Source organism: Synechococcus sp. CCY9202 (genome assembly GCF_034931685.1).
In the GTDB taxonomy this organism is placed as follows: Bacteria; Cyanobacteriota; Cyanobacteriia; order PCC-6307; family Cyanobiaceae; genus CBW1002.
Map to the genome: position 1 here is coordinate 1 of NZ_JAYGID010000119.1, position 54,604 is coordinate 54,604.

59 protein-coding genes and 1 tRNA gene (1 of these 60 cut by a window edge) are annotated in these 54,604 nt (G+C 66.0%); 21 read left to right on the forward strand and 39 right to left on the reverse strand.

Features of this window, described 5'->3' with window-relative positions; translation table 11 throughout:
- The coding region (locus VB777_RS14425; RefSeq protein WP_323249790.1) for a CDGSH iron-sulfur domain-containing protein at window positions 1–238 on the reverse strand (238 nt) is incomplete at its 3' end.
- A gap of 307 nt (window positions 239–545) precedes the next feature.
- On the reverse strand, window positions 546–1,940 hold the full coding sequence (locus VB777_RS14430; protein WP_323249792.1) for a DUF6880 family protein: 1,395 nt from the start codon (window positions 1,938–1,940) through the stop codon (window positions 546–548).
- Between the two features lie 34 nt (window positions 1,941–1,974).
- Between VB777_RS14430 and VB777_RS14435 the strand changes: the two genes are divergently transcribed.
- Window positions 1,975–2,139, forward strand: a complete 165-nt coding sequence (locus VB777_RS14435; RefSeq protein ID WP_197155705.1) for a hypothetical protein — start codon at window positions 1,975–1,977, stop codon at window positions 2,137–2,139.
- 115 nt (window positions 2,140–2,254) lie between these two features.
- Complete coding sequence (locus tag VB777_RS14440) at window positions 2,255–2,530, forward strand: hypothetical protein (protein ID WP_323249794.1); 276 nt, start codon at window positions 2,255–2,257, stop codon at window positions 2,528–2,530.
- A 78-nt stretch (window positions 2,531–2,608) separates the two neighbouring features.
- Here the strand turns inward: VB777_RS14440 and vapC are convergent, their stop codons facing one another.
- Both vapC and vapB read right to left on the reverse strand, forming a co-directional pair.
- Window positions 2,609–3,022 carry a type II toxin-antitoxin system tRNA(fMet)-specific endonuclease VapC gene (gene vapC / locus VB777_RS14445; protein WP_323249796.1) on the reverse strand — a complete coding sequence of 138 codons (414 nt, stop codon included), beginning with the start codon at window positions 3,020–3,022 and terminating at the stop codon, window positions 2,609–2,611.
- A gap of 8 nt (window positions 3,023–3,030) precedes the next feature.
- The gene (gene vapB / locus VB777_RS14450) at window positions 3,031–3,267 is read right to left on the reverse strand and encodes a type II toxin-antitoxin system VapB family antitoxin (RefSeq protein WP_197155710.1); all 237 of its coding nucleotides are present in this window, start codon (window positions 3,265–3,267) and stop codon (window positions 3,031–3,033) included.
- A gap of 180 nt (window positions 3,268–3,447) precedes the next feature.
- Here vapB and VB777_RS14455 point away from each other — a divergent pair, with 180 nt between their 5' ends.
- The 6 genes from VB777_RS14455 to VB777_RS14480 all read left to right on the forward strand — a co-directional run bounded on the left by VB777_RS14455 (window position 3,448) and on the right by VB777_RS14480 (window position 5,843).
- Window positions 3,448–3,762, forward strand: a complete 315-nt coding sequence (locus VB777_RS14455; protein ID WP_323249798.1) for a hypothetical protein — start codon at window positions 3,448–3,450, stop codon at window positions 3,760–3,762.
- Between the two features lie 44 nt (window positions 3,763–3,806).
- Window positions 3,807–4,262 carry a hypothetical protein gene (locus VB777_RS14460; RefSeq protein ID WP_231597904.1) on the forward strand — a complete coding sequence of 152 codons (456 nt, stop codon included), beginning with the start codon at window positions 3,807–3,809 and terminating at the stop codon, window positions 4,260–4,262.
- 145 nt (window positions 4,263–4,407) lie between these two features.
- Entirely contained in the window at window positions 4,408–4,674 is a 267-nt protein-coding gene (locus tag VB777_RS14465) for a ribbon-helix-helix protein, CopG family (RefSeq protein WP_197155712.1), read from the forward strand.
- Entirely contained in the window at window positions 4,674–5,102 is a 429-nt protein-coding gene (locus tag VB777_RS14470; RefSeq protein WP_197155714.1) for a type II toxin-antitoxin system VapC family toxin, read from the forward strand. The genes VB777_RS14465 and VB777_RS14470 overlap by 1 nt, the downstream gene beginning before the upstream one ends.
- A 124-nt stretch (window positions 5,103–5,226) precedes the next feature.
- Window positions 5,227–5,421, forward strand: coding sequence for a hypothetical protein (locus VB777_RS14475; protein ID WP_197155716.1), 195 nt, complete (start codon window positions 5,227–5,229; stop codon window positions 5,419–5,421).
- A gap of 254 nt (window positions 5,422–5,675) precedes the next feature.
- On the forward strand, window positions 5,676–5,843 hold the full coding sequence (locus VB777_RS14480) for a hypothetical protein (RefSeq protein ID WP_197155718.1): 168 nt from the start codon (window positions 5,676–5,678) through the stop codon (window positions 5,841–5,843).
- A gap of 41 nt (window positions 5,844–5,884) precedes the next feature.
- Here the strand turns inward: VB777_RS14480 and VB777_RS14485 are convergent, their stop codons facing one another.
- On the reverse strand, window positions 5,885–6,271 hold the full coding sequence (locus VB777_RS14485) for a type II toxin-antitoxin system VapC family toxin (protein WP_323249800.1): 387 nt from the start codon (window positions 6,269–6,271) through the stop codon (window positions 5,885–5,887).
- Entirely contained in the window at window positions 6,271–6,495 is a 225-nt protein-coding gene (locus VB777_RS14490) for a hypothetical protein (RefSeq protein WP_197155720.1), read from the reverse strand. Before VB777_RS14490 ends, VB777_RS14485 begins: the two co-directional genes overlap by 1 nt.
- 274 nt (window positions 6,496–6,769) lie before the next feature.
- Between VB777_RS14490 and VB777_RS14495 the strand changes: the two genes are divergently transcribed.
- Entirely contained in the window at window positions 6,770–7,282 is a 513-nt protein-coding gene (locus tag VB777_RS14495; RefSeq protein ID WP_322758744.1) for a hypothetical protein, read from the forward strand.
- Here VB777_RS14495 and VB777_RS14500 read toward each other — a convergent pair.
- Window positions 7,272–7,490, reverse strand: coding sequence for a hypothetical protein (locus tag VB777_RS14500; protein ID WP_322758743.1), 219 nt, complete (start codon window positions 7,488–7,490; stop codon window positions 7,272–7,274). The genes VB777_RS14495 and VB777_RS14500 overlap by 11 nt on opposite strands.
- 87 nt (window positions 7,491–7,577) lie before the next feature.
- Here VB777_RS14500 and VB777_RS14505 point away from each other — a divergent pair, with 87 nt between their 5' ends.
- Window positions 7,578–7,745: a hypothetical protein gene (locus VB777_RS14505; RefSeq protein WP_197155723.1), complete on the forward strand. Its 168-nt coding sequence runs from the start codon at window positions 7,578–7,580 to the stop codon at window positions 7,743–7,745.
- Between the two features lie 322 nt (window positions 7,746–8,067).
- Window positions 8,068–8,316 (forward strand): hypothetical protein, encoded by a 249-nt coding sequence (locus tag VB777_RS14510; RefSeq protein WP_197155725.1) that lies wholly within the window; start codon window positions 8,068–8,070, stop codon window positions 8,314–8,316.
- A gap of 145 nt (window positions 8,317–8,461) precedes the next feature.
- Here VB777_RS14510 and VB777_RS14515 read toward each other — a convergent pair whose 3' ends face one another.
- From VB777_RS14515 to VB777_RS14525, 3 genes are all read right to left on the reverse strand, one after another.
- The gene (locus VB777_RS14515) at window positions 8,462–8,905 is read right to left on the reverse strand and encodes a TA system VapC family ribonuclease toxin (RefSeq protein WP_322758742.1); all 444 of its coding nucleotides are present in this window, start codon (window positions 8,903–8,905) and stop codon (window positions 8,462–8,464) included.
- Window positions 8,886–9,185 (reverse strand): hypothetical protein, encoded by a 300-nt coding sequence (locus VB777_RS14520; RefSeq protein ID WP_197155727.1) that lies wholly within the window; start codon window positions 9,183–9,185, stop codon window positions 8,886–8,888. Before VB777_RS14520 ends, VB777_RS14515 begins: the two co-directional genes overlap by 20 nt.
- A gap of 274 nt (window positions 9,186–9,459) precedes the next feature.
- The gene (locus VB777_RS14525; protein ID WP_197155728.1) at window positions 9,460–9,624 is read right to left on the reverse strand and encodes a hypothetical protein; all 165 of its coding nucleotides are present in this window, start codon (window positions 9,622–9,624) and stop codon (window positions 9,460–9,462) included.
- 475 nt (window positions 9,625–10,099) lie between these two features.
- Here VB777_RS14525 and VB777_RS17485 point away from each other — a divergent pair, with 475 nt between their 5' ends.
- A complete protein-coding gene (locus tag VB777_RS17485) occupies window positions 10,100–10,318 on the forward strand; it encodes a hypothetical protein (RefSeq protein WP_416238363.1) in 219 nt (72 codons plus the stop codon).
- A 70-nt stretch (window positions 10,319–10,388) separates the two neighbouring features.
- Window positions 10,389–11,510 (forward strand): gamma-glutamylcyclotransferase family protein, encoded by a 1,122-nt coding sequence (locus tag VB777_RS17490; RefSeq protein WP_416238364.1) that lies wholly within the window; start codon window positions 10,389–10,391, stop codon window positions 11,508–11,510.
- A gap of 269 nt (window positions 11,511–11,779) precedes the next feature.
- Here VB777_RS17490 and VB777_RS14535 read toward each other — a convergent pair.
- From VB777_RS14535 to VB777_RS14565, 7 genes are all read right to left on the reverse strand, one after another.
- A tRNA-Met gene (locus VB777_RS14535) sits at window positions 11,780–11,853 on the reverse strand.
- Window positions 11,854–11,912: 59 nt separating this feature from the next.
- Window positions 11,913–12,869 carry a M23 family metallopeptidase gene (locus VB777_RS14540; RefSeq protein WP_323249805.1) on the reverse strand — a complete coding sequence of 319 codons (957 nt, stop codon included), beginning with the start codon at window positions 12,867–12,869 and terminating at the stop codon, window positions 11,913–11,915.
- A 212-nt stretch (window positions 12,870–13,081) separates the two neighbouring features.
- On the reverse strand, window positions 13,082–13,552 hold the full coding sequence (locus VB777_RS14545; protein ID WP_323249807.1) for a tRNA (cytidine(34)-2'-O)-methyltransferase: 471 nt from the start codon (window positions 13,550–13,552) through the stop codon (window positions 13,082–13,084).
- Window positions 13,553–13,555: 3 nt separating this feature from the next.
- A complete protein-coding gene (gene cobU / locus VB777_RS14550; protein ID WP_323249809.1) occupies window positions 13,556–14,110 on the reverse strand; it encodes a bifunctional adenosylcobinamide kinase/adenosylcobinamide-phosphate guanylyltransferase in 555 nt (184 codons plus the stop codon).
- A 7-nt stretch (window positions 14,111–14,117) separates the two neighbouring features.
- Window positions 14,118–15,263 (reverse strand): proton extrusion protein PcxA, encoded by a 1,146-nt coding sequence (pxcA, locus tag VB777_RS14555; RefSeq protein WP_197155780.1) that lies wholly within the window; start codon window positions 15,261–15,263, stop codon window positions 14,118–14,120.
- Window positions 15,264–15,308: 45 nt separating this feature from the next.
- Window positions 15,309–16,046 (reverse strand): photosystem II repair protein Psb32, encoded by a 738-nt coding sequence (gene psb32, locus VB777_RS14560; protein ID WP_197155781.1) that lies wholly within the window; start codon window positions 16,044–16,046, stop codon window positions 15,309–15,311.
- 16 nt (window positions 16,047–16,062) lie between these two features.
- Entirely contained in the window at window positions 16,063–16,470 is a 408-nt protein-coding gene (locus tag VB777_RS14565) for a tellurite resistance TerB family protein (protein ID WP_197155783.1), read from the reverse strand.
- Window positions 16,471–16,556: 86 nt separating this feature from the next.
- On the opposite strand from VB777_RS14565, the gene VB777_RS14570 reads away from it, so the two are divergent.
- Window positions 16,557–17,252: a cofactor assembly of complex C subunit B gene (locus VB777_RS14570; RefSeq protein WP_231597908.1), complete on the forward strand. Its 696-nt coding sequence runs from the start codon at window positions 16,557–16,559 to the stop codon at window positions 17,250–17,252.
- On the opposite strand, the gene lptC is transcribed toward VB777_RS14570, so the two are convergent.
- Entirely contained in the window at window positions 17,158–18,516 is a 1,359-nt protein-coding gene (gene lptC / locus VB777_RS14575) for an LPS export ABC transporter periplasmic protein LptC (protein WP_323249811.1), read from the reverse strand. The genes VB777_RS14570 and lptC overlap by 95 nt on opposite strands.
- On the reverse strand, window positions 18,513–20,126 hold the full coding sequence (gene metG, locus VB777_RS14580; protein ID WP_322758739.1) for a methionine--tRNA ligase: 1,614 nt from the start codon (window positions 20,124–20,126) through the stop codon (window positions 18,513–18,515). The genes lptC and metG overlap by 4 nt, the downstream gene beginning before the upstream one ends.
- A gap of 173 nt (window positions 20,127–20,299) precedes the next feature.
- On the opposite strand from metG, the gene VB777_RS14585 reads away from it, so the two are divergent.
- Window positions 20,300–20,947 (forward strand): Mo-dependent nitrogenase C-terminal domain-containing protein, encoded by a 648-nt coding sequence (locus VB777_RS14585; protein ID WP_197170238.1) that lies wholly within the window; start codon window positions 20,300–20,302, stop codon window positions 20,945–20,947.
- Window positions 20,937–22,751, forward strand: a complete 1,815-nt coding sequence (locus VB777_RS14590) for an FAD-dependent oxidoreductase (RefSeq protein ID WP_322758738.1) — start codon at window positions 20,937–20,939, stop codon at window positions 22,749–22,751. Before VB777_RS14585 ends, VB777_RS14590 begins: the two co-directional genes overlap by 11 nt.
- On the opposite strand, the gene VB777_RS14595 is transcribed toward VB777_RS14590, so the two are convergent.
- The 3 genes from VB777_RS14595 to rpmG all read right to left on the reverse strand — a co-directional run bounded on the left by VB777_RS14595 (window position 22,734) and on the right by rpmG (window position 25,326).
- Window positions 22,734–24,647 (reverse strand): ribonuclease catalytic domain-containing protein, encoded by a 1,914-nt coding sequence (locus VB777_RS14595; RefSeq protein WP_322758737.1) that lies wholly within the window; start codon window positions 24,645–24,647, stop codon window positions 22,734–22,736. The two genes, VB777_RS14590 and VB777_RS14595, sit on opposite strands and share 18 nt — an antisense overlap.
- A gap of 140 nt (window positions 24,648–24,787) precedes the next feature.
- Window positions 24,788–25,009 carry a 30S ribosomal protein S18 gene (gene rpsR / locus VB777_RS14600; protein WP_010308434.1) on the reverse strand — a complete coding sequence of 74 codons (222 nt, stop codon included), beginning with the start codon at window positions 25,007–25,009 and terminating at the stop codon, window positions 24,788–24,790.
- A gap of 122 nt (window positions 25,010–25,131) precedes the next feature.
- Window positions 25,132–25,326 carry a 50S ribosomal protein L33 gene (rpmG, locus tag VB777_RS14605; protein ID WP_197155791.1) on the reverse strand — a complete coding sequence of 65 codons (195 nt, stop codon included), beginning with the start codon at window positions 25,324–25,326 and terminating at the stop codon, window positions 25,132–25,134.
- Window positions 25,327–25,438: 112 nt separating this feature from the next.
- Here rpmG and pheT point away from each other — a divergent pair, with 112 nt between their 5' ends.
- Complete coding sequence (pheT, locus tag VB777_RS14610) at window positions 25,439–27,874, forward strand: phenylalanine--tRNA ligase subunit beta (protein WP_323249813.1); 2,436 nt, start codon at window positions 25,439–25,441, stop codon at window positions 27,872–27,874.
- A 31-nt stretch (window positions 27,875–27,905) separates the two neighbouring features.
- On the opposite strand, the gene rlmD is transcribed toward pheT, so the two are convergent.
- Entirely contained in the window at window positions 27,906–29,405 is a 1,500-nt protein-coding gene (gene rlmD / locus VB777_RS14615; RefSeq protein WP_323249815.1) for a 23S rRNA (uracil(1939)-C(5))-methyltransferase RlmD, read from the reverse strand.
- A 135-nt stretch (window positions 29,406–29,540) separates the two neighbouring features.
- On the opposite strand from rlmD, the gene VB777_RS14620 reads away from it, so the two are divergent.
- On the forward strand, window positions 29,541–30,035 hold the full coding sequence (locus VB777_RS14620; protein ID WP_197170242.1) for an allophycocyanin subunit alpha-B: 495 nt from the start codon (window positions 29,541–29,543) through the stop codon (window positions 30,033–30,035).
- A 1,391-nt stretch (window positions 30,036–31,426) separates the two neighbouring features.
- Here VB777_RS14620 and VB777_RS14625 read toward each other — a convergent pair.
- The 7 genes from VB777_RS14625 to VB777_RS14655 all read right to left on the reverse strand — a co-directional run bounded on the left by VB777_RS14625 (window position 31,427) and on the right by VB777_RS14655 (window position 39,620).
- Window positions 31,427–32,704 (reverse strand): molecular chaperone DnaJ, encoded by a 1,278-nt coding sequence (locus VB777_RS14625; RefSeq protein ID WP_323249817.1) that lies wholly within the window; start codon window positions 32,702–32,704, stop codon window positions 31,427–31,429.
- Window positions 32,705–32,732: 28 nt separating this feature from the next.
- Window positions 32,733–34,409, reverse strand: coding sequence for a DUF3370 family protein (locus VB777_RS14630; protein WP_323249819.1), 1,677 nt, complete (start codon window positions 34,407–34,409; stop codon window positions 32,733–32,735).
- Between the two features lie 393 nt (window positions 34,410–34,802).
- Window positions 34,803–35,606 (reverse strand): sigma-70 family RNA polymerase sigma factor, encoded by an 804-nt coding sequence (locus VB777_RS14635; protein ID WP_323249821.1) that lies wholly within the window; start codon window positions 35,604–35,606, stop codon window positions 34,803–34,805.
- A gap of 230 nt (window positions 35,607–35,836) precedes the next feature.
- Window positions 35,837–36,748 (reverse strand): ATP adenylyltransferase, encoded by a 912-nt coding sequence (locus tag VB777_RS14640; protein ID WP_323249823.1) that lies wholly within the window; start codon window positions 36,746–36,748, stop codon window positions 35,837–35,839.
- Entirely contained in the window at window positions 36,738–37,838 is a 1,101-nt protein-coding gene (locus VB777_RS14645; RefSeq protein WP_323249825.1) for a SpoIID/LytB domain-containing protein, read from the reverse strand. The genes VB777_RS14640 and VB777_RS14645 overlap by 11 nt, the downstream gene beginning before the upstream one ends.
- Window positions 37,763–38,680, reverse strand: a complete 918-nt coding sequence (locus tag VB777_RS14650) for a PhzF family phenazine biosynthesis protein (protein ID WP_197170244.1) — start codon at window positions 38,678–38,680, stop codon at window positions 37,763–37,765. The genes VB777_RS14645 and VB777_RS14650 overlap by 76 nt, the downstream gene beginning before the upstream one ends.
- A gap of 28 nt (window positions 38,681–38,708) precedes the next feature.
- Entirely contained in the window at window positions 38,709–39,620 is a 912-nt protein-coding gene (locus VB777_RS14655) for an NAD(P)H-dependent glycerol-3-phosphate dehydrogenase (protein WP_197155808.1), read from the reverse strand.
- A 70-nt stretch (window positions 39,621–39,690) separates the two neighbouring features.
- On the opposite strand from VB777_RS14655, the gene VB777_RS14660 reads away from it, so the two are divergent.
- Entirely contained in the window at window positions 39,691–40,458 is a 768-nt protein-coding gene (locus tag VB777_RS14660; RefSeq protein ID WP_197155810.1) for an SDR family NAD(P)-dependent oxidoreductase, read from the forward strand.
- Between the two features lie 9 nt (window positions 40,459–40,467).
- On the opposite strand, the gene VB777_RS14665 is transcribed toward VB777_RS14660, so the two are convergent.
- Window positions 40,468–40,866: a DUF2237 family protein gene (locus VB777_RS14665; protein WP_231597912.1), complete on the reverse strand. Its 399-nt coding sequence runs from the start codon at window positions 40,864–40,866 to the stop codon at window positions 40,468–40,470.
- A 118-nt stretch (window positions 40,867–40,984) separates the two neighbouring features.
- Here VB777_RS14665 and VB777_RS14670 point away from each other — a divergent pair, with 118 nt between their 5' ends.
- On the forward strand, window positions 40,985–41,215 hold the full coding sequence (locus VB777_RS14670; protein ID WP_197159286.1) for a hypothetical protein: 231 nt from the start codon (window positions 40,985–40,987) through the stop codon (window positions 41,213–41,215).
- A 66-nt stretch (window positions 41,216–41,281) separates the two neighbouring features.
- On the opposite strand, the gene VB777_RS14675 is transcribed toward VB777_RS14670, so the two are convergent.
- The 3 genes from VB777_RS14675 to VB777_RS14685 form a co-directional block, all read right to left on the reverse strand.
- A complete protein-coding gene (locus tag VB777_RS14675; RefSeq protein WP_197155811.1) occupies window positions 41,282–41,554 on the reverse strand; it encodes a DUF4090 family protein in 273 nt (90 codons plus the stop codon).
- Window positions 41,555–41,644: 90 nt separating this feature from the next.
- Window positions 41,645–45,484, reverse strand: coding sequence for a methionine synthase (gene metH, locus VB777_RS14680; protein ID WP_322758730.1), 3,840 nt, complete (start codon window positions 45,482–45,484; stop codon window positions 41,645–41,647).
- A 19-nt stretch (window positions 45,485–45,503) separates the two neighbouring features.
- A complete protein-coding gene (locus VB777_RS14685; RefSeq protein WP_197155815.1) occupies window positions 45,504–46,421 on the reverse strand; it encodes a branched-chain amino acid transaminase in 918 nt (305 codons plus the stop codon).
- A gap of 73 nt (window positions 46,422–46,494) precedes the next feature.
- On the opposite strand from VB777_RS14685, the gene cobN reads away from it, so the two are divergent.
- Complete coding sequence (gene cobN / locus VB777_RS14690; RefSeq protein WP_323249832.1) at window positions 46,495–50,334, forward strand: cobaltochelatase subunit CobN; 3,840 nt, start codon at window positions 46,495–46,497, stop codon at window positions 50,332–50,334.
- A gap of 31 nt (window positions 50,335–50,365) precedes the next feature.
- Here the strand turns inward: cobN and VB777_RS14695 are convergent, their stop codons facing one another.
- The 5 genes from VB777_RS14695 to grrM form a co-directional block, all read right to left on the reverse strand.
- On the reverse strand, window positions 50,366–50,896 hold the full coding sequence (locus VB777_RS14695; RefSeq protein ID WP_323249834.1) for a hypothetical protein: 531 nt from the start codon (window positions 50,894–50,896) through the stop codon (window positions 50,366–50,368).
- 28 nt (window positions 50,897–50,924) lie between these two features.
- Window positions 50,925–51,608 carry a PHP domain-containing protein gene (locus tag VB777_RS14700; protein ID WP_323249836.1) on the reverse strand — a complete coding sequence of 228 codons (684 nt, stop codon included), beginning with the start codon at window positions 51,606–51,608 and terminating at the stop codon, window positions 50,925–50,927.
- 72 nt (window positions 51,609–51,680) lie between these two features.
- A complete protein-coding gene (hemJ, locus tag VB777_RS14705; protein WP_197170250.1) occupies window positions 51,681–52,280 on the reverse strand; it encodes a protoporphyrinogen oxidase HemJ in 600 nt (199 codons plus the stop codon).
- A 538-nt stretch (window positions 52,281–52,818) separates the two neighbouring features.
- On the reverse strand, window positions 52,819–53,526 hold the full coding sequence (locus VB777_RS14710; protein ID WP_323249838.1) for a TIGR02466 family protein: 708 nt from the start codon (window positions 53,524–53,526) through the stop codon (window positions 52,819–52,821).
- Window positions 53,507–54,604 carry the 3' portion of a cyclophane-forming radical SAM/SPASM peptide maturase GrrM/OscB gene (gene grrM, locus VB777_RS14715; protein WP_416238365.1) on the reverse strand. Its footprint extends 99 nt past the window's final position, so only the last 1,098 of its 1,197 coding nucleotides appear in the window; its start codon lies beyond the right edge, outside the window; its stop codon occupies window positions 53,507–53,509. The genes VB777_RS14710 and grrM overlap by 20 nt, the downstream gene beginning before the upstream one ends.

Below are 54,604 nucleotides of genomic sequence, written 5' to 3' on the forward strand. Positions count from 1 at the left end.
GCCACCAGGGCCCGCGGGGCTGGGCGGTATGGCGGCCGTCGCAGAGGGGATAGCGGTGCGAACGGCCGCAGCGGCACAGCAGCATCGTGGCCGCCTCGCTCAGGCGCAGCTCGTAGGACACCCGGCCAGAGCCCAGATGGGCGCCATCGCAGAACCAGCCCTGACGGCTGCGACCACAACCGCACAGCTGATGCACCCCGGCGGGCAGTTCCAGCGGTTCCGGCCCTGGGGTGGCCATAGGCCTTGATGCCATCGGGGTAGACGTGCAGGAGCAGACAGCGGATCTCGCAGCAGGGAGCGGTGAGGAGTGCCATGGGAAGGAAGGCGTGGAACCACCGACCGAGGCCCGCTGCGGCAGAGGCGGCAAGGACCGCGTCGCACCGAGAGGTGCGGCTTGCAGACACCGCGGCCCGGCCTGATCCTTGCCGCCGCTGACGCGGTGGGCACGCTGGGAGGGTTCACGCCGCTCCCGTGGTGCTCCCCGCCCGCGGCGGCGGCGGTTCGTCGTGGCCATGCAGAACGGCGCTGGCTGCAGCAGGGCCGGATCAGAGGCCCAGGGGCCTGGCCTTGCTCCAGAAGCCGCGCTTGCGGGCATGGGTGGAGCGGATCGCTGCCAGGTAGGCCTCATGGGGTGGGATTTCGCCCCAGTCGCTGATGCGAGAGCTCAGCAGCTGGCAGGTGTGCAGATGGCCGGCGGCGGCGCCGTATTGGCTGGAGTAGCCATTGGTCAGCGCGAAATCCACCATGCAGCGCAGGGCCAGGGTGGCCGCCAGCGGATGGTCTGCACTCAGGCGCTCTGCTGCTGTGTCGAACAGCTCGTCGTGGGCACCGTTGAGTTCACCGTGGCGCTGCACGATCACCTGGGCCGCGCGGTGCAGGCCCGTGGGCCACTCCAGCAGAAAAGACAGGGCCGCGTAAAGATCCGGGCTGGCAGCCACGAAGTCGATGGCGCGCTGCTCAGCCTCCCCGTCCTCGAAGGCGGGCAGCTGCTGGAGGTAATCGCGCAGATAGGTCTCCATCAGGGTCTGCTCGAACCAGTGCCACCGGGCCGCCTGGGCCTCATCGGTGCGGCCGAGGACCTCCAGGGCGGCGATCTGGGCGTCTTCCCAGTCGAGTACCGGCCAGGGGGAGCGCTCCGGAGAACCCTCCTGCAGAAACCGCAGGGCCTCCTCAGCTCGCCCGACCTTGAGCAGCCGCTGTGCAATCCCGGCCGCGATGCGGGGAACGCGCCGCTGCCGTTCGCTGTACTGGGCGATGTAGCCATCCACATCCCCCATCGCCTCGGCAACGGCCCTGAGGCCGGACTGTGCGGTCCAGAACCGGGACTGCTCCTCCTGGGGCGGCACCGTGACCGGCTGCTGCGCCAGCTGCTCAAACTGCTGCCGCAGCGCCGCCAGCCCGGTGGGTCCAAGCGACTCGGCGAGCTTCCCGATCAGGCCGTGCACGATGCCGTCGTCGTCGTGGCAGTGGGCCTCGAACACCTGTCGCGCCAGCGCTGCAGGCTCCGGCCGTGCCGCCTGAACCACGGGGGGGAGGGCGTGGCATGCCTCCCGGAACAGCTCATCCATCTCAGCGTTGCTGTCATCGCAGCGGGAGAGCACGTTCCGGCTGAGAGCGAGGAACTCCCACAGCAGCGCCAGGGCCAGGGAGGGATCGCTCGTGGCGATCGGCCCGCGGATGGCGTCCAGCTGGCGGAGCAGATCCTTGGCCAGCGCCCTGAGCTGCTGTCGGTCGATGAAGCTGCGCGAGCCCCGGATGCTCCCGAACTGCTGACGCACAAGGGCGGCGGCGTCCTCGGGACCGGACCGGGATGCGACTGCAAGCCTGAGCTGGCGCTGGATCGCCGGATCGCTGCCGGCCAGTTCGAGCAGAAGGTCAGCCAGGTGATCGGGCCCCAACGCCAGCAGTGTCTGGCGATCCAGTGCGGGTCGTCGTGGCATCAGGGCGGACCAGCTGGCGGAAGCGGAAGCGGGAGTGGCGGGGATCAGTCTGCGTGCCGCCGCCGCTTTCGCCGCACCGCAGGATGCTCCGCGCCGGGCACCTCCAGGCTCGCCCCTGGGCAAGGGCTGCGCCAGGCGCCGCTGCTGGTTGCGTGGGTGCGATCGCCCCGGCGTTGCCGCCGGTGCTCAGCGCACCTGATCGAGGGTCGGCGCCCCTTGCCGGGCTGGGCGGCCCTGCGGTGTCCCGTCGCTGCGCCGGATGGCGTCAATGGTTCATGGTCAGCTCAGTCGTTCGGTATTCCCCGCAAGATCCGGTGTCCCTGGTAGAGTCGTGCCAGAAGGCGCTGGAGTGGATCCTGCGCACCCACAGCGCCGAAGGCCGGCCGATCCGCCGCATCTGGATCGATCAGCCCTATGGGGAGGAGGAGCTCACCTTGCTGGAGGAGGAGGTGCTGCCGGTGATGGCGGCCTTCCTGGAGCGCATCGATGCGATCGATCAGGGCCTTGAGGCCAGGCTGCAGGCCGAGATCGCGGCCCAGGAGAGTCGGGCGCCGGATGGAGAAGAGGCTCCAGAGGGCGGGGCCTGCTGATGCCCTGGGGCCGGCCAGAGGCCGGCCTTTTGGCTGGCGGCCCCCCTGCGTCATTCAAGCGGGCATGGAGAGGTGCCGTCAGACCCAGTTGTCGAGCAAAAGACCATCCACCCGCTCGAATTCCCGCAGGTTGTTGCTGACCAGGGTCAGGCCCTCACTGCGGGCCTGGGCAGCGATGTGCAGATCATTCACACCAATCGGTAATCCACGCCGCTCAAGGGATGCGCGAATCAGTCCATAGTGCTGCGCAGCTTTGGCTCCGTAGCTGAGCACATCCAAGCGACTGCAGAAGTCCTCCACAACGGCAAGAGATCTCCGGGGCTGGGAACTCTTCTCAGCCCCGTGCAGCAACTCGGCCAGGGTGATCGCAGAGATCCCCATCTGGGCAGCATTCTCGTTGAATCTCTCAAGCAGCGAAGCCGGCCTTAGCTTGATCACCCTTAGCTTGATCACATAGATGCAGATATTGGTATCCAGCAGATAGCGCAACATCTTCCGTGTCAGAAGGCCTCGCGCTCCGGTTGATCCTGAGTCGCCCGCTCCTGCAGGAAGTCATCCGGCACGGGCAGCGCATCCTGAAAGAACGTGTCCCAGCGGCGACCGAGCGGAGAGATGATGCGCTCCTCGCCGCAGGCCCGGACCTCCACGTCTTTCACGGAGTCAGGCAGGCGCAGATGGGCGGGGATGCGCACAGCCTGACTGCGGTTACTGAGGAAGAGCTTGGTGACAGCCGCCACGGGGAGCACCCATCTGGGATATACACGAAGTCTATCCCCTGAATGCCAGGGTGGATGGCCGCGTCATCCACCCGAGCCATTCAGGGGAATCGCTGAGATTCAGGCTGGAGCGATCCCCGCCAGAAAAGTCTCGATCCAGCGCCGGTGCCGGTTGGTGGTGATCAGCCCGGCCAGGGATGGTTGGGAGTCGGGAACCTGAAACGCGGTGCGGAAGCCCCTGGAGAAGGCCTGGTGGAGCAGCTCTCTGCCCCACGGGGTGCAGCCCACCAACAACCACCCCGCCCCGTCGAGACGGCCTGGGAAGCGCCGTTGCCGACCAGAGCCGCCCCCGCCGGCGCGCAGGTGGACCGCTGGAGCGAGTTCTCAGTGGTGGAGCTGCGAGCGCTGCTGCGCAGCTACCCGATCGATCGCCGCTCGCTGCCGGCCCCGATCGAGCTGTTGCGGCGAGAGGAGCTGCTCGAGGCCCAGATGCAGCTCGCTGCGCTGGTGACTTGAGCGCCTGAATCTCCCTGATCGCCGATTCCCCATTCCGTTCGCCCATGACCACCACCCCGATGACCGCCGCCATGCCCTCCTTGACCATGACCACCGCCTTGAGCCCCAGTGCCGCGCAGCCCCCCGTGAGCGCCGAGCCTGCCCCCGGATCGCCGGAGGCGCTGCTGCTGCTGGCTGGTCTGGGGATCCTGCCCGCCAGCGCGGACTTCAACGATCCCCGCTTTGCGCCCGACACCATCAGCAGCAGCCTGGAGCGACTCGTTGCCGTGAAGCAGGAGCTGGAATTCCTGGCGGCAGAGCAGAAACAGCTGCAGGAACATCTGCGTCTGGCCCATCTGCGCGGTGACCTCAGGCAGCAACTGCCCAGTAGGCGCTATAGCCTCAGCTGCAAGGAGATCGAATGCCAGCTCAAGGCCCGCCAGGCCTATGAACAGCAGAGCGGCGATGCCACCGCCACCGTGGGGAGCTGCTTCTGGGAGCTGCGCTCGATCAAGGGGTGAAGCCACCAATCACAGACGCCCTGGGCCCGGCGCCCGGGGCTTTTGATGCAGACTCTTCCGGTGCGCCATGGCCGGAAGCCCCAGCATCCAACCACCGGTACTACGATGGGCATGCTTGTAATACAGGGATCGGGCCCTGCTCGTCATGCCCCTCACCGTCAGGCTTGACGCCGATACAGAGCACTGCCTCGAGCAGCTCCTGGCAGAAACGGGACAGGACAAGAGCTCCTTGATTCGCCAGCTGATCCGAGAACGCTGGCAGCAGCGCCAGCCCCTCCCGTCGATCACCCAGCAATTGGGTGGTCATCCCGGCAGCTTTCTCGACACCTTGCCGTCGGGGAGTTCAGAGCGTCAGGAGCGGCGCCGACTCCTCGGCCAGAGACTTGCAGCGCGGCGGATGGAGCGGCGCTGATGCGGCGAATCCTGGTCGATTCGGGGATCCTGTTGAGCTACTACCAACAGCAGGAGCCACTGCACCAGGCCGTCGTGGCCTTCTTTGATCAGACTGCCGCTCAATTGATCACCTCACCGATCTGCATCGCCGAGGTGCTCTGGCTGCTGGGTCATCCCGGTGATTCCCGCGTCATGGCCGCTCAGAACCATCTGCTCGGGGCCGTCAGCCGCTGTGGCATTGAGGTGATCAACCTGCTGCCAGTGGATTACGCCCGTATCGCGGAACTCAATCAACGCACTGCCGATCTGCCCGGCGATTTCGCCGATCTCACCTTGGTGACACTCTCGGAGCGGCTGGATGTGGCCGAGATCCTCAGTCTCGACAGCGACTTCGATGTCTACCGGCGCTTCCGGCGCGATCCCTTCAGACGCGTTCCGCTCGGCTGAGACTCTGACGCAGCATGACCATTCAATGAGATGGTCCCGCGATAAGCCCTGCAACTGAGCTCGAGCCGCCCTGGAGCACCTGCGCCGCCTTGGGGAACTCTTTGTGGACACTGCATTCCCCACCTTGCCTTTAACCACCGCAGCCATCTCGATCGAGTTGCTGATGGACACCACCAACACCCTCCAGACACTCGAAACCTTGATCACCTGCAGGGCCGACGCAGCTGTGCACCACCCCGAAAAAGGGCCAGCTCTGCGGCATCTGCTGGCGGAGCTACTGGAGTTGGTGGAAGCAAGGACAGAAGAAACGGTGAGATGAACGGTGGCTCCTGGTCCAGCGTGGTCGGACAGGCAGAGGGCGTGGTCGCTCCGGTCGTGCGACCTGACGATGCCGATCGTGGGCTGGCTGATCAGTAATCCCTGCTGCATGGCCGGGTTGTGGCACCCAAAAGCCGATCGCAGCAATCAACAAGTCATCCTTCAAACACCCCCTGTCCCGTCGTTCGCATCGGCGGACTGCCTCCCTCCACCTCAGTTGTTGATCCAGGATTGGTTTCTAGACGCACCAACCCCATGCCCCGCGAACGTGACCCCTACCGCATCCCCCGCGCCGGCTGGGAGATCGCACCGGCCGCTGGCCTGGCCTCCATTGATCTGAACGGAAACCAGGGTGCCCAGACCGGCACTGAGTTCATCGGAGAATCCACCATCGGCGGGATGCTGGTCTGCGCCGCCCTTTGAACACCCCGCTGCCATCTTTCGTCTGTTCCTGCAATGGATGCTCAGGAAGCGATCACCTCCACGGGGCACTGCAGCCCGGGCGCGCGGGCGGCACGGGCATCGGCGCTGAGCAGGGTAGCGCCGAGTTGTTCGGCCAGGGCCACATAGAGCGCGTCGTAGGCCGTGAGGTTGGCCCGCAGTTCCCAGGCCCGTGGCCAGAGGTGGCGGCTGGTGTGCCGCCGCAGCCCCAGCTGTTGGCTGGTGGCCAGGGCCTGCAGGGCGTGCTGCTCGGGCAGAAGATCGGCCAACACCAGGCGGCGCAGCACCGAGAGAAGCTCGGCATCGATCAGCTCCGGCGCCTGGAGATTGGCATCCGCGAGCCGTGCACGTGCAGGGCCATCGATCAACAGGGCATCCACCAGCACCGAGGCATCCACCACCACCACCATCAGCGTTCGGCGCGGCTCTGGCGCAGGGCCTCCAGGATCGCGCCGGGCTCGATGGTGGCCGAGGGCAAAGCCTGGAGCAGATCGGCGTTGTCCGCGCGGCGTGAGGTTTCGCAGAGCTCCTGCAGGGCAAAGGTGCTCAAGGGGAGTCCGGCGCGGCGGGCCAGCTGTTCCAGGCGCTCGGCCACATCGTCGGGCACGTGGCGGATGTAGAGGGTGCGCGACACGATGACCTCCTGCTTGCAATTTGCTAGCAGCCTAGGGGTAAATGTCGCTCTTCCACTCCCTCCAGCCATGGGCGGCACGCCCAGGCAGGGCAATGGCACCATCCGTCGGATCCATTCTTTCTGCTCAATCCGCACGAACAACAGATGAGGCATTGCCCGCCCTCTGACACCCACCGGCAGCAACCCCCAAACCACCTCCAGCTGGTACTTCGCACGAATCGGCCCCCGTTCAGCCCCCGTCAGCCTCAGATTGAAGTTCCCCTGCACTCCTCCCATGACCCGAGAACGTGATCCCTACCGCATCCCCCGCGCCGGCTGGGAGATCGCACCGGCCGCTGGCCTGGCCTCCATTGACCTGAACGGAAACCAGGGTGCCCTGACCGGCACTGAGTTCATCGGAGAATCCACCGTCGGCGGGATGCTGGTCTACGCCATCTACCAGGCGCTGCTCACCGGCCTGCGCACCGAGGCGATGCGCAAGCGGGGCGACATCAATCGCGCCACCCAGATCCAGGTGATCGCCGAAAGCGTCTGGGCCACCACCAAGCAGGGGGCTGCGGTCAGTGCAGTGCTGAGCGTTGTCCTGCTGGGCTTCCCCTGGCTGGGCTTCCCCCTGACCCTGGTGGGCCTGGTAGGGATGGGCAAGGCGTCGCTGGATCTGGTCCATGCCTTCTGGGATGGCCTCAGCGATGAGCAGCGCCGTGATCTGCACCGTGCCGCCTTTGATGCGGGCGTGAACCTCAGCCAACTGCTGAGCAGGCCTGGCTCCGCCTCTCTCACAGCATGAAGCGGGAGGTTGCGACCGGCTGGCTGGGGCGGCACTGATCACACGGATCCAGGAGCCACTCCTGGATCCGCAACAAAGCGCTGGCCTCCAGGAACGGCTCACCAGCCACGCGGCAGAACTGCAGGGCCAGCTCCCCGAGCTGCTGCTGCGCAGTGACTCTCCCCACGACGCCATCCGCAGCTGGCTGGCCGATAAGGACCTCAGCCATTGGTGGCCCCAGTCCCAGGGGGGAACGGCAGATCAGGGCTGGCAGTTCGAGACCGCCAGCTGGAACCGCAGCCGCGGCGCCGAGGTGATGAACCCTGCCGAGATCGCCCGTGCCCATGTCGATGGCGGCCTGGATGCGCTGCTGGCTCCCGGGGTGCCGGCCGACATGGCGGCCCATGGGGTGGAAGCAGCCTTGATCGCGGCCTCGATCGTCCTGGCCTGGCACCTGCTCCGCCAACGTCAGAGCTGGATATAGGCTTCTGGCGCTGGCAAGCAGAGGATTCTGCGGGCAGCGATCCAGGCGGCTGGCCTCTCCGCCCTCAGTGGTGCCTCGATGTCGATGGTGGTCAGCCTGGCGCGCCTGCTTCCCGGGCCTGGCGAAAGGGCCTTCGATCTACGGGGACGGGGCTCCTTGAAGGCTCCCGTTACGCCTTGAAAGAAGGCGTAGCCCAAAGGCATCAGAAACCGTGGTACGGTCTTAGGACGATTGATCGATAGGCCAGAAATCTGGCCAAATAGACAAGGCTGACCTTAATAGCGACAGAAAAGAAAAACCTCACCCAGGCTCAACCCTATCCATGACGAAAAACAATCACTTCGAAGCCGAGAATGACCCGTTCGAGGTCCAGAAGATCTCGATGGCCGATATCGAAGCCGGCGACATCGCCGAGATGGGGCTGCACCTGAACCTGAGCGAGCGGAGCTACTACTTCGATTTCAAGATCACCCCCCTCAGCAAGGAGATGAAGACCCAGCTTTACAAGCAGATCCAGGCCCTTGTCTACACCTACAAGGAGCTCCACAACATCCTGAGTGAGCACAGCTGATCTCGCTCGGCTTGGGCTTGGCTTGACGTCCTTTAGCGGCCTCCTCTGGGGGCCGCTTTTTGGGGATCCTCCCGAGTCCGCAGTCAATCCGCAGGCCGGGTAACTGAGGGAAAGCTCATGGTGCGTCTTCTGCACGGACATCCGCCTACAGCAGCTGGAACGTGAGCCCTTCCTGCTCAAACTGGCGAAAATCCTGGTCGAGGCTGATCAGTGGAAGGCCAGCAGCGATCGCGAAGGCGGCCAGGTAGGCATCCATCCAGCGCTTCGGGGCGGTCTGCTCAATCGCGCCCAGCTGGCACCAAAGACGCCCCAGATCAGGCGGCTCATCGATCACATCCACCTGCGGCAGCGCCAGGAACGCCTGCAGTGCGGCCCAGGCATCGCCGTTGGTGGCCTTCGGTACGCCATAAGCCTGCGTGATCACCGGCGTGGAGGCCAGACGCAGAAAACTCTGCTGGGTGGCGCGGCACCACAAGGCCGGTTCCACCGCGCTGGCCGAGCGCAGCACCCCACGAGCGATCGCATGTGCCGGGTGCTCGCTGAAGGCCGCCGCCAGCCACACATTGCTGTCAAGCAGACAGGCCGGCACGCTGGCGGTCCTCCTGCATCAGCGTCTCCTGCTCCAGCCGCAGCGCTGTGACCACATCGATGGGATGCCGCTTGAGCCGAGGGTCAGGGCGAAACAGCGGCAGTCCTTCCGCGTCCACCTCCAGCACCTCGCGCTTGCTGGGCTGCGGCAGGGGAGCGGGGCCATGCAGCCCCTGGCGGATGTAGTCGGCCACCAGCTCCTTGATCGGCCGCCCCTGCTGCAGGGCCCGCTGCTTCACCTGGCGCATCAGGTGATCCGGAAGGTCCAGCGTCGTCTTCATCACCCCCCAGCCTGGGAAACCAGCTTACTGGCTTGGTGGGTATGTGGGCGTGAGCGGCGCTCGCGTTGGCTCTCGATTCCAACGATCCGAAATGTCCGGATGGTTGAACTTTCGGCAAGGTCATTGATTCCAACAGGAGCACATCGGCTCGCTGTCTGCTGCGTCTCGATCGAGGACCGGATTCCAGCCAGTCATCAGGGCTCTCGAAAAGCGTGGTCAAGGCATGGCAGCCCCGGCTTCTGTCACGCCTCCCGACGCCAGCATTCCTCTGATGTCATAGGCCAGCTTGCTCGCAAATGCGCTGGCGAATCGAGCGGTTGTCGCCACGCCTGAGCAGGCTCATCACGATGGTGCGCAGAAAGGGGAAGACCGCTATGCCCGCCCGGGTGGCATAGCGATGGGCGTCTTCAACGAGCTGGGCTCCCAACGATGGCGACATCGATCAGGTTCACGTTGCCGCCGGTCCTCAGCCCATTCCTAGGCGGCCTCCCGGTGCGCGGATCCTGCGCTTCACAAGAAAGCCGGGCCGGCGCTGAACCTGAACGGGCAGAACTACTGCTTCGACTTCAGGATCTCTCGCCTCAGCAAGGAGATGAAGATGCAGCTGTACAAGCAGATCCATAGCCTTCTCTACACCTATAACCAGCTCCACAACATTCAGACGAAGCGTAGTTGATTTCAATCAGCCTTGGCGCTCTCCTGCGGCCTCCTCTGGGGGCCGCTGTTTTGGGGATCTTGACGACTCCGCAGTGAATCCGCAGTGACTCTTGAGGGCAAAAGCGGGATGCTGATAAGCGTCAACCAAACCGAGAACGCCCATGGGTCCGATCGAATATGCCCTCGTGATTGAGGCTTTTCGCCTTCAAGGGGTACTGAAGGCCAACTACCGGCCCGTCAAGCCGGCCTTGGACTGCATGGCCCAGGCGATTCGCGAAGCCTGTGAAGGCTATGGCTTCTCCGCCGAGATGACCACCAACTTCCTGCTTCGCCAGGGAAGCCGCATCCATTCCCTTGATGAAGAGATCAACGACCGCCAGGAATTTCGGGCCATTGAGCGCCGAATGCTTTGCCTGATCGGCCGGGAGGGCAATCAGGACCGGCTCGCCCGGCGAGGACGGCGTCCCCAGGTATGAACGCCCCCAGTTCCCGGCCTCGCTGAGCAGCATCAGCAACCCGCAACCCCCATCCCCTCCAATCCCCCCTATGAACCATGTCTTTATCTATGGCAGCCTCAAGCGCGGCCAGTCCAACCACCACTGGCTCCGTGGGGCCCTGTTTCTTGGGCGTCACCGCCTTGCAGGTGACCGCCTGTACTCCCTCGGTGGCTATCCGATGGCCGTGCTGGAGGATCACTCCAGTGCCGTGATCCATGGCGAGGTGTTCATGGACCCAGTCCATGCCGGCACCCTCGGCCCGCGGCGCCCAGAGCTTCTGGAGCCCCCTGTGCTGAAACTCCTTGTAGAGCACGTTGGACACGGCGACGTTGTTGACGGCGATCCGCACGCTCGAGATCTCCGCGAAGCGCACCGTCCAGCGGGCGTTGAGCTGACCGTGGAAGAGATCCCAGTTCTGCCGCAGCTGATAGCGCTCCAGCCAGGCCTCGGGAACCGCGGGGGCGAAGTGCTCGCTGGTCTTGGTCTTCATGTCGCCGGGAATGCTGATCCAGCCCCGGTCGTCGATGCCTTCGGCGTGCCAGAGCTCATGGGGCCGCAGCCCGAACACGGCGATGCAGGCGAATACCCACTGGTGAAAGGGCTCGAGCCGATCCAGCCAGTGCTCCAGGTCAGCATCGGAGGGGATGACCCGCACCCGCATCGACGAGGCCTTACGGATCTTCTCGGCGGCACCCTTGGGCCTCATCCCCCTCAGCTGCTGCAGCACGGCCGTCAGATCCATCAGGCCGCTGCGGTGGATCTGGGAGATGGTCTCGATCCGGTGGTTGAACCGCTTCAGGTGGGTGAGCGGGTTCACCTCCATGGCCCAGCTCAGCAGCCGTTGGGGATCCGCCGGGTCACGGAATCGGGCAACCCGCAGCTTCAGGTCGTTGATGGCGTGGACGCGGCTGCCCTCCTTGCAGATCCTCACCTCGATATCGGCGATGCAGGCCTCCACCAGGCCCTGCCAGCGGAGGCGCGAGGTCCCGCCACGGGCCGCCAGGGGTTCGGGCCACTGGCCCTTGCGATGGCCCTCCAGACACAGATCCCGGGCCCGCTCGACGTCCTCGTCGCGGCGGTGCAGGAGCGGAGCCAGGGAGAACTCCCGCACCTGGACCCCCTGCACCAGTTCGCACACGTAGATCGACGAGCTCCGGTCGTAGCGGCGTAGGCGGAAGCGGCACCGCCTGGCCACCAGTTCGCGGGCGCAGTGGTCCCAGGCATCGATGCGATGAGAAAGGCGAGACGGCAAGGCGCGGACCGGGCGGCTCGCAGGAGTATTCCCCGAAGCCGTCGAAGCAGGTTGTGAACAGGTTCACAACCAATGGCTTCTAGAGGCTCCTACCGGCTACAACCTGGACAGTGTGGTCTCAGGCGTGGAATGCCCCAGAACCCAGTCCCAGAAAGCAAAAAGCCCCTGATTTCAAGCAAACATGCGAATGGCTCGGGGGAGACTTGAACTCCCGACCTTGGGGTTATGAATCCCACGCTCTAACCAGCTGAGCTACCGAGCCTTGCCTTGGGAAGTGTAAAGGATGACCGTTCCCCCAGGATCCAGCCGGACAGATGCTGCTCAGGCGCGGGGTGGCAGGAACTGCAGGGGATTTGCGGCGCCCCTGGATGGGGGATGGATTTCAAAATGGAGGTGAGGGCCGGTGCTGCGTCCGGTGCTGCCCATCTGGGAGATCTGGGTCCCCTGGTTCACCTCTTCGCCGACCCGCACCATCAGGCGGCTGTTGTGCGCATAGAGGGAACGGCTGCCGTCGTCGTGGGTCAGCTCCACCATGTAGCCGTAGCCGCCGTCGTGCCAGCCCGCAAAGGACACCCGGCCGGAGCGGGCGGCCACAATTGAGGTGCCGACATTGTTGGCCACATCGATGCCCTTGTGCATCCGGCCCCAACGCCAGCCATAGCCGGAGGTGAAAGTGCCCTGGGCGGGCCAGATCCAGGTGGTGCGGCCCGCATCATTGCCACTGCCGAAGCGGCGATCCGGCCCCAGGTCTGGCTGGTCGGGCCAGCTCAGGCCACCACTGCCGACGGGCTTGAGGCCCAGCACCATGCGCGACCGACCTGGTGAGGACTGGGCCAGACGGACCTGGCTGCCAGCCACGAGGCGGGCCGTCTCAAGACCGGGATTCAGGCGAAGAAGCTCCTGAAGCGTCACGCCATAGCGCTGGGCAATCTTGATCAGGGTGTCGCCGAGCCGCACGACTCCGGCCGTCTCCAGCGGGGGCGGCTGCTGCAGCGGCGCGGTGCGGCGTAGTTCGCTGGTGTCGAGCGCCAACAGGAATTTGGCCTGACGGCTGCTTTGGGAAGGGAGCACAAGCCAGTCTCCGGAACCGAACTCGTGGTCTTCGTTGACGTCGTTCAGCCTGGCCAGACGTGACTCGTCAACACTGAGATCTCGCGAGAGATCTTCAATTGTGACGGGCTGACGCACTTTCACCCAGAGCTTGTCAAGACTGGAAGCTGGTAGGGACGCAACCAGCACGTCTTCGACACGATCACCGCTCCAGTCGGCGCGTGCCATGACCCCGATAACGGGAATCGTGGCAACAGCGGGTAAAAGGATCAGCCAAGGCTTCATGGATTTTTCAAATCATTCGGACAAGACCCGGTAGAGAAGCCACTATCTCCGGGCCGCGCAGACAGTAGCGCCCTGAACGGTTGGCTGCAAGCAAGCATCGACACCGAAATTCGCTGTCTCAGCGTAAGAATCCTTGCCAATACTGGCTTTCGGCATCAAGGAAGCTGCCGCAGGGCCTCGAACAGCACGACCCCGACCGCTACAGACAGGTTGAGACTCCTGACCCCACCAGACCCATGGCGCTGGCTGCAGGGCATGGGAATGGTGAGACAGGCGTCCGCCAGGGCCTGAACCGGGTTCGGTAATCCGTCGGTTTCCCGACCGAACAGCAGCCAGTCGTCGTTCCGGTAGGTCAGATCGGTGTAGCGCTGCTCGGCATGGCTGCTCAGGGCCAGCAGTCGACCGCCGCGACGCTGTCGCTCCTGCAGGAATGCCTCCAGATCGCCATGGCGGTGCAGGCGCACCCAGGGCCAGTAGTCCAGGCCGGCCCGGCGCAGCTGCCGATCATCGATCTGAAAACCGAGTGGTTCGATCAGGTGCAGCTCCGTGCCGGTGGCGGCGCAGGTGCGGGCCACATTGCCGGTGTTGGGCGGAATCTGGGGCTGGAAGAGCACCACCTGGGGCATGGCTCAGGGCTCCAGTAGCTCTGGCACGGGCTGGCTCAGGGCCAGCAGATCCACAGCCCGGCCGTGCAGCACCAGCCAGGCCGCCGTGCACAGAGCCATCAGCTGCTGCTGCAGGTGGCCCTGCCGATCGCGGAACAGACCGCCGATGGCGGTGGCGGGCACCACACCCCAGCCCACCTCCTCACAGACGAGCACCAGAGGAGCCGCGCAGTGACGGATCGCCTCCAACAGGCCCGCGCAGGCCTCCTCCCAGCTGTCCGGATCCCAGTCGAGCCCAGCCGCCACCCAGGTGCCGAGCGAATCGACCAGCCCCAGTTGATCCGGGCCCAGCGTCAGCAGGGCCTCGGCCAGGTGGCGCCCCACCTCACGGCACTGCCAGCTGGAGGGGCGGCGGTTTCGGTGCAGCGCCAGCCGGTGCTGCCAATCGGGATCGTCGGGAAGGGTGGGGCCCGTCGCCAGATACACCACCTGGCGCCCCGAACGGGCAGCCAGGTGCTCGGCCCAGCGGCTCTTGCCACCCCGGCTGGGGCCGCTCACCAGGGTCAGAAAACCGTCCAAACCCCGCTCAGCCCCCACCATTCATGTTGCGCAGGGTTGCCACCGACGACGGCGACACGCGGTTGAGATAGCGGAAGATCCAATACTTGAAGATCGTCGCCAGCACCACCGGGAAGGTGGCGATGAACAACATGATGAAATTCTCCCGGGCTGGCAGTCCCAGGTGGTTGGCCACCCCATCCAGCAGAACGGTCCAGCCCTCCGGGCTGTGGAACCCCACGAAGATGTCCGTGAACAGGATGATGGCGAAAGCCTTGGCGCTGTCACTCAGGCCATAGACCAGCTCATCGAGAAAGCTGCGCAGCACCTGGATGTCCCTCTGGCCGAACACGCAGACGGCGATGAACCCGAACAGACCGCCAAGGTCGGCGAGAACGTTCTTGATGGCATGCGTGCTGTCCTGATCCGCCTCCTCCTTCAGATCCTGAGCCCGCTTGGCCAGCAAGGCATGGAGTTCCTCGCGCGAGGGGAGGGCCGTGCCCTGGAGCAACGCGTCGAACTCGATCTCCTCCCGGTAGACCCGCAGCTTCTCCACAGCCCTCTCCTCGAGCTGGGGCTTGGGATAGGTCAGAAAGGCATTATCCGGTGCAAATCGATCCACCAGTGGCGAGAACACATAGGCGCGGCTCACCTGCTGCATCAGCACCGGCACCAGGATCAGCAGCAACAGGATCCGCAGGGAGACCAGGGTGGAATCGCGCCGGCGCCGGAAGCCGGCCAGCACCGAGGCCTCGGCTTCCGGATCCAGCTGGCGCCTCACCTGGTCCACCACCCCGATGAGGCTGCGGGGCAGCACTTCCGGTGATCGGCTGATCTTGGGCAGGCGCTGTGGTCGTTTGGTGTAGTGCCCGACCACCGATTCAATCAGCTGCACCTGACGCAGATCCTGGCCGGCCAGTTCCTGGCGATGGGGCTCGATCATGTCCAGGGCGGTGCGGCACAGCTGCAGGGCGACGCGAAAGCGACGCAGCACCTGGGCCTCAACCGAGCGCGGAACGCTGAGTTCGATCTCAGGGCGCACGGGCCTGTCGTTGTAATACTCCAGCTCAATACTCTGGATCAGAAGCGCAGCTTCATAGCCGCGGGCCAGGTCACTGCTGAAATCCTTGGCCTGGGCACGGCCGAAGGCTCCGATCCAGTCGGTCAGGCCCATGGAGTGGCGGCGGCGATCGTGAACACCAATCTTCGGCTGTCAGGCTCAGCGTGAGAAGACCCACCAGGTCAGCATCGGCACAATTGTGCCCACCACCAGCAGCACGATCACCCAGGTGAAGGCATTGCTGTTGGCGGTCTCCTCACGGCTGGGCACATTGGAGGGCAGGCTCACCACTTCGGCCTCGGCAGCTTCTCCAGGATCCTCTCCACCCTGAAGCACCAGAGCCAGGCGATCCAGAGCCTCGACTGATGCCTGCCGATAACGGGCCCCATCCCGCAGCGGAGTCGCCATCGTGCTGCGGGCGGTGCTGGTGAGCAGATCGCGGGGCAACTGGCCATTCAGGGCAGGATCCACCACCACAGCGGCCGTGTTGGTCTGGCTGTCGATCAACAGAAGCAGCAGCGGATCAGGACTGGAAGCCTGCTTCCAGCGCTCGATCAGCTCCCGTCCCACTGCCGGCAGGGAAAGGCCGTAATCCAGCCGGTTCAAGGTGACCAGCCGCGCATCAATGTGAGCCCCTTCGAAGGCCGCAAGCTTGATCTCCAGCTCCGAGCTGGCTGCCCGGCTCAGAACGGAGGCGGTGTCGAGCACATGCTCGCCGGCTGGCAGATCAGGCAGATCCGCTGCCGAAACCGCCAGCGCCACCGGAGCTGGAACCAGCCACAGCACCAGGGCCGTCGTGACGGCCAGGAGCCAGCGGTGCCAGACGGGGAGGGTGTCCGGACGGTTAAGGGAACCAGCAGCAGCGGGCAGAACCACCTGGCGGGATGCGAAGTGCATGGATTCCAGTTTGCACTCAGCCGGCCAGGCTGTCGCGATTCAGCACGGCGATCACATCGAGGATCTGGGCAGCGCGTCCCTCGCCCAGCCTGAATTCGCTGGCCAGTTGCTCGAGCAACTCCTCCTCGGCGGCCTGCACCACGCGGTCGCAACGCACCAGCTGGGCAGCCATCGCCAGGCAGGTTTCCTGCTGCCCAGGATCCAGCGCCGGGATCGCTTCATGCAGCAGGGCTCGCCAGCCGGACTGGCGTAACTGATTGAGCAGCCCATCGAACAGATCCCCCATCGCCTTCTCGCTCAGATTGCGGTAGGGGCTTCGGAACTCCAACTGGCTGCGCAGCGCCCGGGCCTCATCGCGGCCCAGGGTGCCGTCACAGGCCACCGCCGCCAGGGCAACCGCGGCAAAGGCCTGACTCGGAGTCATGGGAAGAAGGCAGATCAGATTCCATTGCAGCAAGGACCGGTGAATCCGGCATCCTTGGCGATTGATCCACCTGCGCCCCTTTCCCCATGGACCTGCCCCTGCCGGCCCGCTTCAGCCTGGGGATCGGGATCCTGGGGCTGGCACTGCTGGTGGCCAACCAGCTCACGGCCGGGCCTCCGTCACCCGCGCTGGAGCGCGCCTCTGTTCTGGCCAGCCTGCTGGCGGTCGGGCTGATGTTGGTGGGAGTGCTGTGGACCAGGGCCATCCCCGAGGCCTCCGAACGTGTCGCCCTGGAAGGAGAGCAGGGGCTCCAGCTGAGTCGGGAGTGCTCCGAGTCACTGGCCCGAGAACTGGCATGGGGCAGCCAGATGCTGCTCACTGCAACCCCGGCCGCCGTGGTGCTGATCCACTGGCGCGGCACCACCCTGTTACGGCGAGGCCTGCTCCAGAGCGAAGCCTTCGTCCCTGGAGCGATCTGCGAGCGCAGCCGCCGCAGCGGCAAGGCCGTGTCGCTGGTGAATCTCAAGTTGTACCCCGGCAGGGCCGAATTCGAACCCCTTCTGGCTGGTGTGCCATCGGTGCTGGTACAGCCGATCGGTGATCAGGGCTGGATCCTGCTGGGGGGCTGGTCACCCCGCTGTTTCAGCCGCAGCGACCTCGCCTGGACCGAGGGCTGGGCCCGCAAACTCAAAGACGAATTGGCTCCGGTTCGCGTTTCGTCGTCTGTCCCGACCCCTTCGGAATCGTCAGCTGCGTCTGCACCCGGGCACCAGGAGTCGTGAACACCGCCAGCCCCTTGGAACCCATGCGACCCCGCAGCTTCTGGCTGCGGGTGATCTGGTCGTTGGCCTTGCGCCGCAGCACCACGTTTCCATCGGCCTCGATCACCTGGGTCTTCCAGTTCCACTGACACCGCTGAGCACGCAACGAATCACCGGGCTGATCCAGCTGGCAACCCCTCGGAATCGTGGCCAGCTCCTTATCGAGCTGCACCTCCAGAGCTTCACCGCGCACCTGCAGATCGCCGAACTGGCCCTCCATCGGCAGGTCCGTGCTGGCGATCTGCTTCTCGAGATCGAGCAGGGTGGCCTGGGCCCGCAGGCGGGATTTGTTGGTTGGGTCCTCGAACAGCACGGGAGCCTGCAAGCGCAGCACCTGCTGGATCGTGTTGCCCTCCAGGGCAGGGGATGTGAGGGTCTGAACCACTCCTGGCTTGAGGGTGCGGGTGCCCCGCAGGGGGCCGATGGCGATCAGGCGGCCGCTGCCCGGGTACCAGTCGGCTGTGGTGGCGCGGATGATCACATCCGGCCTGCGCTTCGGCAGAGCGGGAGCCGGCGTGGCGTAGGCGCGGTCGGAGGCTGATGGGTTTGCCTTGTTGACGTCCTTGCCTTTGCTGGTAGCGGTGGCTGTGCCACCAGCTTTGGGCGGCACTCGTTTGTCTTCGCCTTTGCCTTCACCCTTGTTGTCGCCCTTGTTGTCGGCCTTGGCAACCCGGGTCCAGCGCTGCAGCTCAGGTTGGCCGCGCAGCTCCAGCTTGTCCTGGTCGATCAGGAAGCGGGCCCGCTGGGCCACCAGGCGGGTGTCCTGATCGGTGGCACTGGGACGCAGATCGATCTCCATCAGCTGCTTGGAGGGAATCCAGCGCACCCGTTCGCCTTCGATCAGCACCGGCTGGCTGCCGAGACGCTGGATGCGGACCTCCCCTTCCAGCTGAATCACCTGGCCGTCGCTGAGTACGGTGCCGCTGGTGGCCTCAATCCGATAGAGCGGCTTGCCCTTCGCATAGATGAGGCCGTGCGGCGAGCGCGCCCGTGCGATGCGGCGATTGAGGTCGTAACGGGCCTCAGGACTTCTGAGCTCCCAGGCGGGACGGCCCTTGGGATCCTGCTGGCGCAGATCCAGGGAACGGAACACGAAGGGCAGGGGATCCTCGGCCTGCTCCGGCAGGTTCGGAGCGCAGCCGACCAGCAGGGCAGGCAGAAAGAGAAGCGCAAACCAGCCGGGGCGGGGCCCCCGGCGGGGAAGGCGGAGGGGTGGGCAGCTCACAGGGGGGAGTCCAACTCCAGTCGACCCATCACGGGGGAAGGTTCGGGCAGTTCCAGACCCGGCTGCAGACGGCCCCATTGCTGGGCGACCTGCCAGGCCGTCGGTGTCGCGGCAGTGGACGCAGCTTCAAGCGATAGGGCTGCAGGCGAGGGCAAAGTCTCAGTGCCGGATTCAAAAGGCTCCTGGCCGAGTTGCTCCAGCATGCGATCCGACAGCTCCGGCAGCAGAGGCGCCAGCAGGACCCCCACCCAGCGGGTGGCCTCGAGCACGGCATAGAGATCGGCCGCCACCACCTCGCTCTGGCCCTCCTGCTTCATGCGGCTCCAGGGAGCCCGCTCATTGAGGAAGCCGTTGGCCGCGATGGCCAGGCCAAGCACGGCCTCAGCTGCCGTCCGGAAATCCAGAGCCTCCAGAGCGGCCGCGCTGCGATCGGCCGCGTCCTGCGCGGCCAGCGCCAGGGGATGGGCTGGATCTTCCCCCGCTCCGGCTGGAGGCACGCCCCCGTCGAACCAACGCCGCGCCATCGAGGAGGTGCGGTTGAGCAGGTTGCCGATCGTGTTGGCGAGATCGTTGTTCACCAGATCACTGAAGCGCTGCTGCTGGAAGTCACCGTCGTCGCCGAAGGGGATATCGCGCAGCAGGTACCACCGCACCGCATCACGGCCGCACCGCTCCAGCAACACCACCGGATCGAGCACATTGCCGAGCGACTTGCCCATCTTCTGGCCCTCACGGGTGAGAAAGCCGTGGCCGAACACCCGTTCCGGCAGCGGCAATCCGGCCGACAACAGCATCGCCGGCCAGTAGACAGCATGGAAACGCAGGATGTCCTTGCCGATCACATGCAGTTGCGCCGGCCAGCCACGTTGGAGGATCTGGTCCAGCACCACCGGTTCGTCCGGTTCGAGCAGGGCGGTGAGGTAGCCGAGCAAGGCGTCGAACCATACATAGAAGGTGTGGCCTGGGTGACCGGGCACTGGAATGCCCCAGGGCAGATCGATGCGGGAGATCGAAAAATCGCGCAGCCCCTGGACCACGAAATTCTTCACCTCCCGGCGGCGGCTGGCTGGCTGGATGAAGCCCGGTCGAGCAATCAGCTCCTCGATCTGTGCCTGATAGCGCGACAGACGGAAGAACAGGTTGACCTCATCGCGCCATTCCAGGGGGCGCTGATGAATGGAACACTCGGGATCCTCGGCGCCGGGGGCGTCATCCTTGAATTCCTCGCAGGCGACGCAATACCAACCCTGCTGGCGTCCCTCCACCACATCACCGCTGGCCTCCACCCGCGCGAAGAACTGCTCAACCAGCTGACGATGGCGGGGATCGGTGGTGCGAATCAAGCGATCGTTGCTGATCTGCCAGCGCGACCACAGATCCCGATAGGACGCACTGACGCTGTCGCAATGGGCCTGGGGGGTGAGGCCCGCCGCCTCGGCAGTGCGCTGAATCTTCTGGCCGTGCTCGTCGCAGCCGGTGATGAAGTGCACCTGATCACCGCACAGACGACGATGACGGGCGATGGCATCACAGGCCAGGGTGGTGTAGGTGCTGCCCAGGTGCGCCCGGTCGTTGACGTAATAGAGCGGAGTTGTGAGGGTGTAGGACATCGGCCGGAGGCTGGTGGCGGGGGACCGGAGTGGCGGGAGATTGGTTCTCGCTGCGCCGCCCTCTCAGACCTGCGCCCGCGGCCCTGCGTCGGGGCCGGATCCTACCGAGAGCCCCGGGACGGTTCCGGACCAGGATCCACTCTCCTCTCTCTCCCCATTCCCCTTCGCCTGCCATGCCGGAAGGAACCGAGACCACCGGGCTGTGCAGCCTCGATGCCGGGCTCAGCCCGGCCTGCCGGCACATCTGGCTCGGGGCGCTGCACCAGCTCGCCCTGGCGGATGGAGATTTCTCCGAGGAGGAGCAGCACCTGCTCATCCATGAGCTCAAGGCAGAACTGCCCGACGACTCCTGGGACGGCATCCAGCAACCCGGTGACGGCGCCCTGGTGCATCGCTTCGGTGTGGGCACGGAGCTGGCCGAGCAGTTCCTGCGCAGCGCCGTGATGGTGGCCCTGGCCGATGGCCACATCAGCGAGGTGGAGCTGGACCTGTTGCAGCGCTGGAGCCGCGAGCTGCAGGTGGCTGAGGCGGTGGTGGCCCAGCTGAGCGTGGACGCCTGCGGCGTGCCCCATCCCCAGGCCCTCGACGGCCTGCGCCAGTGGCTCGATGGCATCCAGCCGAATGATCCGGCGGTGGCACGCTTTCTGGTGAAGCTGATCCCGGCCCAGTGCCCCTTCGAGCGGGACGTGGTGCTCTTTGGCCGCAAGCTGGTGCACATCCCGCCGATGTGCAAGATCAACCCCCTCTACGACCAGCTGGTGGCCCTGCGCTTCCGTTGCCTCTGCCGCCTCGAGGAGTCGGATGGCACTGATGCCACCTGATCTCAACGCCGGCCTTACCCCCCAGGTGCTGGTCTGGGGCGGCGGCAGCGGCGGCGTCGCCGCCGCCCTCCAGGCAGCCCGCAGCGGCGCCGACACCCTGCTGCTCACCCCCGCCTCCTGGCTGGGCGGCATGCTCAGCGCAGCCGGCGTCTGTGCCCCGGATGGCAATGAACTCTCTCCGTGGCAGAGCGGCCTCTGGGGTGCCCTGCTGCGGGCCCTGGAACACCGCGAGCCCAGCGGCCTGGATCACAACTGGGTGAGCTGTTTCGGGTTCCGGCCGCGAACGGCCGAGACGATCCTGCAGGAGTGGGTGGCGGCGGAGCCGCGGTTGCGCTGGTGGCCCGGCTGTCGCCTGCTCGACGTGCGCCGCCTGGGCGATCGGATCAGCGCTGTACGCGTCCAGGTCGGCCCTGAGGGCGGAACGAACCAGGGCGAGCGCCCCTGGATCGAGCCGCAGCTGGTGATCGACGGCAGCGACCGCGGTGATCTGTTTCCCCTGGCAGAGGCCCCCTTCCGGCTGGGCTGGGAAGCCGCCGAAGACCATGGCGAACCCAGTGCCCCCAGCCGGGAGCGGTTGACCGGCGATCCGTTCTTTCCCCGCCAGCCGGTGCAGTCGCCCACCTGGGTGGTGATGGGCCAGCTGGATCAGGAGCGGTTGCCGGCCCCCGCAGAGCCGCCTGACCTGGCGGAACCCTTCCAGCAGGCCTGCAGCCGCTTTGGCCTGGAGCGCACCCTCACCTATGGCCGCCTGCCCGGCGGGTTGGTGATGCTCAACTGGCCGCTCTGTGGCAACGACTGGCACGAGGGGCTGGAGCGGGCCTTTTCGGGCGATGCCCTCCAGGACAACGCGCTGGAGCGGGCCATGCAGGCCCACAGCCTGGCCTTCCTGGCATCCCTCGAGCAGGCCTGCGAGGGAGCTCTGGTGGCCGGCGATGCCTTTCCCGGAGCCCTGGCCCTGATGCCCTACTGGCGAGAAGGGCGCCGGCTGGTGGGCCGGGATCTGGTGCTGGAACAGCACCTGCTGCCCCAGGGGGAGGGAGCCTCGATCGCGGCCCTGCCGCTGGAGGCCAGCGGCGCGATTGCAGCGATTGCGGTGGGGAACTACGCCAATGACCACCACTACCCGGGCGGTGACTGGCCCCTGGCGCCCAAGAGCTGCCGCTGGGGCGGCCGCTGGAGCGGCACGCCCTTCGCGCTTCCCTACGGCGCCCTGGTCAGCGCGACGGTGAGCAACCTGCTCGCCGCCGACAAGTGCCTCAGCGTCAGCCACATGGCCAACGGCGCAACCCGGCTGCAGCCGCTTGTGCTCAACATCGGCCAGGCCGCCGGACTGGCTGCCGCGCTCTGCCTACGCCACGGTTGTACGCCAGCCGAGCTGCCGGTGCGAACACTACAGGAGGCCCTGATCGACGACCGCCTGGCCCCAGCCAGCCCCGTGCCCCTGTGGGACACCCCCTGGCACCATCCGCAGCGGCGGAAGCGGCAGAAGCAGGTGCTCGATGATCCCTCGCTGCTCTCGCCTACAGGAACCTGGATGGGCCCGGCGCAGCCCGGCCACCAGCCACCGGCCTCACCCCACGAGCGGCTCTGGCAGGGAGAGCTGCGGCCCGATGGCCAGGGGGGTTACCGGCTGCGCGTATCCAGCCCAAGCCAGGCCGAGGCTGGCCGCGACTGGCCCCTGATCACCCTGGAGCCGGAGCTGCACCAGTGGCTGCTGCAGCTCGACAGCCCCCGATCGGTGCGGCTGGTCGCCCATGCCAACCCCTGGGGGCCCTGGCTGCGGGCCTCACGCCTGGCCGACTGAGGCCCGCCCCTGCAGACGCAGCTGATCGCGCAGGGGATCCACCTCGAGAACCCGAAGCAGCAGCGCATCGCCCGGATCGCTGCCTTCGGGGCATTCCGCCACCAGATCCATGGCCAGGTCTTCGACATGCACCAGAGCCAGCCGCTCCTGCGGACGGAGCCAGCGCAGAAACACCCCGGGCCACTGGTCACGCTGATGGGCCGCGAACCACACCTGCTGCCAGTGGCGGTGATCCTCACGGCTGATCTGAATCCCCTGCTTGACCGGATCCTCCAGCTCGCTCAGCAACGCCGCCACGTCCTCCTCCGGCAATGGCGCCTGATCCGTCAGGGCGGCCTGCAGCTGGCGCTGCACGAGCAGATCGCCGTAGCGTCGGATCGGTGAGGTGGCCTGCGCGTATCCCTCCAGAGCGAGGCTGAAGTGGAGAGCCGGTTGGGTACCGGTGTGACTGCGACTGAGGCAGCGCTTGATGGCGGCGTGGCGCACCGGCCCCGGTGGCAACGCCTCAAGCTCGGCCGGCGACGGCAGCTCAGTCGGAAGCTGGCTGCGGTAGGGGAGTGCCAGACCCTCCCGGCGACCGAACTCGGCCACCACGGCCCCCGCCAGGATCATCGCTTCGGCCACCAGCAGCCGCGATGGACCCGGCTCGACGATCTCCAGCACCGGCTCGTCGCCGGCGGCGCGGATGCGGCCTTCGGGTTGATCCATCATCAGGGCGCCATGCTGCTGGCGCCAGCCACGCCGGCGCAGCAGCAGCTGGTGCAGGCAAAGCAGATCAGCCTCCTGCGGCGGCGCCAGTTCGATCAGCTCGTCGGCGTCGGCGTAGGAGAGGCGATAGGTGGGTTGAACCCAGCTGCGCTGCAGGCCGAAGTCGGCCACGGCCCCGGTGGCATCGAGCTCCACCCAGAGACTCCAGGCCGCACAGCGACGGCCCTGCACCAGGCTGAAGGGACCGGTGGAGAGGCACTCCGGAAACATCGGCAGGGTTCCCCCCGCCAGGTAGAGGCTGCTGGCCCGGCGTCGGGCTTCGAGGTCGAGCGCTGAACCCGCCGGCACCAGTCGACCCGGATCGGCCACATGAATCCAGAGGCGCTGCACACCACCCGGCAAGGTCTCGAGCGAGAGGCCGTCGTCAATGTCGCGGGTGTCGGCATCGTCGATCGTCACCATCCGGAGCCCGGTGAGATCCCGCCGCTGCTCATCGCCGGGCTGGGGCTGATCCGCCTGGGCGACAAGCTCTTCGGCCTCCGTCAGGAGTTCGTCGGAGAAGCCGTGCTGCCAGTGGCTGCGAGCCAGGGAAGGCAGGTGGTGCGGCTGCCAGAGACCCAGGTCCACCATCAGGTGGCGGATCGCTCCAGTCTCGGCAGGGCAGTGGGCCACCTGCAGCGCCTGGCGCAGCTCCAGCGGCAGGGGGTCGGTGCTGTCGCCCCCGGCCCAGAGCATCAGCAGCTCCAGATCGCGGCGATGCTCGGGATCGAGAGTTGTGGGATCCAGAGGCTGGCGCCGCCGCAGGGCCTCATGCCAGCGGCGGCGGCGCTCCAGCACCAGGCGTTCACGACGCCGGTCGCGCCGCAGGCGCCGCAGCTCATCCACCGGCCGGGGTTCCACAACCCCGTGTCGCCAGCGGAACAGCAGCTGGTCGCCTTCCAGCCAGAGCCAGCAGGCGGCGAGCAGGGCGGGGTTGGCCCCATCGCCGAGCAGGGAAGCGAAATCCGAGAGTGGCTGGGGCTGCCCGTCTTCCACCAGAAGGTGCCAGGCCTCGCCAAGCTGCCGTCGGGACGGCAAAGCCTCGGCCACAACCTCTGCGGAGAGGTTCCATGGCGAAGCTCCCAGACCCGCAGGAACATCAGCTCCTGAAGGCAGGGGGATCAGCAGGGTGATCTGACGCAGCGGCAACTGCTGCGGTCGGGCCAGAAAACCGGCCAGGACCTTGGCCTTGCCAGACTGCAGACCCCGAACCAGGGCCAGCTGGGGCCCCTTGTCCGTGCTCAGTCCGACCAGATCGCCGGGTTGGAGGGTCTGGGAAGCCAGAGGGATCAGCCCTCGGGATTCACAAAGGGAAGCAGGGCCACGATGCGGGCACGCTTGACGGCGTTGGTGAGATCGCGCTGCTGCTTGGCGGTGAGGCCCGTCAGACGGCGGGGCAGGATCTTGCCACGCTCAGTGATGAATTTCTTGAGCAGATCGACATCCTTGTAGTCGATCGGGTCGCCCGGCTTGATCGGGGAGAGACGCTTCTTGAAAAAGGAACTGGCCATCGAAAAGAAAGAGAAGACGAAAAAACTGCGGCTGCAACGGCAACCCCTGAGCTCAGGCCCGCAGGCAGGAGCGGCTGGAAATCAGGATGAGGCGGAAGCAGACCACTGCTTCCGCCCGGACCTCACTTGATTTCCTTGTGGTTGGTGGAGGCGTTGCAGTGGGGGCAGAACTTCTTCAGCTCCAGCCGTTCGGTGGTGTTGCGGCGGTTCTTCTGGGTGGTGTAGCGGGACACACCAGGAGACCGCTTGGCGGGGTTGGACCGGCATTCGGTGCACTCGAGAGTGATCACGATCCGGACGCCCTTGTTTTTGGCCATAAAGGACGTTGCGCCGCGTGTGCGATGCGAAGTGACAAACGAAGACTTTACCGTGTGATGGTTCCCTACCCCTCCGCTCCCTAGGATCGACGGCCGTTGATGGACTGAATGGATGCGGGTCTCGCTCCAGTGGTTGAAGGAGCTCGTGACCTGCGAGCCGGACGATCTGCAGCCACAGCTCCTGGCTGAGCGGCTGTCGGTCGCCGGGTTCGAAGTCGAGGAGATTCATGACCTGGCGGCCCAGGCCTCTGGGGTGGTCGTGGGGCTCGTCGCGGATCGCCAGCCCCATCCGGATGCCACCAAACTGAGCGTCTGCCGGGTCGATGTCGGCAGCGCAGAACCGTTGCAGATTGTCTGTGGCGCCGCCAATGTCCGCGCTGGCATCCACGTGCCGGTGGCCCTGGTGGGTACCACCCTGCCGGCGGTGGATCTGACGATCAAGCCAGCCGAACTGCGGGGTGTGGCCAGCAGCGGCATGATCTGCTCCCTGCGGGAACTCGGCCTGCCCGACGCCAGCGACGGGATTGCCGTTCTGGATGATCTGCTCGCGTCCGTACCCCTGCCGGGCCAACCTGTGGGGCCGCATCTGGGCCTCGACGATCAGGTGCTGGAGCTGGCGATCACCGCCAACCGGCCGGATGGTCTGTCGATGCAGGGCATTGCCCGTGAAGTGGCGGCTCTGTTGGAGGCCTCCACCAGCCTGCCCCCAGCCGCGCCCGCGATCGAAGCCGCACCCCTGGCGATCGATGCAGCCTCGAGGCTGGCGATCGAAGCCGGTGGACTGTTCAGCGTCACGGCCCTGAAGGGCGTGCGTGTGGCGCCGTCACCCCAGTGGCTGCAGCAGCGTCTGGAGCGTGCCGGCATCCGACCGATCAACACGGTGGTGGACATCACCAACCTGGTGATGCTGGAAACCGGTCAACCCCTGCATGCCTTCGACAGCGATCGCCTGGCGCACAAGACCGCTGGCCAGGCCGAACCGGCAGCCCTGGGGTTGCGGCAGGCCCGCAGCGGGGAGTCGTTCACCAGCCTCGATGGCGAGTCGCGGACCCTGGATGAGGAAGCCCTGGTGGTCACCTACGCCGATCAGGCGATTGCCCTGGCCGGCGTGATCGGCGGCCTTGAGGAGGCGGTTCAGAACGACACCACATCCCTGTGGCTGGAAGCCGCCGTGTTTGCGCCCCAGGCCGTGCGGCGGTCGGCCCGTAGCCAGGGTCTGCGCACCGAGGCCAGCCTGCGCTTTGAGAAGGGTCTGCCGCGGGAAGCCACCCTGGCGGCCGCGGATCGGGCCGTGCAGCTGCTGATCGAGCTGGCCGGCGCCGAACTGGAGGGCCGTTGGCTGCATCAGCGGCCCCAGGAGCCGGTTCAGCCCCTGAGGCTGCGCCGCGAAGCCCTGCACAACCTGCTCGGGCCGGTGGTGGTGGACGGCGAAGAAGAGGATCTCGAGGAGGGGCGCATCGCGGCCACCCTCACGGCCCTGGGCTGCGTGCTGAAGGACAGCGACGATGGCTGGAGTGTGGTCGTCCCCCCCTCGCGCCGCATGGACCTGCAGCGGGAAGTGGATCTGATCGAGGAGGTGGCCCGCCTGGTGGGCTACGACCAGTTCGCCTGCCATCTGCCCGACCCCCTGCTCCCCGGCGGCCTCGAACCTGCCCAGCTGGCCGAGCGCCGGTTGCGCCGCGCCCTCTGCGCGGCTGGTCTGCAGGAAACCTGCAGCCTCTCGCTGGTGCCCCAGGCTGCCGGGCGGCTGCCACTGGCCAACCCCCTGCTGGCGGATTACGGCCATCTGCGCGACAACCTGCACGAAGAATTGCTCCAGGCGGCCCGCCGCAACCTCCAGGCCTCCCAAAACGGCTTCTGGGCCTTCGAGATCGGCCAGGTCTTCGATGCCGATGGTGTCGAACGGCAGCAGCTGGTGGGGGTGCTGGCCGGCGAACGCCGCGCCGAGCGCTGGACCAGCAGCGGCAAACCCCAGCCGCCTGGCTACTTCCAGGCCCGGGGCGTCTTGCAGGCGGCGCTGCAGACCCTGAAGCTGCCCGTGGACGATCACCCGCTCACCGATCAGCCCCTGCTGCATCCCGGTCGTGCTGCCACGCTGCTGGTCGAGGGCCGGCCGGCCGGCTGGTTCGGCCAGCTGCATCCCGAGCAGGCCGACCAACACGACCTGCCGGAGGCCACCTACCTGTTCACCCTGGCCCTGGAGCCGCTGCTCTGCGCCGCCACACGCCGCAACCGCTGGCAACCCGCCTTCGCTCCCTTCGCCACAGTGCCGGCCTCCGAGCGGGATCTGGCCCTGGTGGTGCCGCAGGCCACCCGGGCGGCCGACCTGCTCAGCACCATCCGCAAGGCGGGCAAGCCCCTGCTGGAGCAGGCGGAGCTGGTGGATCGCTATGAGGGCACGCAGCTGGGGGATGGCCAGTGCAGCCAGGCCTTCCGGCTGCGCTACCGCGATCCGAAGCGCACCCTCACCGACGATCAGGTGGATGGGGCCCAGGCGAAGATCCGTGCGGCGCTCGAAAAGCAGTTCGGGGCCCAGCTGCGCAGCTGAGCCTGCGTTCACCGCCTGGGCATCGCTGAGCTCAGGCGCAGCGCTCCAGCACCACCAGGGTTTCCACGTGGCTGGTGTTGGGGAAAAAATCGAGGGGTTGCACGCTCAGCAGCCGGAACCGTGCAGCTTCCGGCTCGGCCAAGGCTTCTGCCCCGGTCCCAGGGTCAGCATTGGCCTCAGCGTCGGCACTGGCCTCAGCGCCGACGGATGGATCCGTTTGAGGAGCCTGCCTGGTGCCGCAGAGGCGACCGAGATCCCGGGCCAGGGTGCCTGGGTCGCAGCTGAGATAGAGCAGCAGCGGTGGGGGGGAGTTCAGGATGGCCTCCAGCACCGGCGGCTCCAGCCCCTTGCGGGGCGGATCGAGCAACAGGGCGCCAGCGCCGGGTAGTGAATGGGCCAGAGCCTCGGCCACATCCGAGTTGCTGAAGCGTGCCAAGGCGCTCAGACCATTGGATTCAGCATTGCGGCGGGCCAGTTGGACCGAAGCCAGGTGTGCCTCGATGCCCTCGACCCGATAGCCGGCGGCCGCGATCGGAAGGGTGTAGGTGCCGATGCCGCAGTAGGCATCGATCACGGAGCGGCTCGTGCCAGCGGCTTTCAGTGCAGCCAGAAGCAGGGGCACGACCCGCTCGGCCTGCACCGTGTTCACCTGAAAGAAGGTGTCGGCGGCAATGCGATAGCGCAGGCCAGCAAAGCGTTCCTCCAGCCAGTCCCGCCCGCAGAGCGTGCGGGTCTCATGGCCCATCAGCTTGTTGTTGGGCTCCGGCTGGAGATTGAGCGACACCCCCACCACCTCGGGCCAGCGATCCATCCAGCTGCTGGCCAGCGCATCGAGGCCCGGCAGGTTGTCGTTGCTGGCGATGAGGGTGATCAGCACATCGCCGGTGTGGTGGCCCACCCGCAGAGCCAGATGGCGAAGACCACCACCGCTGCGGCCATGGCGATCCACCGGCCAGGCGGCTTCCTCCAGATCCTCCTTCAACGGTTCGATCAGCCGATCCAGCCGGGCGTCCAGCACCGGGCAGTGGTTCATGTTGACGATCTGATGGGAGCCGCGTCGGTAGAACCCGGCCCGCAGCCGCAGCTCGTCAGTGAGCTCCAACGGAATCACGGCGCGGTTGCGGTAGCCGAGCGGAGACTCCGCTGCCAGCAAGGGCAGGGGCGGCAGGTCCGTTCCGCCGAGGCGCCGCAGCACCTCGCCCACCATCCCCTGCTTCCAGGACACCTGGGCGGCATCGCTGCAATGCTGCAGGCTGCAGCCGCCACAATTGTCCGAAAGGATGCAGGGGGGCTGGCGCCGGTCGGGGGACGGGCGTTCGATCCCCTTGAGTTCCGCCACCAGGTGGCGCCGGGCCTGGTGCACCACCCGCACGCGGACAAGCTCGCCGGGCAGGGCGTCGGCCACGAAGACCACCTGATCCCCCACACGGCCCACGCCCTGGCCATCGCGACCCAGATCGGCGATCTCCACCGAGAGCAGAGACCCCACTGCCACGCGGGCCCGGGTCTGATGGTCCCTGGATTTCGACACGGGCGGGAGGCAGACACTGGCCTTGATCATCGGCCCCTGGGCAGACCAGGTTGCAAAGGGGCGTAACACGTTCGGCTCAGGAGGCGATCCGGAGACGAGATCTCGATAAGGTGGTGCGTGCACGTGGCAGCAGAAATGAGCGTCGTTCGGGATCTGATCCTCCAGGCCGATGATCAGCTTCGTTATCCCACCGGCGGCGAGCTGCGCTCGATGGTGGACTTCCTCACCGGAGGCAGCCAACGGCTGTCGATCGTGAAGGTGCTCACCGACAACGAGAAAAAAATCATCGATGAGGCAGCCAAACAGCTGTTCTCCCGCAAGCCCGATTACGTGGCCCCGGGTGGCAACGCCTATGGCCAGAAGCAGCGTGCCCAGTGCCTGAGGGATTACAGCTGGTACCTCAGGCTGGTCACCTATGGCGTTCTGGCTGGCAGCACCGAGCAGATCCAGAAGATCGGCCTGGAGGGTGCCCGCGAGATGTACAACAGCCTCGGTGTTCCCATGCCCGGTATGGTCGAAGCCATGCGCACCCTCCGGGAAGCCGCCCTATCGCTGCTGAGCACTGAGCAAGCGGCTACGGCTGGTCCCTACTTTGACTTTCTGATTCAGGGCATGCAGACCACCACCTGAAGCACCTGACGGACACACGTCTTCCGCCGCGTCTCCTACAGGCGCGGCTTTTTCATGCTCTCTCGATCGGGTGACTGCTCAAGGGGCTTCCCAGGATGAGCACATCAGGAAGCATCGGCAGGTGATTCGCCAGGAGCACCAGCGTCTCAGCTATCCCGACCAAGTCGCCATATTGGTCTGAACAAGAGACACAGCCTGGATGTGTGAGCAGGCTCTGCCGTACAGCCGTCAACGACCGACATCGAGGCAACGTTCCCGATCCGAGCAAGCCGGCAGAACTGGATGCCGCACGTTCGGCATCCGCACGTTTGGCATCCGCACGTTTGACATCCGGACCCGACGCACGAGTCTCATTATGGACCATAGACAAGACCCGTAGGCGTCTCATTCGAGATAGACAGGAAAAGAATGGCCTGATTTCGACCTGGCCCCGCAGGGGTGCCGGAGACCCCCTGCGGGCGCACACGACAACAAGGTCCTGGGGAGGCGAAATCCGAACCGATCACCAGTCCGCCATCACCCGCTCTCCGAATGCGTACCTGCTTCAAAAGCAGGTACGCAGACTCCCAGAGCACAGTTCCTGACTTGGCTTTCAAGCAGTCAATCAAGACTTGGACAGTCTGTTCACACCCCACTGGACACAGTGGGCGGCGCGTGGGCACGGGCACGCCATCCAGACGGACCCGGAGGTCATCTCCCAGACAATGGTGGCTCCAGCAGGGTCTTCAAGCCCCAAGCACCAAGTATCAGCCCGAAGCACAGCCCTGCATCCAGAGCGGCTCGCCTCACCTCTGCATCCCAAGACAGACAAATGGCAGCTGGATTCCACGATTTTTCTGAATGTCGTGATCAGAATCAGATGAAGAAGCCAATGGAGTTCGCATAAGAATCGATCCAACCCTGCGGAGTCACGATCCAGCTGCAAAGGACCGAGCAAAGGTCAAGCGAACCACTCAGCCATTCCGAGGAAGAACGAAAACCCATCCCTTCGCAGTAGTCTCACGAGGCCCATTCAAGACTTTGAATCAGTCCTGGTATGGGACCCAGTTGAGAAGGTCTAGGCGCATGGTCCCCGACTGAGTCCCATGGCTGGTCTCGTCCGGCTTCTCAGGCGAGATGCATGGACAATGCCCGCAACTCCCTCCCCTTAACACCGGCCGATGGTCAACACATCCGGCCCTGAAGGCCCGCCGGGCTCACGAGATCGCATTTCAACCTCTCGCTATCGACACGACATTGGACACACATCGGGACAGCCTCAAGACGAACGAGAACCCATGGTCCACGCAACAGGTCCCTGCAGCGGGTCGCTGCAATCGGTCATCCAGCAGACTGTGCGATCAGCGCTGACGCGAGGTCTTGGCTTGATCCACTCAGCCAGAGCAGCGTTCTCAGCTGGATCCGCGGTAGAGCTCCTTGAGCATGTGATAGGCCTCATTGAGACGTCGCATCACATCCACGGAGCCGCCTGAATCGGGATGATGGAGCACAGCCATCTCGCGGTAAGACTCCCGGATCTGGCGGAGGCTGAGCTGATGACCCGGTGCTGTTGGCAATTGCAGCAGCTTGAGGGCGCCATGGAGGGTCATCGTGTGCTCCAGGGTGAGGAATGAAGTCCCGGGGCGGCGCCTGCGAAACCGATGCACAAAACGTCGAATCAACGTCGGAAGGCGTAGCTCCAGGGTGGCGGCACTGAAAGGGTCTTCCAGCAGCCCCGCCATCACCATCACCCGCTCAAAACTGGCAGGACCCGCCTCCCAGCTGGGGACAAAGCACCGTACCAATGCACTGGCCAGGGACCAGGTGAACGCCCGTCCCTCGCTCTGGTCGGCGTGCGGCCAGATGTCCTGAGCCAACCAGACCATGGCGGCTTCGAGCACGGCCTCATTGGGTTCGCTGCCGTAAAGATCACTCCAGTGCTGGGCAGCTGCCGTGAGGGCCCGCTGAATGGATGCCGCCGGCACCGTCGGCAGGGAATCATCCGTCTGGATCGAGCCAGGCCGGACCCGCAGACTACGCCGCAGGCGATCGGAGCGGCGCTGAACGAAGCCCGGCAGATCGATACCGCCAGGGCTGCCCCCACTGGACGGTGGAGGAACCTCCGACGGGGCACGGGGCGATGCGATCGGATCTCCAGTGGCTCGCAGAGCCACCTGCCTGCGGGGCACCAGTACCAGGGAGCCGCGCTCGTCGAGGGCGGTGCTGAACTCCTCATCCTCAGGATCCTCAGGCGCATCCTCTTCTGCAACCAGGTCCTGCGCAGAGTGCCGGCTCCCATCCAGGATCTCTGGCTCCGGTGTCGGCATTCCTGGGGCAGGAAGCGGCGAGCCAAGCCCAGGCGTGGTCCAGTCGATCGCCTCATCAGCGGCGCTCCCCAGGTCCTCTGGCGGAGACTGCATCGTCTCGGTGGCAGTCACGTCCGACCCCACGGTGTCTCTGGGGACTGCCTCCGGGGAGACAGTCCTCACTGGCCAACTCCCGCTGGAGAGTTCCACGACCTCCAGCGTCTCTTCCGGAAGGTCATCCTCGAAGAGACCCTGCAGCAGCCGCACCAGGATGTCGCCCCGGCTGCGTAGACCCCATTCCCCCCGCAGACTGTCGATCTGGGCGACCAGTTCAACCGGCAGTTCCAGACTGATCCTGCGCCGCTCTCTCTGGGCCGAGTCCACTACTGGTTCCACCGACGATGTGATTCGCTCAGCGGCCCACAAGGCCGCGCATGATGTCTTGCTGAGCCTCCACAGCGTCCCGGTAGAGCTCAATCAACGACTGACTGACCCTGACCGGTGGAAGGACCACGGGGACCTGTGTGGCAGCGGCTGCCGACCGTGACGGACTGACGGAATGGTTGATCGGGGGAAGGGGCGGGGTCGGCGGCTCCCAGCGATGAGGTCCGGGAGTCACGAGCGGGCGGGGCTGAGCCACAGCTGGTCGAGGCACCTGAGGACCGGCTGGTTGGACCGCCGGCGCAGGAACCAGGGCGGGGCCATTGTTGGCGACCGCAGGCGGAACAGCAGGTGGCGGAGCATTCGGACGGGTCACCGATGAACGAGCCAGCTCCAGTTGTCGCTCCCGCTCCTGCACAAGGGCCAACTGGGAGCTGGGCACAACGCTGAGAAGGTGGCCAGGGGTCGCATCGGCTGGGTAAACCAAGCTCACCCGCACGGTATTGACCACCCCAGGCTGCAATTGCAGGGAGGTGAGCGAGAGGCTCTGACCAGAACGCATGCCGACGTGCATTTCCTGCAGACCTTCGGGAGTCGTGACCTGCAGAGAGCCTCGGAAAGCGGTGAAATGTCGGCCACCACTGGGAGACGGATGGCTCATCACCAGCTCATACGGTCCATTGCCGGTGAGCTGTAGATCGACGTCGAAGCGAACGCCATAGGTGCCCACATTGTCAAGCGACGAATCGATCATGCGGGTCGCCAAGGCATTCACCTGCACGTCGCTGGTCCCGAAGTGATGGCGGAATGTGCTGGTCAACGGCACGTGAAGAGGTCCCTGGCTGCCTAGGTCATGACGAATGCTGGCCTTGTAGGCATCGCCAAGGGCCACGCCCCCCACCCGGGAAAAAATCTGGCGGTTCTGGATGTCGGCGATGCGACTGAGATAGACCCGACCCGGAGCCAGACGCCCCTGATCGAGCACCTCCAGGATGTCTCGATCACTGGTGGGGTCCTTCGCCGCCACCACAGCCACCTGGAAGGGACCATCGCTGTGACCTCGCAGCAGGGCATTGGCAATCCCAAGGGCCGGAAGGGCCGTGTTGAACAGCACGACCCGGCTGCGAGCAGGAATGGTGATCTCATCGGTGAGATTTCGATCCAGGCGACCCCGCAGCATCTGAACCGCCGTGGCATCTCCAGGACCCGTGTTCCATGGCCTGGGGCCCAAAGGCTTCACCCCCATCAGATTGTTGGCCAGATAAGGCGCTTCGAAACTGTTGCGGACCGCACCGTTCTTGAAGCGGATGTGAACGGGCCGCACACCGGGATTGATCAGGATCGCCGCCAGGGTGAGCTGGGCGCGGCGATCCTGCGGAGAAATGCTCTTGCGGTTGGGGGGGAAATACTTGTGATGCAGGTGCAGGCCGAAGTCTCCGTTGAAGGTGAATTCAGAATTGCGGAGGGCTTGGCCCGTCTCCGCAGCGATTGAGCTGCCGGGAGTGGTGGTGATCAAGATGCCGGGCCCCTCCACCTCCTCCGGCTGGTTGGAGTGGAGCACGGGCACGTTGTTGAAGGTGCCGTTGAGTGGGCGTGCCTGCTGACCAGCCATCAACGCCACATAGGCCGAAGCAGCCGGAGCCTGCAGGACCAGCGCCGAACCAAGCAGGACAGCCGAAACGGCTGGCAGGACTGAAACCAGCTGCATAGAACCAGCGGGACCGACCTCTTTCAAACTGTGTCTTGCGACTGGCAACGGCACATGATCTGTGATTTTCTTCGCAGTTGGGGGCGAGGCTTCCTGCTGAACCCAGAATGGGGCCACTCTGCCTGGGGAAGGCAAGCGTAAGGGGAGGGCCCAGCGGAGCATCTCAACGATCTCTGGTAGACGAGGATGGGAGTGGGCAAGTCTCAGAGGCGCTGAGTCGCAGGCTAGAACCAGACGGATCCACAGAATTTCTCATGTTTCCGCCCTTCCCCTGCTGTGCCTCCGAGGAGGACAGCCGCACCAGTCGGCGGCGTTACCAGGAACGCAAGCTGCGCATGCTGTCTTTCTGGCGCGATGGAATCGAGCGGCAGCTGGCGGCAGTGACAGCCGCGATCAACACCCTGGAAGCACAGATGCGCCGAGACCAGCCGCTGGACCCTCAGGATTGAGCCTCAGTTGCCCCCACTGGCTGCGCAACTGATCCAGCGCTCCAAGAAACCAGCGGCGGGCCGTCATCGGACTCACCTGCAGCTGCCGGGCGACGCGGCGATAGCTCCAGCCTCCCAGAACGACCTGGCGTACCAGAGTGGCCAGAGCCGGGTCGAGGTTGGCCAGCAGCCGCTCCACCGATGTCGGGCTGCTCCCGTTGAAGCCAGTCAGGTCATCGTGACCGCCTGAGACTTCCTCCCGGCTGGCATCCGGCAGGGCAGTGGGTTCGGTTCCGACCAGACCCTCCAGCGAAGCGGCACGCTTGAGTTGCTCCCCCTGGCGCAGCACATGCCACTGCTCGGGGCTGAGGCCCAGAGCCCGCCGCAGCTCCTCGGAGCCGGGGGTGCGCCCCTGCTGGCATTCGATCTCCCGTCCCAGCACCCGCAACCGATCGAGCATCTCCACCTGGCGACGGGGCAGCCTCACGCAACCGACGGAATCGCGCAGGTAGTGGAGGATGGCGCCCCGCACATGGGGCCGGGCAAAGGCCTCAAAAGGCACAGCGCGGTCCTGGTTGTAGAGCTCGGCGGCGCGCAGCAGCCCCAGCATCCCGACCTGCAGGAGGTCATCCAGGGGCTCACGGCAGCAGCGGGAATAGTGCAGGGCCAGGGGCCGCACAATCTGGCGGTACTGGAGCACGCGTGCATTCCGGCGCTGCTCGGCGCTGGATCGAGCGGCGGCTGGTGCTGGCAGACAACGGCGAGACATCGAATCGGAGGCGAATGGCCATCGGAGAGCACCGGTGGGGGTCTCCTCGGTTCACTCAGCCGCAGCCGGGCGTCGTCCTCAACCGCGATTCCACGGAATCAGCCGGCCGGAGGGGCAAGATTCCGTGAAACCACGGCCTTCGAGCCCAGCCTTCCAGTCGCCAGCTGCACCGTGACTGCGGGAGGAGCCTGTTCAAGAGGGTCCGGTCGGCAGTGATCAGCCCGCAGGGATCAGTCGGGGGCGGTCAGTCCCTCGATCTGGGACTCAAGCAGGAGCTCGGGCGATGCCGCCACCTCTTGCAGCAATCGAAAGGGGCCCTCTGTCTCAATCCAGTCCAGGCGTGAGGATGGACAACACAGCAGGCAGCCGGCGAAGCCGAGCGCATTGACGCTGAAACCGGCCGCATGTTCCCGCACCCGCCGCACGGTCAGGAACCAGTCGTCATCGAAGAGCAGGTTGTAGGGGTGACGGGGCTGACGATCGGATTCCGGGCTGCCCAGGCCGAGGGAACGGCAGTGCTCCTGGTAAATGCTGGGCAGGTCGGAGCAGCCGAGTGGATCGTGGCGGCGGCTGAGCCTGTAGGCCCAGGGCCAGGCAGGAGCCAGCCCATCGAGCTGGCAGCGCAGCCTCGGAGCCAACGGGCAGCTCGGTTCGCCGGGGTGGCGCGGCAACAGCTGCAGATGCCGATGCGGCTGGCTGGCCCCGGCTTCGGCACAGCTGTTGAAGAACCAGAGCCCGCCGGTGTCCCCGGCCACGTGGGCCACGCTGGCCCAGTCGTTCTCCTGCAGCCAACCGGCCTGAGCTTGCCACTGGCTGGTGATCAGCAGCAGATGGCCCCGCTGCACGGGGAATTTGTTCAGCAGCACCACATGGCATTCGCCCAGCAGCTCCACCTGCAGCAGCGGTTCCCAGGGCAGGAATGGGTTCGGCTTGGGCCCGCCCGCCCGCAGATGCTTGGGGGTGCTGGAAAGCAGTCGACGCAACACGAAGGGGGCGCTGCTCGGATGGGGCACCCGCTCCGTACGCAGTGGCACCAGGGCACCGGCGGCCAAGGCCCGCTCAGAGACGGCCAGGGCACGACGCCAGAGCCGAGCGGCGCGCTGGCCGGGACGCGTGCCCCGCATCAGGGAGTTACCCGGCACCGGCCTTGAGGCGGGCCAGGGAGGCACCCTGGTAGTAGCGGCCGAGGATCTGGTTGTACCGAAGACCCTGCTCAGCCAGATCCTGGGCACCGTGCTGGCTCATGCTGGCGCCGAGATGGCCATGGGCCTCCGAACTGATCTGCTGGGTGGAGGCGTAGAGGCTTTCGACGATCCCGCCCTGGTAGCTGAGGATCAGGCCGGCGGTGGAGGCAGCTGCCTGTCGGGTTCGCTCGCTGACGCTGGCCAGTCCGCGATACGCCTGCCAGCGGGTGGTGTTGCCCAGGTGCCAATGGCGGCTGGCCGGCCGGGCCATGTGAGCCAGGGCATAGGAACGGGCCGCCACGGCCTGGGCCCGCAGGGCCTCCATGTTCCAGCTGCTGGGCATTTCCGCCCCCACCACCGAGGCCACGTAGTCCTCGAGCGAAAGATGGTTGACAAGCTCCACGCCACTGCCGTTGAGCAGGAGCCTCAAGCGGCCTGCATAGGCCTGGCCATCAACCAGCAGCACGCCGGAACTTGCCTGTAACCAGGCTTCCGCCAGGCCGGATGGCAGAGCCCCCAGGGCCACAGCATCGCCAGCGGAACCCTGCTGCAGCAGGCGGCCGTCGCGGCTGAGCAGCTGCCAGGGGCCGCTGGCCCCCAGTCGGGGCTGGCCGGCAGCCCCCAGTAAGGCCACGCGGATCTCCAGGGCCACCGGTGCACCAGCCCCAGGCTCCACCAGATCGAGGCGCTGGGACGCCGCACTGGCGGCCCGCTCGGCCTGGAGGCCGCTCAGCTGGTCCTGGGTCGGCGCCATCCGCTCCTCACCGCCAGCTGCCGTGCCGGCCGCGCTGCGGGAGGCCGTCGTGGTGGTGGTGGGGCTGGCCACCAGGGCTGCGAGCAGGCGATCGTCGTCGGCCGTGCCGCGGCTGCTGGCCATGAGGCCCTGGGCCGCAAAACCGACGGCGAGAGCTCCCGCCGCCAGGGGGCCGGTCAGCAGCAGACGCCGGCTGAACGGAGGCAGCCAGGGCAGGTTCAGGCAGCGGCCCAGAGTGCTGCCCAGCTCTCGGCACCGCTGCCATCGGGTTCTGCCTGCAAGCTGCCGTTCCACAACAGATGGCCCGTACCGGTCAAGCGGATCATGCCTGAAGATGCCGCCTCACAGAGCATGCCGCCTGGCCGGCTGGAACACTGCCAGCCCACCACCGGCCGGTTGAGGCGCTCGATCCAGTAGGGGGCCACCAGGGCATGGGCGGATCCGGTGACCGGGTCCTCATCGATGCCGAGCCCCGGGGCGAAGAAGCGCAGGCGGAAGTCGGCGGGGCGGCCACCGACCAGCTCGCCAGAAGCAACGCCAGAGCCCTCAGCATGGCTGGTCTGGGCGCACTGCTGCATCAGCACAAGCCCTGCCCGCGCCTCCCCCTGCAGCTCCGCTGCCAGACCATCGAGCTGGCCCAGCTGGGCCGCCGGCGGCAACAGAGCGACGCAGTACCCCAGCGCAGAATGCCAGTACTGCTCCACGCCTGAGCCGAGTCGACGATGCAGCAGCGCCGCCAGCGGATCCGGCAGTTCTGCCGGCTGCAGCGGTGCGCTCGGGAGCTCGATCCGTCCACGGCCCGGATCGTCTTCGGCCAGCTGCACGACCAGGGGGCCACTGCGGCTGAGCAGGGCAGTGGACGCGCCAGGTTCCAACAGGCCCCAGGCCCCCAGCGCCAGCAGCGCAGCCAGGGTGGCGTGGCCGCAGAGCGGCACCTCACAGCTGGGGGTGAACCAGCGCAGGGCCCAGCCTCCGCCAGGCGCTGGCAGCAGAAAGGCCGTTTCCGACTGGCGCAGGCTGGTGGCCACCCCCTGCAGCCAGGCGTCGCTGGCGGGTCGCTCCAGCCGCACAACGGCGGCACCGTTGCCGGCCAGGGGCCGTTCGGCGAAGGCCTCGATCAGCAGGGCTGGGAGCATCACGCAGGCGCGAATGAAGGTGGGCAGATCACTCTGACGTGAGCTGCCGTTCCATCAGATCCGCCACGGCCCGGCGGGGTGTCGTGCGGCCCTCAAGCACCTGCACCACCTGATCGCAGATGGGCAGATGCCAACCGTTCTGTTGGGCCAACCGCAGCACGGCCCTGGCGGTGGCACGGCCCTCCACCGTGGCCCCGATCCGGGCGATGGCGGCGGTTTCGTCCAGCCCCTCCGCCAGCAGAACGCCGCAGCGATAGTTGCGGCTCAGGGAGCTGGTGGCCGTGGCCAGCAGATCCCCCAGGCCCGCCAGGCCATAGGTGGTGGCGGGATCACCCCCCATGCCGCGCACCACCAGGCCGAGTTCCGCCAGCCCCCGGCAGAGCAGCGAGGCGCGGGCATTGGCACCCAGGCCAAGACCGTCGCAGATGCCGGCCGCCAGGGCCATCACGTTCTTGAGGGCCCCGGCGGCTTCGACGCCGATCGGGTCAGCATTGGTGTAGAGGCGCAGGTTGTCGCTGCTCAGCTCCCGTTGCAGATGGCGGGCCAGCGTCGCCTTCTGGGAGGCCAGAACGCTGGCGGCGGGCAGACCCTGCTGCAGCTCCGTGGCCAGGTTGGGACCGCTCAGCACCGCCAGCGCTGCGTTCGCGAGGTGTTGCCGCCAGAGCTGGGTGGCGGTGCAGAGCCGATCCGGATCGAGACCCTTGCTGCAGCTCAACAGGGGCAGATCGTCCGGCCAGGCGGCGCTCAACTGGCTCGCCAGGGGCTCGATGCCGGCCATCGCCACGGCCGCCACCACCAGATCCCGATCGCCCAGCAGCGCCTTGGCATCGCCGCCATCCCGGCGCGACCAGACCACGACGTGATGACCGGCGCGGCGCCATAGATCGGTGAGGGTGGTGCCCCAGGCACCGCGGCCCAGAACGACAAGCCTCAGAGCCATGCGCAAACGGACGAGAAGCCGCGACTGCCGCGGTGGGGCCGTCATCATGCGCCATCCAGGGATCCCTGCCATGCCGAATCCACCGCAGCCCTCCGCGGCCCTGGCCCCGTTGGAGCGCTGGCAGGGGGAAGCGCTGGTGGTGGGAGCCGGCGGCATCGGCATGGCCCTGCTGGAGGCCTTGCAACAGCGTGCTCCGGGGCTGCGGCTGCATGCTGCCGGTCGCCATCGGCCCGATCGCCTGCCGGAGGAGGTGGTCTGGCTGCCTCTGGACCTGAGCGATGACCTCAGCCTGGGCACTTTTGCCGCACGGATCCAAGCCACGGCGCCGACCCTGCGGCTGGTGATCAACACCGCTGGTCTGCTGCACGCCCCTGCTCTCCAACCGGAAAAGCGGCTCAGCCAGGTGAAGCGCCAGGCCCTGGAGCAGAGCTTCGCGGTGAATGCCTTCGGGCCCATCCTGCTGGCGCAAGCCGTGGAGCCCTGCCTGCCGCGATGCGAGCCCTGCCAGTTCGCCAGCCTGTCGGCCCGGGTGGGCAGCATCGGCGACAACCGGCTCGGCGGCTGGTACGCCTACCGGGGCGCCAAGGCCGCCCAGAACCAGCTGCTGCGCACCCTGGCCCTGGAGTGGCAACGACGGCTGCCCCTGGCCTGCGTCAGCCTGCTGCACCCCGGCACCACGGCCACCGCCTTCTCAGCCCCCTTTCGCGGCTCGGTGCCAGCCGAGCAGTTGTTCACACCCCGGCGGGCCGCTGATCACCTCCTGGATGTGATCAGTGGCCTGGGGCCGGAGCAGAGCGGCAACTTCTGGGCATGGGACGGGGCGGCGATTCCCTGGTGAGCAGGCGGCTCAGACGGCATGCTCGCGCAGCACCTCCAGCGGGATGATCTCAAGGGTGGAGCGTTCGCAGGCCGCCAGCCGTACGGGCGGCGCCATACCGTCGTCGTAGGCCTCCAGCCAGCGGGCTGCGCAGACGCACCAGGCATCTCCCGGCTTGAGGCCGGGAAACTGGAACTCCGGAACGGGCGTGGTGAGGTCGTTGCCCTGGGCACGGGCATAGGTGAGGAACGCCTCACTGACCACGCAACAGACGGTGTGGCGGCCCAGATCGGTGGGATCGGTGCGGCAGTAGCCGTCGCGATGCCACCCGGTCAACGGGGCACAGCCGCACAGCTCCAGGGGTTGGTCGAGCACGTTGCGCGCCTCGGAGGCGGAAACCAGGGGCGAGTCAGGAACGGAGCTGGACACGGCCGTAGGGGGGGGCGGTTGTGTCGCAGTCTGACGAAGGACTGGCACAAGCTTTCCCCAGGAGGTTGACGGGATCCGGGGGGTAGGCGTTAAAGGTCGTTGATTGCCACCCCCCTTCATGAGCTGGGATTTCACCGAAGACGCGGCCTTCATGGCCCTGTGCGACGCCTACAAGGAGAGCGGTGAACCCTCCGCCATGGAGTTCCTGGCCCACGGCGAAGGAGCGTTTCACTTTCAGGAACTGACTCAGAACGCTGCCGGTGAGGGGGTTGATCTGAGTGACTCGACCGAGCTCGAGGAGTTCCAGCAGGAGGTGATCGACACGCTCGAGGCCATGTGTGCCGACTGAGCTGACCCGATCGCGTCCCTGACCGCCAGGGCCAGGGATCCGAGGCTGGAGCCCCAGGAGCGGCGCTCAGGAATAGAAGAAGGCAATCTCCTTGTCCTTGAGGCCGTCCCAGCCGGCAGCCTTGAGACGGGCATCCAGAGAGGCCTGATCGAAGTGCTTGGAGCCGGTCTTGACGATGCGGTTTCGCATCGACTTCTTGACGCCGCTGCGGGAACGCTGGCTTTCGAGCTCCATCACCTCGTTGTAGAGCTCCACCATCTCGACGGGAATGGGGGTGCCATCGAGATCAAGCCCGGAGGCAATGGCGGCATCAACACCACCGGGTCCGGCAATGGCCATGGATCGCAAACAGAGAGGCGGCAAAAGCCTGCCATGACACTGGGGCAGCAGGCACGGCCAAGGGCAGACGGCGGGGGGTGAGGGCCGAGATCAGGCGCTGAAGTAGCGGGCCTTGCTGTGCAGTGCCACCAGGGCTGTGGTGCTCTGCTCAGGATCCAGCTGATCACTCTCATCCATGGACAGACCAATGCGCTCGGCACCGAGCCATGCCAGCTGGGGACGGGAATCGGCCACATTGGGACAGGCCGGATAGCCGAAGGAATAGCGGCTGCCTCGGTAGCGCTGCGCCAGCACATCCCGAAGGGCCGCGGGTTCCTCGGCGGCGAAGCCGAGCTCCTTTCGGATGCGGGCATGGACCCACTCCGCCAGGGCCTCGGCCATCTGCACGGCAAGGCCATGGAAATAGAGGTAATCCGTGTATTGATCCGCTTGGAACAGCTGCTGCGCAAACGTGGTGGCCCCCTCCCCCATGGTCACCGCCTGCATCGGCATCATGTCGGCAGGCCTGGGCTCTCCATCGGCACCGATCACCAGATCGCGGTAGAAATCGGCGATGCAGTAGCGGTTGCCAGCCCGCTGACGCGGCAGTTCAAAACGGCCCAGTTCGCGGCCCGCCTGGCTGGGGCTATCCGATTCAGCCAGACCCGTGGGATCAAAGATCACCACGGCATTGCCGCTGCGGCCGCAGGGGAAATAGCCATACGCCACCCGCGGGGTCAGCAGAGATTCGTTGATGCACCGTTGCTTCCAGTGCTGCAGCACGGGCTCAGCCTTCTCGACCAGCATGGCTTCGTAGTCGGCACGTGATTGCTGCTGGGTTTTGCGCAATTGCCACTGGCCAGCGAACAGGGCCTGACGATCGAGGTAGGCAAACACCTCCTCTAGATCGATGTCGTTTTCGTTGAGGACTCTGCTGCCCCAGAACGGTGGGGTCAGGGCCGGCTCCTCGGGCACCATCTCAGAACGATGGTCGTTGGGGCCAGGGGAGATGGAGCCGGCAGGCTGAACAGCACCGGAGTGAAGCTGGGACGCAATGTCCGCAGATGTCTCAGACGAAGATGTCTGACTTGAAGACGTTTCAGCGGGAGTGGTGGCACCATCCTCAGGGCCCGCATTACCATCGGCACTGGCCAGACCAAGCCCTTCGGGAACGCCCGCCAGGAAACCCTTCTGATCATCCCAGGTGCCGGCTGATTTCGCATCCATCAAGGCATCCATGAAGCGCAGATCGGCAAACGCATCGCGGCCATAGACCACCAGGCCGCGATAGGCGGCGCGGCAGTCACCGTTGACGAAGCGCGGCGTCAGTGCAGCACCACCGAGAATCACGGGCACACCGATGCCGGCCTGATTGAAGGCCTCAAGGTTGTCCTTCATGAAGGCCGTGGATTTGACCAGCAGACCACTCATGGCAATGCAATCGGCATTGTGTTTCTGCTGGGCCTCAATGATGGCATCACAACTCTGTTTGATGCCGAGATTGATCACCTCATAGCCATTGTTGGTAAGAATGATATCCACCAGATTCTTGCCGATATCGTGGACGTCGCCCTTCACGGTGGCAATCAGAAACTTGCCCTTGCTGCTGCTCTCCCCCTCCTGCTTCTCCATGTGGGGCTCGAGATAGGCCACCGCCGACTTCATGGTTTCAGCACTCTGCAGCACAAAGGGCAACTGCATCTGGCCGGAACCGAACAGTTCGCCCACCACCTTCATGCCATCCAGCAGGAAAGTGTTGATGATCTGCAGCGGCGGATAACTGGCCAGGGCTTCATCGAGGCTTGGCTCCAGGCCGATCCGTTCCCCATCAATGATGTGCTGTTTCAGCCGCTCTTCCACAGGAAGATCGGTCAGCGATGGCCCCGAAGCCCGCGCCTCACGGGCGCTCACCCCTTCGAACAGGGTGGTCAACACCGTGAGCGGGTCGTAGTTGCAGACCGCTCCAGCTTTTGCCGCCTCCGTCGCCGAGATGCCAGCTTCGCTGGCATTCACAAAGCGACGGCGATCGTGAATCAGATCGCGGCAGACCTGCTGGTGCTCCTCACTGATCTTCACCAGCGGCAGAATCTTGGCCGGGCTGACTATCGCGGCATCCATGCCGGCCGCGCAGCAGTCGTGCAAGAACACGGAGTTCAACACGATACGGGCAGCTGGTGACAGTCCAAAACTCACATTGCTGACGCCCAGCACCACGTGCACGCCCGGCAACTGCGTGCGGATCCGGCGGATCGATTCGATCGTGGCGGCAGCATTGAGCCGATCCTCCTCGATGCCGGTGGAGATCGGCAGGGCCAGGGGGTCGTAAAAGAGTTCATGGGCAGGGATGCCGAACTCCAGGGCATCGCGGTAAGCGCGTTGTGCAATGGCGAACTTGCGCTCCGCCGTGCGTGCCATGCCCTCTTCATCGATGGTGCCGACCACCACACCAGCGCCGTAGGCCTTGGCCAGCTCCAGCACCTTGAAGAAACGCTCGTCGCCGTCTTCGTAGTTGGTCGAGTTGAGGATGCACTTGCCACCGGCCACCTTGAGGCCGGCCTCCATCTTCTGCCACTCGGTGGAATCGAGCATCAACGGCAGATTGACATTGGTCACCAACCGGCTCACCAGCTGGTGCATGTCGCGTTCACCATCGCGGCCCACGTAATCGACGTTGACGTCAAGCACGTGAGCGTTCTCCTTCACCTGGTTGCGGGCCACGGCCACCAGACCGTCCCAGTCTTCCGCCGCCAGCAGTTCGCGCACCTTTTTGCTGCCACTGGCATTGAGCCGCTCGCCGATGATCAGGAAGGAGTTGTCCTGGTGATACGGCGTGGTGCCATAGATCGAGGCAGCAGCGGGCTCGTAGCGCAACAACGGCCGCGGGCCGCTGTGGGTGGCATCGCCATCGGCAGCCTGGAGTGCATCGGAGCGACGCACCTCGCGGGGGGCTGGGCTGAGCTCGGCCGCCAGCTCCACCAGGGCGCCGATGTGGGCGGGGGTGGTGCCACAGCAGCCTCCGATCACCTGGACGCCGAGATCTTCGACGAAGTGCAGCAGCTGCAGCTTCATCTCCAGCGGCGTCAGCCGGTAATGGGCCACCCCGCCGATGTTCTCGGGCAGGCCGGCATTGGGGATGCAGCTCACCACAAAGGGACTGTTGGCGCTGAGGTAGCGGATGTGCTCCTTCATCTGCTCCGGGCCAGTGGCGCAGTTGAGGCCGAGCACATCAATCGAAAAGGGCTCCAGGATCGCCACCACGGCGGCTATGTCCGAACCCACCAGCATCGTGCCGGTGGTCTCCATGGTCACGCTGACCATCAGAGGCCTTCGCTCACCTGTGGCCTTGAATGCCGCCTCCAGGCCCTGCAAGGCCGCCTTGATCTGGAGAACGTCCTGGCAGGTCTCGACGATGAACAGATCCACATCTCCCGCCAGAAGGCCCTCGGCCTGCTCCTGGAAGGAGGCCCGCATCGTCTCGAAGGCAACGTGGCCCAGGGTGGGCAACTTGGTGGTGGGACCCATCGAACCCGCCACGAAGCGCGGTTTGTCGGGGGTGCTGTAGGCATCGGCCATCTCACGGGCCAACGCGGCGGCCCGTTTGTTCAGGGCGAAGGCCTGATCGGCGATGTCGTATTCAGCCAACACCAGGGACGTGGCACCGAAGGTGTCGGTCTCGATCACATCGGCGCCAACTTCAAGGAACTGGCGGTGCACCGCCTGCACGGCATCGGGCCTGGACATCACCAGAACCTCGTTGCAACCCTCCAGGGCAGCCCCACCGAAATCCTCGGCCGTCAGATTCATCTGCTGCAGCGAGGTGCCGGTGGCGCCGTCGAACACCAACACCGGACGATGGGGGCCATGAAGGCGCTCCAGAAATCCAGTGCGCTGCTGACGGGGCCCTGCGTTGGCAGAACCTTCGGTCGGAGAGGAGGGGGCAGTGATGACCATCTGCGGGTGTTCCTGTCGCTCAGGCCTCGAGGCGAATGCGCGTCACCCAATGGTCATAGGCGGGATCCCGGCCCTCCGTGATCAGGGTGAGGCGTTCGCGCAGCCGTTCCATGATCGGTCTCTGCACGGGAAGGTCGGTGGTTTCCACCCGCCGAACCGGTGTGACCCGCGCTGCGGTTCCACTGAGAAACACTTCATCGGCCACAAAGAGCTCGGTCTTGTCGACCGGTCGCTCCAGGGTGGGGATGCCCATGTCGCGGGCCAGTTCCAGCACACTGGCCCGGGTGATGCCCTCAAGGATATCCTGATCCACGCCGGGTGTGATCAGCACACCATCGCGCACGATGAAGAGATTCATACCGCTGGCTTCGCTCATCTTGCCGCGGCTGTTGAGCAGCAGAGCTTCATCAAAGCCACTGCGCACTGCCTCTGTTTTCGCCAGGGAACTGGTGATGTAGGCGCCGGAGATCTTGCCGCGCAGCGGCAGAGAGCGATCTTCCTGGCGGGTCCAGGAGCTGATGCGGCAGCTCACCCCTTCGGGAGACAGATAGTCGCCCAGCTCAATGCCGTAGATCAGAAAGTCGGTCTGGATGTCGTGCAGGCGCGGGGCGATGCCCAGATCGCTGGTGTAGACGAATGGCCGCAGATAAACCGGACAGGTGGGTTTGTTCGCCTGCAGAAACGCGTGGATGGCTGCATGGATCGTTTCCTCGCTCAGTTCCGTGAGCAGCAGCCGCGCGCTCTGACTGAGGCGGCGCGCATGGCGATCGGCACGAAACAGCAGAATCTCACTGGAATCGCTTGGATTGGGGATCGCCCGCATCCCCCCGAACGCGCCGGTGCCGTAATGGAGCGCGTGGGTGGCCACCGACAGGGTCGCCTCTGCAAATGGCACGCACTGACCGCCGAACCAGGCATAGGGGAGGAACTGATGCATCGGACCGGCGTTTCTGGAGCGATCTTCTCACTGCCAGGCCCCGACCGTGCCCGCAAGCACCCAGGATGAGGCCATGCATCGATTGGCCACGGTTCCAGGTTCAGCCGAGGAGGCGGCGCAGGGAGCGTTCGTTGAACAGCCAGCGGCGCCGGTGCTGCTGCTCACCAGTGCCGACACCGACATCGTGGCGCTGGAAGCCCTGCTGGTGGCTGAGCCGGATCTGCTCGGCAGTGACCTTCACGCCCTCAACCTGGCGGCGCTGGTCCATCCGGCCGTGATCGATCATTACGTCGCCAGCACAGTGGCAGCAGCCCGGATGGTGGTGGTGCGCCTGCTGGGGGGGAAGGGTCACTGGAGTTATGGCCTGGAGCGCCTGCAGGACTGGTGGCAGCAGGATCCAGACAGACGAGCGCTGGTGGTGCTGGCCGGCACCGCCGACGAAGACCGTGCCCTGGCGAACCTGGGCAGCGTCCCACCAGCTCTAGCCATCGGCCTGGCCGGCTGCCTGCGGGAAGGCGGGGCGGAGAACCTGCGTCGGATGCTGCGCAGCCTGCGCTGTCTCCTGGAGGGGCGGGAAGTGGTCCCGCCGCAGCCCAGCCCGCTGGCCGATCCCCTGCCCCACGACTGGCAGAACGATCCGGGCCCGCGGGTGGGGCTGCTGCTTTACCGGGCCCTGCACCAGGCCGGCGATCTGGCCCTGGTGGAGGACTGTCTCAAGGCCTTGCGGGGGCAGGGGCTCTGTCCCCGGGCCCTGTGGGTCAGCGGACTGCGGGATGCGGTCGTGCAACGGGGCGTGGCCGACCTCCTGGGCCGCGAACAAGTGCAGGCGGTGCTCTGTGCCACCGCCTTTGCCTCGGTGAGCGTCTCGGAGGCAGGGCTGGGGGCGCCGCTGTGGGAGGCCCTGAATGTGCCGGTGCTGCAGCTGCTCACCAGCGGCCAGCCGCGCGCCACCTGGCAGGCCAGCAGCATTGGCCTCGGGCCGGTGGATCTGTCGCTGCAGGTGGCGTTGCCGGAATTGGATGGCCGGCTCACCACCCGCATCGGCGCCTTCAAGGAAACCGAGCAAGCCAGTGAACGGTTATCCGTGGCCTTGACGCGTTACCGGCCCGACCCGGAGCGGTTGGCCTGGATCGCCCAGCTCACGGCCCACTGGATCCGCCTGCGAACGACTGCGGCCGCGGAGCGGCGCGTGGCACTCGTGCTGGCCAATTACCCCACGCGCAACAGTCGCCTGGCCAACGGTGTCGGTCTGGACACGCCAGCCAGCGCCGCCCTGATGCTGCAGTGGCTGGCGCAGGCCGGCTACGACCTGGCGGATCCCGACCAGGACCTTGCCCTTGGTGCTACCCGTCACGAGCCGGCACTGCCCGCCGATGGCGACGCCCTGATCCAGCGCCTGCTGGCGGGCCGCAGCAACGACCCCGAGAGCGGTCACCGGCCGGCCCTGGACCATCTTACCCTGGAGTGCTACGTGCAGTGGTACGCATCCCTGCCGCCGGCAGGCCGGGAGCGGCTGGAAGCCGTCTGGGGTCCGCCGGAGCGGGATGGCGGCCTGGAGGCGGCCGGCTTTCCGATCCGTGGATTGCGCTTCGGGCGGGTGGTGCTGCTGATCCAGCCGGAACGGGGCTATGACCGCGATCCCAGCCTCAGCTATCACAGCCCCGATCTGCCGCCCACCCATGCCTACCTGGCCCAGTACCTGTGGCTGCGGCAGAGCTTCGCAGCCCAGGTGGTGGTGCATGTGGGCAAGCACGGCAATCTCGAATGGCTGCCCGGCAAGGGCCTGGGCCTCTCGTCCGACTGCTATCCGGAATGGGCCCTGGGGCCGATGCCGCACCTCTATCCCTTCATCGTCAATGACCCGGGCGAGGGGTCGCAAGCCAAGCGCCGGGCCCAGGCGGTGATCCTCGATCACCTCACCCCACCGCTGGGGCGGGCCGGGCTCCATGGCGACCTGCAGGAACTGGAGGCACTGCTCGACGAATACTGGGAGGCCTGCCAACTGGGCAGCGAACGCGCCATCTCCCTGCGCAGGCGGCTGGCCGAACGTCTGGAGGGACTGGAATTTCCCCTGGAGCCCGGCAGTTGCCAGGAAGAGGAAGAATCGACTGCCATCCGGACCCTGGAGGAGCGCCTTGAGGCAGCCGATGGCTATCTCTGCGAGCTGAAGGAGGCTCAGATCCGCCTGGGGCTGCACACCTACGGCACCCTGCCGTCGGCCGGCAAATTGACCGAACTGCTGCTTTGCCTGGCCCGCGCACCGCAGGACCGCCAACCGGGTTTCACGCAGGCGCTGGCCCGGGACCTCAACCTCGACCTCGACCCCTGGAGCGATCCGGAGGAGGCGCGCCTGAGCGAGCTCGACCGGCAACGTCTGCAGGCGCTGCAGGCTCAGCAGTGCTCGGTACCCCTGCGCCACGTGGGCGATGGTGTGGTGTTGCTGGAGCAGGCCGCTCTGGCGCTGCTCCAACCGCTGCTGAAGGACCCTGAAGACAGCGATTCCGGGGTCACAGCTGCAGCCCAGCCGCCGGTGTGGGGCGCCAGCACGGCAGCCGCCCTGGACAGGGTCCAGACCGTTCTGCTGCCACGGCTGCTGGCCTGTGGCGATGCCGAACAGCAGGCCTTTCTGCGGGGACTGGCCGGCGAGCGCATCGCCGCCGGGCCTTCCGGTGCCCCCACCCGCGGCCGCCCCGATCTCTTGCCCACGGGCCGCAACTTCTATTCGGTCGATCTGCGGGGCCTGCCCACCGAAGCGGCCTGGGATCTGGGACGCCGCAGTGCCGCCCTTCTGCTGGAGTTGCACCTCCAGGAGCAGGGCGACGACCTGCGCTGCCTGGCCCTGTCGGTGTGGGGCACAGCCACGATGCGCAACGGTGGCGAAGACATCGCCCAGGCCCTGGCCCTGCTGGGGGTGCAACCGGTCTGGGACGGACCCACCCGGCGGATGGTGGATCTCGAGCTGATTCCCCTGCGCGTGATGCAGCGGCCACGGGTGGACGTGACCCTGCGGATCTCGGGGCTGTTCCGCGACGCCTTTCCCCAGCTGGTGGGCTGGATCAACCGGGCCACGGCCATGGTGGCGGCGCTGGATGAACCCGAGGAGTCCAATCCCCTGGCGGCGGCGGCCCGCCGCGAGGGCCACAGCGGCCGTGTCTATGGATCGGCGCCAGGGGCCTACGGCGCCGGTCTGCAGGGCCTGATCGACAGCGGCCACTGGGAGGAGCGCCGCGATCTGGGGGAGGCCTTCCTCAACTGGAGTCAGTGGCGGTATGACGGGGACGCCGGTCTGGGCAGCTCAGCCGGCTTGACGGCTCTGGCCCCCGGGGCGATTGACGCCCGCATCGATCGCAGCGGTCTGGAGCGGCGGCTGCGCCACGTTGAGGTGGTGTTGCACAACCAGGACAACCGCGAGCACGACCTGCTCGACTCGGATGATTACTACCAGTTCCAGGGAGGCCTCAGCGCCGCCGCTGAAGCGCTCAGTGGCTCAGCTCCGGCCCTGTGGTTCGGCGATCATTCCCGCAGCCAGCGGCCGCGCCTGCATCGGCTGGAACGGGAATTCGACAAGGTGCTGCGCAGCCGCGTACTCAACCCCCGCTGGATCGATGCCATGCGCGAGCACGGCTACAAGGGAGGATTCGAGATGGCGGCCAGTCTGGATTACCTGTTCGCCTACGACGCCAGCACCGGCCGGGTACCGGACTGGAGCTATGGAGCTCTCTGTGACCGCTGGCTGGGGGATGCAGCCGTGCGCCAGTTCCTGCAGGGCGCCAACCCCTGGGCCCTGCGAGATATGGCCGAACGACTGCTGGAGGCCCACCACCGCGGACTCTGGGAGAGCGCGAACCAGAACCAGCTGGACCAGCTACGCCAGCTGGTTCTGGACAGTGAGGCCTTGATCGAAGCCCGTTAGGGCCTGATCAAGCGCCCCAGCAGCCTGCCGCTCAGGCGTTGAGATCCTTGACCATGGACTTGAACGGATCGATCGATCCGGGCTTGCCCTGCTGACGGGTGATCGCCGGTTGGTCGTTGGCGTCGGTGTCGTTCTGCTTCCTGGCGCCAGCGGCCCCACCCGGGACGTTCACCCCGGTCACGGCCGAGCCCTTGAGCCGCTGCTCCAGCTCAGCGGCGGACATCTGCTTGGCAAAGGTCTTCTTGACCGGCTTGGGCACACCGCCGGTGAGATTCATCTCAGCGCTGGCGGAAGCCATGCCGGGGAGTCCTTCCGAGGCCCGTTCCAGACGCGCCTCCATCGAGGCCACCTCCTGCACCATCTCCTTGTTGCCAGGGTTATCAGCCGTACCCGGGAAGGTATGGCGAATCGTGTTGGAGCGCCGCATGAAGTTCACATCCCCCATGCTGGTGGAGGCGTCTGGCTCCAGGAAGAACGCTTCGGCTTCCTTCTTGGGTTTGGAGGCCGGCTTCGAGGCCGCCGCAGCGTTACGGGAACCGAGCAGACGATCGAAGAGGCCCATCGGCGTTGAAGAAAGGCGTCAACTGAGCCTAGCGGCCCCGCAGCTCCAACCCATGGGTATCGGTACCACAACTCTGCAAAAGGCCACGTTCAGCCAGAGCGCCGGCGATTGCTTCGCACACCAGCGGTGTCGGCGCCCAGCGACCCTGCATGGCGTAGTCGTACCAGGCCTCGGCCCCGTCAAATCCCTGGGTGGCGGCGGCCGTCAGCAGGCGCTGGTGACTCAGCCGGTAGCGGGCCGGATGGGCCAGCAAGGCCAGGCCTCCAGCGGAGCGGATGGCCGCCACCACGGCCTCGGAGCGAAGCGCCGGTCCCACCACCGCCTCGCCGCGCAGGTAGATCGCAAGGGCGGGATGGTCCGGGCTGCAGCCCAGGGCCAGCACATGCACCAGACAACCCTCCAGCAGGCAGCTGATCTCGACACCACTCCAGAGGGTGGGAACGGTCACCCCTTCAGACGCCAGTTCATTCAGGGCCGCCTGCACCTGCGGACAGGCCGCCATGGAGTGGTGATCCGTCACCGCGAAATGTTCCAGACCGATCGCAGCGGCCTGGCGGGCCAGCTCGCGGGGATGCAGGCTGCCGTCGCTGCAGGTGGTGTGGCAATGGAAATTGAGCCGACCCGGGCAGCTGTCTGCCGAGACTGTTCGGAGCACCCTGGCCAGAGGGTGGTTGGCCGCCTCGCCACGCAGCTGGGGGAACGACGTCACCATCAGCAGCGGGGCCGCGATCTCGACGCGGCAGGAAGAACGCGGGGTTCGAGGCCAGGCTGGCAGCGCATACCGTCAGCCCACCAGCGAGTCGGCCGCCGCCAGCCGTTCGGCCCGCAGACGACGCCAGCGGGCATAGAACTGAATCGAGGCGGCCATGAACACCACCAGGGCCACGATGAACCAGGTGGCGGCGCCGGTAGGGAACTGGTTCTTGAACACCACCAGCATCACCACCACCACCAGCAGAAGGGTGGGCAGCTCATTGAGGGCCCGCAGCTGCTTCGGGCTCCAGCCGCAGTTGCCCTGCTGCAACTGGCCCATCAGCCGATAACAGAAGGCGTGGTACGCGAGCAGCGCCGCCACAAAGGCGAGCTTGGCGTGCATCCAACCCTGGTGCAGCCAGGCGGGATTCACGCTGAGCAGGCCGGCTGCGCAGACCACCGCCACCACCATGCCGGGGGTGGTGATGATGTTGGCCAGACGCCGCTCCATCAAGGCGTATTGCTGCTGGAAGGCAGAGCGCAGGCTGGGTTCGAGCTCCTCAGCCTCGCGGTGGTAGATGAACAGTCGCACCAGGTAAAAGAGCCCGGCGAACCACACCACCACCCCCACGATGTGGAGGGTCTTGAACCACAGATAGGCCTCGGGCGGCCAGGCGAAGGCCAGGGGCATGCGGCAGGGCGGTCGGGTCGATACAGGCTAGGGCCGGGGGTTCGGGATGTTCGGATGGGGTGCCGGTTGCCGGCGAGGCAGGAAGCGGCGCTCTGGCAACCCGGCATTGTCGAGGCGGCATTGGCACGAGCCCTTGCTTCTTGCTGGGGTTTCAGATCGAGGCCTGCGCCCTGGACCTGATGTCGTCAGTCCCAGCCCTGCGTACCCAGGGAGGGACAGCGGAGGAGTGTCTCTGCCCCTGGAGGCGTCAGCTTCGATTGGGCATCGGTGCTTCCTCGCTGATTTCGTCCCATGCATGGGACGCGAACAGGATGCCACCGTCTCGATGATGCGTCCTGATGATGCTGTTTGGCTGCGGGGCCGAGGGGTTCTGGAACGATCAGATGCCTGTCTTCAGACTGCAGCAGGAGCCTGTCTTCAGGCTGAAGAAGAAGAAGAACACTGGTCCGAAGGCACTGACTCAATGGCTTTCCATCTGAACTTCTTTCCATGGTCTGGCTTCGCGCATTCCCGATATGGAGCGACCCACAGCGGCTGGTCAAACCAGAGACAGGGGAACCCAATCGAGGGGATGGGGCACCTGCATCTCGCGCCCTGCTCCCGGCGGCGTGGTCAGCGCCAGGTCATAGGACACCGAATACCGGCTGCTGCGACCTTCATAGGGGGTGACGCGATGGCGCAGATCGGAAGGGAAGATCAGCAACCGATGGGTCTGCGCAGCAAACACTCCCCCACTGACGGCAGCCGCCGCATAGGGCAGCGTCATGCTGTGGCTGAAATAGGTCTCCGGAGCCTGGAATTCCAGTTGTCCGGTGGGATTGTCGGGCTCCATTCGGACGTAGAACACGGCACTGAGCTGGGCATTGGGATGGGTGTGGGCATCCAGTTCACCTCCCTGGGACGGACAGATCACCGACCAGGCCTTCTGGATGTGCAGCTCCAGTCCGTGATCGGGGCCAATCAGTTTCTCCAGAAACAGGCCGGCATAGTGGGCCAGCTGGCGGTTGAGCCACTGGAATTCGCCCAGGCGGTGCAGTTGATCCATCCCGAGCTCCGCCAGCACATCACCGGTGAGATTGTTGCGGCTGGAGAATCGTTCGTGCTGATACACGGTCCGGTCCAACTGGGCAAGGAAAGCCTCCATTGCCGCTGCGGTGGCAGCATCCGGCTGGAGATCCTCCTGCAGGACAGGGGTAGGAAAGAGCCAGTGCAGGGGCATGGTGCACTCAGGCGCCGCTTGGCTCACCAGGGGAGGGCTGCAGGGGCGGCCCTGCCTCGAAGCGCTCCAGCAGAACCTGCACGGGAATCTTGGTGCCGAAGCGGCAGGCGTGGGTCTCACTCGCCCGCAGGCTGCCGTGCTCCCAGAACTTGTTGCTGCCGTTTCCACCGCCGCAGAAGCCGAAAGTCTCACAGCTCTGGTGGCAGTTCGCCACACCTGCCGTCATGTCTCCCCAGAGGCGGTGGAAGCGGTCGGTGGTGGTGGATTCCACCAGGGACATCTCTCGCAGATTGCCGAGGTTGAAACTGCCATAGGTGTCGCTAGCCACCGAGAGCAGCTCGGGATCGAAGGTGGAGAAATTCCCAAGGGCATCGACACTCAGGATCGAGAAGGGCCGGTTGAGTTCGTTCTGCTGCATGCGGCGTTGATCCTGGATCAGCCCGATCACCTGATCAAACTCCCGCAGGATGACGGGAAAGCCGTCCTGCTCACTCAGATCCCAGAACGTTCGCAGAAAGTGCCGGTATTGCTCTTCCCGTTCCTGCCCCTGCATCGAGGAGCTGGTATGAATCCCCTCCTGTTCCTCCACGTTGAACCCCACGGCGCTGATGCCGTTGTCGCGGAAGAAGCGGTAGATCCGCTCCGGTTGCTCCATCGCTGCCGCCGTGATCACGGAGATGCAGTGGAAGGGCAGGTCATGGCGATGCAGGGCCTCGATCCCCTTCATCGCCAGGGCATGGGACCCCAGGCCGTTGCGGAATCGACGGTTGGCGTCGTGAATATCTTCGGGGCCATCCACGCTGATGCCCACCACGATTCTGTTGCGACGGAAGCATTCACACCAGCCGTCGTTGATCAGGGTGGCGTTGGTCTGAACATGCTGCGTGAATTCGATCTCCTCCGCCTGCCACTCCAGCAACGACCGCTGGATGATCGCGGTGGCTTGGTCGTACCAGCTGCAGGGCAGAGTGAGCGGCTCGCCGGCATGCCACACCAGGGCAAGCTCCGGTCCGCAATAGGGACTCTCCAGTATGCGCTGCATCAGCAGAGGCAGCAGGCTGAGGTCGAAGTCCCGTTTCTTCTGGCGATCCGGCAGATAGCAGTA

What these genes read in the sequence shown, in the direction of transcription:
- VB777_RS14430 (WP_323249792.1), bottom strand. Translation starts at nt 1,940, where the DNA reads ATGCCACGACGACCCGCACTGGATCGCCAGACACTGCTGGCGTTGGGG.
- vapC (WP_323249796.1), bottom strand. Translation starts at nt 3,022, where the DNA reads ATGTTGCGCTATCTGCTGGATACCAATATCTGCATCTATGTGATCAAG.
- VB777_RS14460 (WP_231597904.1), top strand. Translation starts at nt 3,807, where the DNA reads ATGACCACCACCCCGATGACCGCCGCCATGCCCTCCTTGACCATGACC.
- VB777_RS14465 (WP_197155712.1), top strand. Translation starts at nt 4,408, where the DNA reads ATGCCCCTCACCGTCAGGCTTGACGCCGATACAGAGCACTGCCTCGAG.
- VB777_RS14470 (WP_197155714.1), top strand. Translation starts at nt 4,674, where the DNA reads ATGCGGCGAATCCTGGTCGATTCGGGGATCCTGTTGAGCTACTACCAA.
- VB777_RS14480 (WP_197155718.1), top strand. Translation starts at nt 5,676, where the DNA reads ATGCCCCGCGAACGTGACCCCTACCGCATCCCCCGCGCCGGCTGGGAG.
- VB777_RS14485 (WP_323249800.1), bottom strand. Translation starts at nt 6,271, where the DNA reads ATGGTGGTGGTGGTGGATGCCTCGGTGCTGGTGGATGCCCTGTTGATC.
- VB777_RS14495 (WP_322758744.1), top strand. Translation starts at nt 6,770, where the DNA reads ATGACCCGAGAACGTGATCCCTACCGCATCCCCCGCGCCGGCTGGGAG.
- VB777_RS14500 (WP_322758743.1), bottom strand. Translation starts at nt 7,490, where the DNA reads ATGGCTGAGGTCCTTATCGGCCAGCCAGCTGCGGATGGCGTCGTGGGG.
- VB777_RS14505 (WP_197155723.1), top strand. Translation starts at nt 7,578, where the DNA reads ATGAACCCTGCCGAGATCGCCCGTGCCCATGTCGATGGCGGCCTGGAT.
- VB777_RS14510 (WP_197155725.1), top strand. Translation starts at nt 8,068, where the DNA reads ATGACGAAAAACAATCACTTCGAAGCCGAGAATGACCCGTTCGAGGTC.
- VB777_RS14520 (WP_197155727.1), bottom strand. Translation starts at nt 9,185, where the DNA reads ATGAAGACGACGCTGGACCTTCCGGATCACCTGATGCGCCAGGTGAAG.
- VB777_RS14525 (WP_197155728.1), bottom strand. Translation starts at nt 9,624, where the DNA reads ATGTCGCCATCGTTGGGAGCCCAGCTCGTTGAAGACGCCCATCGCTAT.
- VB777_RS17485 (WP_416238363.1), top strand. Translation starts at nt 10,100, where the DNA reads ATGGCCCAGGCGATTCGCGAAGCCTGTGAAGGCTATGGCTTCTCCGCC.
- VB777_RS17490 (WP_416238364.1), top strand. Translation starts at nt 10,389, where the DNA reads ATGAACCATGTCTTTATCTATGGCAGCCTCAAGCGCGGCCAGTCCAAC.
- VB777_RS14540 (WP_323249805.1), bottom strand. Translation starts at nt 12,869, where the DNA reads ATGGCACGCGCCGACTGGAGCGGTGATCGTGTCGAAGACGTGCTGGTT.
- VB777_RS14545 (WP_323249807.1), bottom strand. Translation starts at nt 13,552, where the DNA reads ATGCCCCAGGTGGTGCTCTTCCAGCCCCAGATTCCGCCCAACACCGGC.
- pxcA (WP_197155780.1), bottom strand. Translation starts at nt 15,263, where the DNA reads ATGGGCCTGACCGACTGGATCGGAGCCTTCGGCCGTGCCCAGGCCAAG.
- psb32 (WP_197155781.1), bottom strand. Translation starts at nt 16,046, where the DNA reads ATGCACTTCGCATCCCGCCAGGTGGTTCTGCCCGCTGCTGCTGGTTCC.
- VB777_RS14565 (WP_197155783.1), bottom strand. Translation starts at nt 16,470, where the DNA reads ATGACTCCGAGTCAGGCCTTTGCCGCGGTTGCCCTGGCGGCGGTGGCC.
- VB777_RS14570 (WP_231597908.1), top strand. Translation starts at nt 16,557, where the DNA reads ATGGACCTGCCCCTGCCGGCCCGCTTCAGCCTGGGGATCGGGATCCTG.
- metG (WP_322758739.1), bottom strand. Translation starts at nt 20,126, where the DNA reads ATGTCCTACACCCTCACAACTCCGCTCTATTACGTCAACGACCGGGCG.
- VB777_RS14585 (WP_197170238.1), top strand. Translation starts at nt 20,300, where the DNA reads ATGCCGGAAGGAACCGAGACCACCGGGCTGTGCAGCCTCGATGCCGGG.
- VB777_RS14590 (WP_322758738.1), top strand. Translation starts at nt 20,937, where the DNA reads ATGCCACCTGATCTCAACGCCGGCCTTACCCCCCAGGTGCTGGTCTGG.
- rpsR (WP_010308434.1), bottom strand. Translation starts at nt 25,009, where the DNA reads ATGGCCAGTTCCTTTTTCAAGAAGCGTCTCTCCCCGATCAAGCCGGGC.
- rpmG (WP_197155791.1), bottom strand. Translation starts at nt 25,326, where the DNA reads ATGGCCAAAAACAAGGGCGTCCGGATCGTGATCACTCTCGAGTGCACC.
- pheT (WP_323249813.1), top strand. Translation starts at nt 25,439, where the DNA reads ATGCGGGTCTCGCTCCAGTGGTTGAAGGAGCTCGTGACCTGCGAGCCG.
- VB777_RS14620 (WP_197170242.1), top strand. Translation starts at nt 29,541, where the DNA reads ATGAGCGTCGTTCGGGATCTGATCCTCCAGGCCGATGATCAGCTTCGT.
- VB777_RS14630 (WP_323249819.1), bottom strand. Translation starts at nt 34,409, where the DNA reads ATGCAGCTGGTTTCAGTCCTGCCAGCCGTTTCGGCTGTCCTGCTTGGT.
- VB777_RS14635 (WP_323249821.1), bottom strand. Translation starts at nt 35,606, where the DNA reads ATGTCTCGCCGTTGTCTGCCAGCACCAGCCGCCGCTCGATCCAGCGCC.
- VB777_RS14650 (WP_197170244.1), bottom strand. Translation starts at nt 38,680, where the DNA reads ATGCTCCCAGCCCTGCTGATCGAGGCCTTCGCCGAACGGCCCCTGGCC.
- VB777_RS14655 (WP_197155808.1), bottom strand. Translation starts at nt 39,620, where the DNA reads ATGGCTCTGAGGCTTGTCGTTCTGGGCCGCGGTGCCTGGGGCACCACC.
- VB777_RS14660 (WP_197155810.1), top strand. Translation starts at nt 39,691, where the DNA reads ATGCCGAATCCACCGCAGCCCTCCGCGGCCCTGGCCCCGTTGGAGCGC.
- VB777_RS14670 (WP_197159286.1), top strand. Translation starts at nt 40,985, where the DNA reads ATGAGCTGGGATTTCACCGAAGACGCGGCCTTCATGGCCCTGTGCGAC.
- VB777_RS14675 (WP_197155811.1), bottom strand. Translation starts at nt 41,554, where the DNA reads ATGGCCATTGCCGGACCCGGTGGTGTTGATGCCGCCATTGCCTCCGGG.
- metH (WP_322758730.1), bottom strand. Translation starts at nt 45,484, where the DNA reads ATGGTCATCACTGCCCCCTCCTCTCCGACCGAAGGTTCTGCCAACGCA.
- VB777_RS14685 (WP_197155815.1), bottom strand. Translation starts at nt 46,421, where the DNA reads ATGCATCAGTTCCTCCCCTATGCCTGGTTCGGCGGTCAGTGCGTGCCA.
- cobN (WP_323249832.1), top strand. Translation starts at nt 46,495, where the DNA reads ATGCATCGATTGGCCACGGTTCCAGGTTCAGCCGAGGAGGCGGCGCAG.
- VB777_RS14695 (WP_323249834.1), bottom strand. Translation starts at nt 50,896, where the DNA reads ATGGGCCTCTTCGATCGTCTGCTCGGTTCCCGTAACGCTGCGGCGGCC.
- VB777_RS14700 (WP_323249836.1), bottom strand. Translation starts at nt 51,608, where the DNA reads ATGGTGACGTCGTTCCCCCAGCTGCGTGGCGAGGCGGCCAACCACCCT.
- hemJ (WP_197170250.1), bottom strand. Translation starts at nt 52,280, where the DNA reads ATGCCCCTGGCCTTCGCCTGGCCGCCCGAGGCCTATCTGTGGTTCAAG.